At 43.3% G+C, this 54,872-nt stretch carries 41 protein-coding genes and 1 pseudogene; 26 read left to right on the plus strand and 16 right to left on the minus strand.

The features are described 5' to 3' along the window. Positions 1-641, plus strand: a 641-nt coding sequence (locus EO95_RS15280; protein ID WP_048136130.1) for a tetratricopeptide repeat protein, incomplete at its 5' end; no start/stop codon positions are given. A 279-nt stretch (positions 642-920) separates the two neighbouring features. Here EO95_RS15280 and EO95_RS15285 read toward each other — a convergent pair. Further along, entirely contained in the window at positions 921-1,766 is an 846-nt protein-coding gene (locus EO95_RS15285; protein ID WP_235283057.1) for a metallophosphoesterase, read from the minus strand. Between the two features lie 317 nt (positions 1,767-2,083). On the opposite strand from EO95_RS15285, the gene EO95_RS15290 reads away from it, so the two are divergent. Together EO95_RS15290 and EO95_RS15295 are read left to right on the plus strand one after the other, a co-directional pair. Continuing rightward, positions 2,084-2,473: a hypothetical protein gene (locus tag EO95_RS15290; protein ID WP_235283058.1), complete on the plus strand. Its 390-nt coding sequence runs from the start codon at positions 2,084-2,086 to the stop codon at positions 2,471-2,473. Positions 2,474-2,965: 492 nt separating this feature from the next. Further along, entirely contained in the window at positions 2,966-4,018 is a 1,053-nt protein-coding gene (locus EO95_RS15295; protein ID WP_048136132.1) for a lipopolysaccharide assembly protein LapB, read from the plus strand. Between the two features lie 107 nt (positions 4,019-4,125). Here EO95_RS15295 and EO95_RS15300 read toward each other — a convergent pair whose 3' ends face one another. Beyond that, positions 4,126-4,827: a DUF434 domain-containing protein gene (locus EO95_RS15300; protein WP_048136134.1), complete on the minus strand. Its 702-nt coding sequence runs from the start codon at positions 4,825-4,827 to the stop codon at positions 4,126-4,128. A gap of 226 nt (positions 4,828-5,053) precedes the next feature. On the opposite strand from EO95_RS15300, the gene ala reads away from it, so the two are divergent. The 7 genes from ala to EO95_RS15335 all read left to right on the plus strand — a co-directional run bounded on the left by ala (position 5,054) and on the right by EO95_RS15335 (position 14,884). Continuing rightward, positions 5,054-6,034 (plus strand): alanine dehydrogenase, encoded by a 981-nt coding sequence (ala, locus tag EO95_RS15305; protein WP_048136205.1) that lies wholly within the window; start codon positions 5,054-5,056, stop codon positions 6,032-6,034. An 820-nt stretch (positions 6,035-6,854) separates the two neighbouring features. Then, positions 6,855-7,394 carry a CoB--CoM heterodisulfide reductase subunit C gene (hdrC, locus tag EO95_RS15310; protein ID WP_048136136.1) on the plus strand — a complete coding sequence of 180 codons (540 nt, stop codon included), beginning with the start codon at positions 6,855-6,857 and terminating at the stop codon, positions 7,392-7,394. 81 nt (positions 7,395-7,475) lie between these two features. Next, positions 7,476-8,459, plus strand: coding sequence for a CoB--CoM heterodisulfide reductase subunit B (gene hdrB / locus EO95_RS15315; protein WP_082106079.1), 984 nt, complete (start codon positions 7,476-7,478; stop codon positions 8,457-8,459). Positions 8,460-8,543: 84 nt separating this feature from the next. After that, positions 8,544-11,588, plus strand: a complete 3,045-nt coding sequence (locus EO95_RS15320) for a CoB--CoM heterodisulfide reductase iron-sulfur subunit A family protein (RefSeq protein ID WP_048136138.1) — start codon at positions 8,544-8,546, stop codon at positions 11,586-11,588. Continuing rightward, positions 11,588-12,034 carry a hydrogenase iron-sulfur subunit gene (locus EO95_RS15325; RefSeq protein ID WP_048136140.1) on the plus strand — a complete coding sequence of 149 codons (447 nt, stop codon included), beginning with the start codon at positions 11,588-11,590 and terminating at the stop codon, positions 12,032-12,034. The genes EO95_RS15320 and EO95_RS15325 overlap by 1 nt, the downstream gene beginning before the upstream one ends. Before the next feature lies 1 nt (position 12,035). Then, on the plus strand, positions 12,036-13,265 hold the full coding sequence (locus EO95_RS15330) for a Coenzyme F420 hydrogenase/dehydrogenase, beta subunit C-terminal domain (protein ID WP_048136143.1): 1,230 nt from the start codon (positions 12,036-12,038) through the stop codon (positions 13,263-13,265). After that, complete coding sequence (locus EO95_RS15335; RefSeq protein WP_048136145.1) at positions 13,256-14,884, plus strand: hypothetical protein; 1,629 nt, start codon at positions 13,256-13,258, stop codon at positions 14,882-14,884. The genes EO95_RS15330 and EO95_RS15335 overlap by 10 nt, the downstream gene beginning before the upstream one ends. 262 nt (positions 14,885-15,146) lie before the next feature. Here the strand turns inward: EO95_RS15335 and EO95_RS15345 are convergent, their stop codons facing one another. After that, on the minus strand, positions 15,147-15,821 hold the full coding sequence (locus EO95_RS15345) for a hypothetical protein (protein ID WP_156164080.1): 675 nt from the start codon (positions 15,819-15,821) through the stop codon (positions 15,147-15,149). A gap of 959 nt (positions 15,822-16,780) precedes the next feature. On the opposite strand from EO95_RS15345, the gene EO95_RS15355 reads away from it, so the two are divergent. After that, positions 16,781-17,335 carry a CRISPR-associated endonuclease Cas1 gene (locus EO95_RS15355; protein ID WP_082106080.1) on the plus strand — a complete coding sequence of 185 codons (555 nt, stop codon included), beginning with the start codon at positions 16,781-16,783 and terminating at the stop codon, positions 17,333-17,335. A 147-nt stretch (positions 17,336-17,482) separates the two neighbouring features. Beyond that, positions 17,483-19,342, plus strand: a complete 1,860-nt coding sequence (locus EO95_RS15360; RefSeq protein WP_048136154.1) for a tetratricopeptide repeat protein — start codon at positions 17,483-17,485, stop codon at positions 19,340-19,342. A gap of 249 nt (positions 19,343-19,591) precedes the next feature. On the opposite strand, the gene EO95_RS15365 is transcribed toward EO95_RS15360, so the two are convergent. From EO95_RS15365 to EO95_RS15380, 4 genes are all read right to left on the minus strand, one after another. Further along, the gene (locus tag EO95_RS15365; protein WP_048136156.1) at positions 19,592-21,880 is read right to left on the minus strand and encodes a hypothetical protein; all 2,289 of its coding nucleotides are present in this window, start codon (positions 21,878-21,880) and stop codon (positions 19,592-19,594) included. Positions 21,881-22,057: 177 nt separating this feature from the next. Next, positions 22,058-22,597 carry a hypothetical protein gene (locus EO95_RS15370; RefSeq protein WP_156164081.1) on the minus strand — a complete coding sequence of 180 codons (540 nt, stop codon included), beginning with the start codon at positions 22,595-22,597 and terminating at the stop codon, positions 22,058-22,060. Between the two features lie 100 nt (positions 22,598-22,697). Continuing rightward, entirely contained in the window at positions 22,698-23,264 is a 567-nt protein-coding gene (locus EO95_RS15375; RefSeq protein WP_048136160.1) for an AAA family ATPase, read from the minus strand. Then, positions 23,248-24,081, minus strand: a complete 834-nt coding sequence (locus tag EO95_RS15380; protein ID WP_048136163.1) for a viperin family antiviral radical SAM protein — start codon at positions 24,079-24,081, stop codon at positions 23,248-23,250. Before EO95_RS15380 ends, EO95_RS15375 begins: the two co-directional genes overlap by 17 nt. Positions 24,082-24,192: 111 nt before the next feature. On the opposite strand from EO95_RS15380, the gene EO95_RS15385 reads away from it, so the two are divergent. The 5 genes from EO95_RS15385 to EO95_RS15405 all read left to right on the plus strand — a co-directional run bounded on the left by EO95_RS15385 (position 24,193) and on the right by EO95_RS15405 (position 29,423). Beyond that, the gene (locus tag EO95_RS15385) at positions 24,193-24,966 is read left to right on the plus strand and encodes a DUF6293 family protein (RefSeq protein ID WP_048136165.1); all 774 of its coding nucleotides are present in this window, start codon (positions 24,193-24,195) and stop codon (positions 24,964-24,966) included. A 710-nt stretch (positions 24,967-25,676) separates the two neighbouring features. After that, the gene (locus EO95_RS15390; protein WP_048136168.1) at positions 25,677-25,871 is read left to right on the plus strand and encodes a DegT/DnrJ/EryC1/StrS family aminotransferase; all 195 of its coding nucleotides are present in this window, start codon (positions 25,677-25,679) and stop codon (positions 25,869-25,871) included. Then, on the plus strand, positions 25,853-26,596 hold the full coding sequence (locus EO95_RS15395) for a hypothetical protein (RefSeq protein ID WP_048136169.1): 744 nt from the start codon (positions 25,853-25,855) through the stop codon (positions 26,594-26,596). The genes EO95_RS15390 and EO95_RS15395 overlap by 19 nt, the downstream gene beginning before the upstream one ends. Positions 26,597-26,610: 14 nt before the next feature. Continuing rightward, positions 26,611-28,266, plus strand: a complete 1,656-nt coding sequence (locus EO95_RS15400) for a VWA domain-containing protein (protein WP_048136172.1) — start codon at positions 26,611-26,613, stop codon at positions 28,264-28,266. Between the two features lie 17 nt (positions 28,267-28,283). Continuing rightward, positions 28,284-29,423 (plus strand): toxic anion resistance protein, encoded by a 1,140-nt coding sequence (locus tag EO95_RS15405; protein ID WP_048136173.1) that lies wholly within the window; start codon positions 28,284-28,286, stop codon positions 29,421-29,423. 190 nt (positions 29,424-29,613) lie between these two features. Here the strand turns inward: EO95_RS15405 and EO95_RS15410 are convergent, their stop codons facing one another. Further along, on the minus strand, positions 29,614-31,071 hold the full coding sequence (locus EO95_RS15410; RefSeq protein WP_048136211.1) for a cobyric acid synthase: 1,458 nt from the start codon (positions 31,069-31,071) through the stop codon (positions 29,614-29,616). Positions 31,072-31,589: 518 nt separating this feature from the next. Between EO95_RS15410 and EO95_RS15415 the strand changes: the two genes are divergently transcribed. From EO95_RS15415 to EO95_RS17270, 3 genes and pseudogenes are all read left to right on the plus strand, one after another. Then, positions 31,590-32,741: a hypothetical protein gene (locus tag EO95_RS15415; protein WP_048136175.1), complete on the plus strand. Its 1,152-nt coding sequence runs from the start codon at positions 31,590-31,592 to the stop codon at positions 32,739-32,741. A gap of 165 nt (positions 32,742-32,906) precedes the next feature. Further along, the gene (locus EO95_RS15420) at positions 32,907-34,076 is read left to right on the plus strand and encodes an ABC transporter permease (RefSeq protein WP_048136177.1); all 1,170 of its coding nucleotides are present in this window, start codon (positions 32,907-32,909) and stop codon (positions 34,074-34,076) included. Positions 34,077-34,092: 16 nt separating this feature from the next. Next, positions 34,093-34,325, plus strand: a pseudogene (locus EO95_RS17270) (hypothetical protein); the annotation flags it as partial. Between the two features lie 183 nt (positions 34,326-34,508). Here the strand turns inward: EO95_RS17270 and EO95_RS15425 are convergent. The 3 genes from EO95_RS15425 to EO95_RS15435 all read right to left on the minus strand — a co-directional run bounded on the left by EO95_RS15425 (position 34,509) and on the right by EO95_RS15435 (position 38,673). Next, positions 34,509-34,721, minus strand: coding sequence for a hypothetical protein (locus EO95_RS15425; RefSeq protein WP_048136213.1), 213 nt, complete (start codon positions 34,719-34,721; stop codon positions 34,509-34,511). Positions 34,722-34,900: 179 nt separating this feature from the next. After that, positions 34,901-35,305, minus strand: a complete 405-nt coding sequence (locus EO95_RS15430; RefSeq protein ID WP_048136179.1) for a pyridoxamine 5'-phosphate oxidase family protein — start codon at positions 35,303-35,305, stop codon at positions 34,901-34,903. 878 nt (positions 35,306-36,183) lie between these two features. Further along, positions 36,184-38,673, minus strand: coding sequence for a DNA topoisomerase (locus EO95_RS15435; protein WP_048136181.1), 2,490 nt, complete (start codon positions 38,671-38,673; stop codon positions 36,184-36,186). Between the two features lie 527 nt (positions 38,674-39,200). Here EO95_RS15435 and thiC point away from each other — a divergent pair. The 6 genes from thiC (at position 39,201) to EO95_RS15465 (ending at position 49,874) form a co-directional block, all read left to right on the plus strand. Next, on the plus strand, positions 39,201-40,487 hold the full coding sequence (thiC, locus tag EO95_RS15440) for a phosphomethylpyrimidine synthase (RefSeq protein ID WP_048136183.1): 1,287 nt from the start codon (positions 39,201-39,203) through the stop codon (positions 40,485-40,487). A gap of 840 nt (positions 40,488-41,327) precedes the next feature. Next, positions 41,328-44,975 carry a PGF-pre-PGF domain-containing protein gene (locus tag EO95_RS15445; RefSeq protein ID WP_048136185.1) on the plus strand — a complete coding sequence of 1,216 codons (3,648 nt, stop codon included), beginning with the start codon at positions 41,328-41,330 and terminating at the stop codon, positions 44,973-44,975. 430 nt (positions 44,976-45,405) lie between these two features. Beyond that, on the plus strand, positions 45,406-46,143 hold the full coding sequence (alaXM, locus tag EO95_RS15450) for an alanyl-tRNA editing protein AlaXM (RefSeq protein ID WP_048136187.1): 738 nt from the start codon (positions 45,406-45,408) through the stop codon (positions 46,141-46,143). Positions 46,144-46,467: 324 nt separating this feature from the next. Beyond that, positions 46,468-47,055, plus strand: coding sequence for a PAS domain S-box protein (locus EO95_RS15455; RefSeq protein WP_048136189.1), 588 nt, complete (start codon positions 46,468-46,470; stop codon positions 47,053-47,055). A 54-nt stretch (positions 47,056-47,109) separates the two neighbouring features. Beyond that, complete coding sequence (locus EO95_RS15460; protein WP_268767916.1) at positions 47,110-49,440, plus strand: ATP-binding protein; 2,331 nt, start codon at positions 47,110-47,112, stop codon at positions 49,438-49,440. Between the two features lie 59 nt (positions 49,441-49,499). Next, positions 49,500-49,874 (plus strand): PleD family two-component system response regulator, encoded by a 375-nt coding sequence (locus EO95_RS15465; protein ID WP_048136217.1) that lies wholly within the window; start codon positions 49,500-49,502, stop codon positions 49,872-49,874. 103 nt (positions 49,875-49,977) lie between these two features. Here EO95_RS15465 and EO95_RS17755 read toward each other — a convergent pair whose 3' ends face one another. The 5 genes from EO95_RS17755 to EO95_RS15490 form a co-directional block, all read right to left on the minus strand. Next, positions 49,978-50,172: a hypothetical protein gene (locus EO95_RS17755; RefSeq protein WP_156164082.1), complete on the minus strand. Its 195-nt coding sequence runs from the start codon at positions 50,170-50,172 to the stop codon at positions 49,978-49,980. A 120-nt stretch (positions 50,173-50,292) separates the two neighbouring features. Continuing rightward, on the minus strand, positions 50,293-51,330 hold the full coding sequence (locus EO95_RS15475; RefSeq protein ID WP_048136193.1) for a calcium/sodium antiporter: 1,038 nt from the start codon (positions 51,328-51,330) through the stop codon (positions 50,293-50,295). 671 nt (positions 51,331-52,001) lie between these two features. Continuing rightward, on the minus strand, positions 52,002-52,388 hold the full coding sequence (locus tag EO95_RS15480; protein WP_048136195.1) for an SET domain-containing protein: 387 nt from the start codon (positions 52,386-52,388) through the stop codon (positions 52,002-52,004). Between the two features lie 203 nt (positions 52,389-52,591). Next, on the minus strand, positions 52,592-53,908 hold the full coding sequence (locus tag EO95_RS15485; RefSeq protein WP_048136197.1) for an APC family permease: 1,317 nt from the start codon (positions 53,906-53,908) through the stop codon (positions 52,592-52,594). A gap of 312 nt (positions 53,909-54,220) precedes the next feature. Beyond that, positions 54,221-54,436, minus strand: coding sequence for a hypothetical protein (locus EO95_RS15490; RefSeq protein WP_048136219.1), 216 nt, complete (start codon positions 54,434-54,436; stop codon positions 54,221-54,223). Positions 54,437-54,872 lie beyond the last annotated feature (436 nt).

Consider the following 54,872-nt stretch of genomic DNA (forward strand, 5'->3'; position numbering starts at 1 on the left):
TCCGTCTCGTGGGCTCGGAGATGTGTATAAGAGACAGGCTCAGGGACGCCGAGAAAGAATACAGACTTGCCATGAAGCTGGACCCCGAAGACCCAAGCCTCCACCACAACTTCGGGGTTTTGCTCTCTTTCCTTGGGCGCTCTTCGGAAGCCGAGGTCGAGTACAGGAAGGCCCTTTCCCTTAACCCCAGGCACAGGAGAACTCTGTTCAACTACGGAAACCTCCTCGCAAGGGAAGGCAGGGTCTCGGAAGCTGAAGAACAGTATATGGAAGCCCTTGCCCTTGACCAGAACGATGCAAAAGTCCACTCAAACTATGCAAACCTCCTTGCCCGCTTTGGAAGAAGGTACGAAGCTGAAATGGAATACAAAAAAGCTCTAAGTCTTGACCCGGAAAGCGTTGAGGGACATTACAGCTACGGAAACCTCCTTTCGGAACTCGGGCGCTTACCTGAAGCAGAGGACGAATACAAGAAAGCCCTTGCTCTCAATCCATATTATCCTCCACTCCACTACAACTACGGACTGCTCATGAGAAAAATGAGTCGGTTTGACGAAGCTAAAATCCAGTATACAAAAGCAATGCAACTCGACCCGGATATAGGGAACAAAATGACCGATTCCTGGATTATTCTGGATTAAGAGCAATTAAGCATCAAATGTAAGCATCAAATGTAAGCATCAAATGTAAGCATCAAATGTAAGCATCAAATCTAAGCATCAAATCTAAGCATCAAATATAACCACATAATCCAAACCAAAATATTCCGGCATTCAAAAATAACAACTATCGACAATCCGGCATATATAATGACTCCAGTTTGAAGTAGTGACTCAGGCTGGAGCAACTTTTCATTGATTTTAACTGATTTTTTGCTTTAATCCGGCTTTTTCTTTCCTGTTCAGGCCAAATTTTCGGTTTTACTGAGACCGATTTCCAAAGGCAATAATTTTCAGTTCTCCTTTCTCGATTAAGGCAAAAGCAGCAGCGTTTCCGAGCCCCACATAATCAGGGCAGGAAAATAGGGAAAGCAGTTTCCCGTCGAACCACCATTCATATCCGGTTCTGAGAGCTGTATGCCCTCTCACAATCTTTTTCAAACCATTTGTTTCTAAAAAGCCGTCAACAATATCAGGCCCGAATTCCTTAACAGTAGAACCTCTTGATGAAGTGCTCAGCCCCGGACGGTTCGAGGGATCATTCCATAGATAAGGAAAAGCGCCTTCTTTTGTGATGGTATCAACACTCTCGGTTCCATTGATTCCTCCGTGCACGCAGAAGGTATGCCCCGAGATTATTGCTGCTACCGGCAGCCTGTCATATGTCCTGCTTACATTCAGGAGAAAACCCTGATCAAAGCCAATTTCCTCAAAAAAGCCGTAATAGAGGTTCATATCCACGGTTTCATGGTTCCCTCTGAGCAGGAAAATGTTTTGAGGCTCCTCAAGTTTCAGCCGGAAAAGCCTTATAAGGACTTCTGTGCCCTGCATCCCGCGGTCCACATAATCTCCCAGAAAAAGCATGTATTTACAGCCAAGTTCTTCTCTCATTCCTATTACAAAGTTAAGGGCATCAAGGTCCCCGTGGATATCTCCGATAAGCATAATAGACTCCGTAAATGCCGGGTCAATCCGGAGCACGGCAGGTTCGGACTCAAGTACGTTATTTATCTTCGGGAGGAGAAGGCGCAGTTCTTCTTTTGTTTTTGCTTTCTCAAGGTCATTTGCTGATTTTATGGAACCACCCCGATAAATCCAATTAAACAATGTCTGAAGAGGTTTTAAAGATTGTAAAGACCGCCTGTCGGAAATTTTTCTAATGAGATTAGAGGGAGTTTTACTCGATAAGCATTTCTGAGCCAGATACAAAAGGTCAGTCTGCAGCTCATATTCAATAATAAATTCCTGCAAGAATGTGCAGCTATTAAGCCTGATTACCTGCATATACTAAAACAGGAAAAACCAGTTCAAGCAGGAAAGACCGATAGCAGGAAATATCGAATGCAGGAAAAAGCGGTTAAAGAATAAAGAATGAGAGACAATAGATATGTGAAGTTCAAGGATCTGAACGGGAGTACAGGACAATGGAACTTGATATCAGTGAGCAGGACCCCGAAGAGATGGACCTTGCCGATGTTGCGCTTGAGTATGAAGAGCTTGTCTCTGCAATATCTATTCTGGAAAAGAGGCGGGAAGAACTTAGAGCCCGCATTATGAATACCTTTGCGGAAAAAGAAATTGATGTCCTGAGAATAGGGCATGTGGAGCTCAGGCGGCACAGGGCGGACTGGAAACTCTGGCACATTAATAAGCTAAAGCCTTATCTTGTGGAGCGTGAACTCTGGGATATGGTCGAATCAGTAGACAGGAAGAACCTCAGTAAGCTAATAGAGAAAGGTTTCCTGACCGAAGAAGAACTTGAGGGCATGTATGACGTGGAAACAAGGTACAGTTTGCGTGTGAGCCGGGTTTAATTTAGTGATCGGATATTTGCGGCACTGACTTTCAATTAGTTACTTCATCTGGCTGGCAGGTCGATCCAGAACTCGCGAGGTACATGACGAGAATAGTGAAAGATAACTTGTGGAGAAAAGTGGGGAATCGTACCAGCCCATTTGCTATTTTTGATTAGCCCTGGTGTGGTCTTGCAAAACCGCTTGATGCGGAAAATCGTATATAGGTGGATTTGTGGGTGGTGCTGTGGGTGCTATGCAGCAGCCTCAAAATGAGATATATCGCCCAATTGATGGTGAACAACTAAGCATATCTTAAAATCCTGAACGTACTCGTTTTGAAATCAATATAGTAAAACCACATTTATTTATACTGTACTCCATAAATATAATAATGTTTTTAAGTAAAACCAAACAACTGCACGTACAATAATCGGACGAATATAAATGGGTATTTATTTATAGCCTGCCAAATAAATTAACTGTATAGGTAAAATTTAGGAGGTTTTGGGCATGGATATAGATGCCGTAGACAAGCTGGTTTTTCATGTAATCGAAAAGGTTGCAGAAGATAAATGTGATCTCGATGAGGTCGTTGAGTTTGTCATTTCTTTTTCACGTGAGCACTCGCTTTTGACAGAGACTCTGCTGAAACTCTCCTTTATTTTCGGCAACGATAAGATGTACAGGGAAAAGTATGCATTTTCCAGGGCATGCGCGTTACTTTTATCAGGGAAAATGCGGGAAGAAGCCCACATGGAGGCGGGGAAAACAGCTTCTTTGCTGGGGCTTGAGGACCTTGCTGCAAGGGAATTTGAAGAGGTGCTTGAGGAAAACCCGGAAAATATAGAAGCTCTCTGCGGATACGGAGCTATGCTAGCCGAACTCGGGAAACTTGATGCTGCAAGAGTCCAGTATGAAAGAGCCCTTGAAATCCACCCTTTCCATGTTGATACGCTCTGCAATTACGGCTGCCTGCTTTACAGGCTTCAGGACCTGGACGGCGCTGAAGAAGCGTACAAAAAAGCCCTTCTCCTTGATCCGAGGCATGTAGAGGCTCACTGCGGGTATGGAATTTTGCTTTACAAATGCGGGCAAAAAACCGAAGCTAATTACCATTATATCCGGGCGCTTGAACTTGATCCCGGGCATGTGGAGTCCAATTTCCGCTACGCCCGCCTCCTTAATGAAAAAGGGGAGCCTCTGGAAGCTGAAGCCCACTACATAGAAGCCCTCAAAGCAGACCCGGAAAGCCCGAAGCTCCACCTGTTCTATGCCCGTCTGCTTGCAGACCATGGAATTATTCATGGGGCAAGGGTGCACTTCAGGTATGCCCTTAAAATTGACCCCGGGGATGTGGAAACTCATTGTGAATATGCAAAGCTGCTTGCCAGGTTCGGGCACAGGCACGAAGCCGAGGTCCAGTACAAAAAAGCCCTTGAACTCGATCCCGGACATTTTGGAAGCCTTTGCGGATACGGAGATCTGCTGAAAGAAAAAGGGCAGTATGCAGAAGCTGAAGAAATCTACAGGCAGGCAGAATATTCCAGACAGAGTTTCTGGTAATTAATTAATGAATCTTGCCTGCTCAGTCAAGTACAATTTCAGATTAGTAGCGCTTCAGATTAGTAGCGCTTCAGATTAGTAGAGCCTCAGGTTAGTAGAGCCCTAATTTAATACAGCCTCACAGGCTCAATTCCTATTTTTTCCATGAGGCAAGCCGGAATATCAAGTACCTGAAGGACTGAGTCAATTACGATTCCGTCGGAGGTTGCGACAACGAGGTTATTTTCGGAATTTCTGCCTTCGGTTTTCAGGTCGAAATCCGCAGTTTTTGAGGTCCGAGCCTCGCCCGAAATCCCATGTTCTTTGAGTTTGCGGCGGATAAAGCCGGCAAGTTCTCCGCTCCGGCTGATCTGGGCATCAAGCAAGAAGGTTACTGACTTCGGGCGAGCTTCTGATAAAAATTCAAGAACAGAATCCAGAGCCTCCTCGATATCTTCAGCCTGGCGTGCCTTGCTAAAGTAATAGCGGGTGTCCCTGATATATCCGTCGTCGCAGAACCACATGGGCTCGTTTTTCAGCAGGCTGTCCACGCTGAGGAGGACATTGTACCCGTCAAGGAGGAGGTCCCTATCTCTTATACCGTCACAGGCTATTTTTTTCCTGACTCTGGATACGACTTTATCCGGGGGCATAATCACCCTTGTGAGAATATTTCGTTCCTTGACACTGAGCTGAGAGTGGTCAGCCACGAAGCGGATGGTTGCAAATTTAGGATAACCCCAGCGCAGAATGCTTCTTATGTCTCTGGCGGGCTTCAGCAGTTTTTCTTTCAGGTAGGATCCGGAAAAAGCAGCAGAACTCTCTTGCATAATTTCTCCTTTAAGGAAGGAAGTTCTTTAAATGAGTGAAGATATATGTTATATATACATATTTGCGCGAATAAAAATAGCAATTTGTGCTGCCTGGCAATCGATGTGACTGTTTGCTTGCCGGTTTTTATTCCGGTTTTATTCGAGTTAAGCCTGGTTTTCAGCCGGAAGCCAGCTTACGGTTCGGATGTGAGGAAGGTCTATGGCTCCGGTGGAGGGTTCTGTTATGGAAGTTTTGTGGCTGTCTCAGGAAGAGGTAAAAAGCGTTGTGGATATGCATTCTGATATGCAGGTAGTGGAAAGAGCTTTTAGACAGCATGGGCTTGGCAAGGTGCAGATGCCCCCCAAATCCTATCTTTACTATACAGCTTACAACGGCGACCTGAGGACAATGCCTGCATATCTTGAAGAAGAGGACATTACAGGCGTAAAAATCGTAAACGTCCATCCCGGAAACCCCACGCTCGGCCTTCCTACAGTAATGGCGCTAATTATTCTCATTTCCCCAGAAACCGGAGCCCCTGTGGCAATTATGGACGGGACTTACCTTACCGACATCCGGACAGGAGCAGCCGGAGGGATTGCTGCAAAATACCTTGCAAGAAAGGACTCTAAAATTATCGGTCTTGTAGGTGCGGGAAACCAGGCAAGGACGCAGCTTGAAGCCCTCTGTGAAGTTTTTGAGCCCGAAACTGTGAAAATCAATTCCAGGACAAAAGAAAGCTGTGAACAATTTATCCGGGAAATGGCAGACTTCGTGCCCTGTGAAATCCAGTATGAGGAAAGCATTGAAAAGGTCTGCGACTGCGATATACTGGTCACGACAACCCCAACAAGAAAACCAATCGTAAAAGCCAGCTGGATTAAAGAAGGGACCCATATAAACGCAATAGGGGCAGACGCTGTAGGAAAAGAAGAACTCGACCCCGAACTCCTCCTCCGCTCCAAGATCATTGTCGATGATATGGTACAGGCGCTCCATTCAGGGGAAGTAAACGTACCCCTTTCAAAGCACTACATCTCGGAAAATGACATTCACGCCCAGCTTGGAGAAATTATCGCCGATCTCAAACCCGGCAGGACGAGTGAAGAGGAAATTACGATCTTCGACTCCACGGGGCTTGCGATTCAGGACGTCGCAACTGCACATATGGTTTATGAGAGGGCAGTCCGGGAAGGGCTTGGCAGACAGGTCCGGATGTTCTGAAACCTGTTTACTATTTCCTTTTCTACTTCTTACGGTTTTACTCTTTTTCTATTTTCTATTTTCTACTTCTTACGGTTTTACTCTTTTTCTATTTTCTACTTTCTGTCTCTGCACTTTTTTCAATTTATCTATTTTTTCGGTAGTCTCCGATTAACTGGTTTATCTATCCGGAATCCGGAAAAGGAATACCTCAGTTTTCTTTCCCTGCGCCGCGCGGAGCCGGAGCCTGCCTGCCAACCAGATTAAAAAACAAATCTTGTACCAGTGCCGTAATTAATAGAGACAATATCCTGGGTATTGTTCCGTTAGCCTGTAAACGGCTTTTCCCGCAAAAAAATAGGAGACGCAATTTCACCATCTACACTCTATTTTTTGCTCTGTTCCAGTTTTCTATAATTTTGAACTTTCTTTACTATTTTTAAAAATTTTCACCGTCGGTCAGTATTCAATTTTTTTAATTTGTATTTTTTTCAAATGAGTTGCAGCCACTTGATATATCTTTATTTAAATATTTATTTTTGCTATATTTATAATTATTTATCATGATAAATATGCGAAACTTTTAAGTATATTATTATATTATTACCCCCCGACTTCCTGAAGATGATTTCTGAACAGGGGGCCTGTTTAACCTGCCTTTTTCAGGTAGCGAAGGTCAATGTATGAAATTGTACACATTGCATGAGTGCTTTCCTGAGAACGGGCAAAAAATTTGAAGAATTATCCAAAATCTGAAAAATCATCTATATGAAAAATCATCTAAAATCTGAAAAATTGCTTATTTACGTCAAATATTAAGAGTTGTATCAGGGATGAATCTATGAAACACCCTATAAAAACCTCAGAATCCGATCCTACCTTTTTTGAGGAGATCAAAGAGGAGACCGGAGCCGAAAAGATTCTGATGTGTTTTAACTGTAAGGGCTGCTCTACAGGCTGCCCGGTTACCGATGTTGTACCTCAGTACAACATAAAAAAACTTCTGCGCATGTCTGCAATGGGGCTGCGGGACCGTGTGCTCAACAGCGAGCACCTCTGGTACTGCACTACCTGCTTCAGGTGTCAAGAACGATGCCCAGAGGGAGTAAAAACCGTGGACACCATGCTTAAGCTTCGAAGTATTGCCGTAAAAAACGGTGTCATGCTTCCAGCTCATAAAAAAATCGCAGAGTACGTGATGCGTACTGGGCATGGTGTTCCGATTGATGAGCAGAACAGGAAAAAGCGAAAAGAGCTTGAACTGGACGAACTGCCCGGAACCGTACACTCCTGCCCGGAAGCCCTTGAAGAAGTAAGGCATCTCATTAAAGCCTGCGGGTTTGACAGGCTTATCGGGTTTGACCAGCAGTCTTTAGCCTGAAACACAAATCAGCCTGAAACACAAATCAGCCTGAAACACAAATCAGCCTGAAACACGAATTTGCGATAAGAAGCTGAAAACATGACGAAAAACATTACAGATAATTCAAAACGTAACCTTTCTCTCTTTTTAGGTTGTATTGCCCCAAACCGTTATCCTGGTATTGAAAGTGCCACCCGGAAAGTAATGGAACGGCTTGGAATTTCCTTAAAGGAACTTGAAGGAGCTTCCTGCTGCCCTGCTCCCGGAGTTTTCCAGTCCTTTGACAAAAAGACCTGGCTTACCCTTGCAAGCCGGAACCTCTGTCTTTCGGAATCTCTGGATGCGGACATCCTTACCGTGTGCAACGGCTGTTATGCCACGCTTGCAGACACTAACCGGATCTTAAAAGAAGACCCTGAGGCAAAAGCCGGGGTCAATGAGAAACTTTCTGAGATCGGAAAGGAGTTTTCCGGGAAGATTGAGGTCAGGCACATAGTCGAATACCTGTTCAGGGAAGTCAGTCCCGAAAAAGTCCGGGATGCAGTCACACACCCTCTCGACCTCAGGGTCGCAGTGCACTACGGCTGCCACCTGATAAAGCCGTCCCATGAAAGAAAACTCGGAAGCGCGGAAAACCCCTCTTTTTTTGACGAACTGGTAGAAGCTACAGGAGCCCGCAGCGTGGAATATGAAGACAAAACAGCCTGCTGCGGAGCAGGTGGAGGAGCCCGGTCTGCCGTTCTGGACGTGGCTCTTGCACTTACCGAAAAAAAGCTCGAGCACATGCAGAGCGCAAATGTGGACTGCATCGTGGATGCCTGTCCTTTCTGCCACCTTCAGTTCGACCAGGGGCAGATTGAGCTTGCAGACCGCCTGGGAAAGGAGTTCAATATCCCGGTACTCCATTACTCCCAGCTCCTCGGGCTTGCTCTTGGGTATTCCCCTGAAGAACTGGGCATTCACTTAAACCGCATCCAGAACAGCGAGTTCTATACAAAGCTCGGAGAAAGAGCCGAAAGCAGGTTTCCGGGCAGGAAACTCGGTGCAGGTACCGGGCTTGAAAAGGGCGGAGTGCCGACATGAGCTTCAGGCTTCTCTGGAGTAAAAGCTGAAAAACAATGTGTTGAAGCCGAATTTATCTGAAAAACATCTGTAGGAGCTGAAAGCATGAAAACGGACATAACCGGGGCAGTTGCTGTCGTCGGTGGAGGGATAGCCGGGGTACAGGCTTCCCTTGACCTTGCAAATAGCGGGTATAAAGTTTACCTTATCGAGTCCGGGCCGACAATTGGGGGAAAAATGGCCCAGCTTGACAAGACGTTCCCGACTTCGGACTGTGCAGCCTGCATCCTTTCTCCCAAGCTTGTGGAAGCCAGCAGGCACCCGAACATAGAGCTGCTCGCATACAGTGAAGTCCTTGCCATTGACGGAGTTGCAGGGGACTTTACAGTAAAACTCAAGAAAAAAGCCAGATACGTAGATGAGACTAAGTGTACGGGCTGCGGGGACTGTATTGAAAAATGCCCGAAAAAAGTCTCAGACAGGTTCAATGAAGGGCTTGCCCCGAGGAAAGCAATTTATCTCGCTTTTCCACAGGCTGTTCCAAGGGTAATGACCATTGACCCTGATAATTGCATCTACCTTAACAAAGGAAAATGCGGAAACTGTGCAAAGGTCTGCAAGCGAGGAGCTGTTGACTACACCCAGAAGGACCTCGAACTTTCCCTCAAGGTCGGAGCTGTAATTCTTGCTGCTGGTTTTGAGGCGTTTAACCCGGCAGGACTTGAGGCTTACAGGCCTGAGCACCCCGATGTTGTAACCTCCCTCCAGTTTGAGAGGCTTCTGAATGCTTCCGGACCCTACCACGGGCATCTCCAGACCTCGAAAGGAAAGGAGCCAAAGAAGATTGCTTTTATCCAGTGTGTGGGGTCAAGGAACCAGAAATTATCGAGAAAGTACTGCTCTTCGGTCTGCTGCATGTACGCCGTAAAGCAGGCCGTGATTGCAAAAGAGCACGACCCGAAGATTGAATGTGCAATCTTCAATATCGATATCAGGGCTTTCGGAAAAGGCTTTGAGGAATTTTACCAGCGGGCAAAAAACGAGAAAAAAGTCCGTTTCATCCGTTCCCGCCCTTCCTGTGTTGAAGCCGACCCTCTGAAAGGCGAATTGAGGATCCCATATGAAGAAGAGGACGGCAGCATAGCCCACGAAGAGTTCGATATGGTCGTCCTCTCCATAGGTATAGGGGCTTCCGAGTCAGGTAAAGAACTTGCCAGGATTGCAGGGGTCGGGCTTACGGGAGCCGGATTTATCAGTACTCCAATAGAGGACCCGATGAGCACGAACAGGCCTGGAGTTTTCGCTGCAGGCGCTGTGCAGGGGCCAAAAGATATTCCGGATACCGTGGCTCAGGCAAGCGGGGCTGCCGCAAAAGCCGGGGCTCTGCTCTCTTCTGCCCGCGGGACTCTGGAAAGCAAAAAAGAGTTCCCTCCTGAAAAGGTTGTAGAAGGCGAACCGAAGGTAGGCGTGGTTGTCTGCCACTGCGGCACGAACATAGGAGGCTTTGTTAACGTCCCTGAAGTGGTCCGTTATGCCGGCACGCTCGAAAATGTGGCAGTTGCAAGAGAGGAAATGTATGCCTGCTCCGAAGATGCCCAGGAGCGGATCAAGGAAATGATCGCGGAACACGGGCTGAACAGGGTACTTGTTGCCTCCTGCACTCCGAGAACTCACGAACCCCTCTTTCAGGAAAGCTGCAGGGACGCAGGGCTGAACCCCTACCTCTTTGAGCTTGTAAACATCAGAGAACACTGTTCCTGGATTCACCAGCAGGAGCCTGAAAAAGCCACTGAGAAGGCAAAGGATATCGTAAGGATGGGGGTTTCCAGGATCAGGCACCTTGCTCCACTTTATAAACAGGAACTTTCGCTCGGGCATAATGCCCTGGTGCTTGGGGGTGGAATCTCAGGCCTGAATGCAGCTCTCGAGATCGCAGAAAACGGGTTTGAAGTCCTGATTGTGGAAAAAGAAGCCGAACTCGGAGGCCTCCTCAGGGATGTAACAGCCCTTCAGGACGGCAGGAAAACCAGGGAAATCCTTATCCCTCTTATCGAGAAGGTCAGGGTTCATCCTCTTATCAAAGTCCTGACAGGTTCCGAACTGGTCGAGGTCAGCGGCTCGGTTGGAAACTTCAAAGGCCGGGTCAGGGATACAGCAGGCAGGGAACAGGAAGTTAAGTTTGCTGTTGCGGTTATTGCAACAGGAGCCGAGGAGCTTTCACCTGCAGGATACTTCAGTTACGGGGAATTCCCGAATGTTATCACCCAGTCCGAACTTGAAGCGAAGCTCGAAGGCGATTTTAAGGCAAAACATGTGGTAATGGTCCAGTGTGCCGGAAGCAGGAACAAAGAGCGCCCGTATTGTTCCAGGGTCTGCTGTATAACTGCAGTTAAAAACGCGCTCCGCATCAAGAAAATGGACCCGTCGGCTACCGTGCATGTGCTGTACAGGGAAATGCGTACTTATGGGGCATGGGAAGAGCTCTATTCAAGAGCAAGGGCTGCAGGAGTCCGCTTTATTGCTTACTCCGACACCCGGCTGCCCTGGATAGGGGAGAAAGAGGTCCGCGTATATGACGAGATTACGGGTTTTGACCTGGAAATCGATGCCGACCTTGTAGTCCTGAGCGCTCCGCTTGTAGCTCCTGCCACAAACAGGCAGATTGCTCCTATGTTCAAGGTCCCTCTGGACTCAAACGGCTTTTTCCTGGAAGTCCACATAAAGTTGAGGCCTGTGGACTTTGCAACCGAAGGGGTCTTCCTCTGCGGGACAGCACAGGCTCCCAAACTTGTAGACGAAAGCATCGCCCAGGCAGCAGCTGCGGCTTCGAGGGCATGTACAATCCTTTCCAGAAAGTCTCTGGAATCAAGTGCTGTCATCTCAAAAGTCAATGCCGACCTCTGCGTGGGCTGCGGGGCATGTGAAGCGGTCTGCCCTTACGGGGCGATCAGCTTAAAGGAAGTATGGATCGAAAAACAGGGCATTTCTTATAAGGCAAGGAAATCCGGGGTTAATCCTGCCCTCTGCAAGGGCTGCGGGGCCTGTGCGATGAGCTGCCCGACAGGTGCGCTCGACCAGCAGCATTTCAGAAATGACCAGCTCCTTGCCCAGGTGAAAGATGTCTTTACTTATTCTGAGGAGGTCCGCTAATGGAACCTGACAAAAACGAAATCTCTGAGTCATGGGAACCCAGGATTGTAATGTTCTGCTGTAACTGGTGTTCCTATGCAGGTGCAGACGGTGCTGGAATCGGGCGTTTCCAGCAGCCTGCGAGCATGCGTATCATCCGCGTGATGTGTTCGAGCAGGGTAGACCCTGTGCATGTATTCTCCGCTTTCCTTGAGGGAGCCGATGCCGTGATGATTACGGGCTGCCACCTCGGGGACTGCCACTACATAAACGGAAATGAAAAGACCCTTGTAAAATTCAATTTCATGCGTTCGATGTTAAAAGAACTCGGCCTGGAAGAAGAAAGGCTGCAGCTTAACTGGATCTCGGCATCAGAAGGCGAAAAGTTTGCCGAGGTTGTCCGTAAGGTTACGGAACAGGTCAGGCAGCTTGGCCCATGTGTCTTAAAACCCGAAGGGGTGGCCTGAAATGTCCGAACTGAAAGCTGCTGCCGATATTAAAGTCGGGGACAGGCTGCTCGGCTGGGCTGCATCCGAAGAGGTGCGGGTGCGCGGAGCTTCAGGAGGGCTTGTGACAGCAGTGCTCGCATCTGCCCTTGAAACAGGGCTTGTGGACAGGGTGCTCATCCTGAAAAAAGTCAGCGAATTCGAAGCCTATCCGGTGTTTACCTCTGACGTGAAAGAGGTCCTGGAATCAGCAGGTTCCATGCACTCTGTACCCGTAAACCTTGCCAGGTACTTAAAGCCTGAAACCTGTTCCGGAAAAATAGCCCTTCCCGCAAAGCCCTGCGATGCAAGGGCCGTTGTCGAGAGGGCAAAAAGGAATGCTCTGTCCCCTGAGGACACCTACGTTATAGGCCTTAACTGCGGGGGCACAATGCACCCTGAAAAGGTCCGGAGAATGCTTGAGACCGTCTACAGGCTTGGGCCTGAAGAGATTGCAGGAGAAGAAATCGTAAAAGGAAAGCTGGTTTTCTTCACAAAGGACGGAAAAGAACATGCAATTCCCATTGACGACCTTGAAGCCGACGGGCTTGGGAGGAGAGACTCCTGCCGCTACTGCCAGGTAAAGATCCCAACAAATGCCGACCTCGCCTGCGGGAACTGGGGTGTTTCCGGCGACCTTGCAGGCAGAGGCACTTTTGTGGAAGTCATGACTGAAAAAGGGGTGGAGCTCCTCAGAAATGCTGTCAGTGCAGGCTTTGCCGAAGTTATGCAGGCGGATGAAAAAAGTATTTCTGTCCGGGAAAAGGTCAATAAGGTAATGCTCAGGATGAGCGAGAAACGGAAGGCTGAGGTTTTTTCCCCGATTGAGAATGGGGAAGAACGCTTCGAGTACTTCAGGAAGGAGCTTGAAAACTGTATCCACTGCGTGGCCTGCAAAGCAGTCTGCCCGGTTTGCACCTGCGGAGAGGATTCCAAATGTACGGCTTACTCGTCCCTTGCAGACAGCTACAAAATGTCCCTTTTCCATATGGTGCGCTTCCTGCACCTTTCGGATTCCTGTATCGGCTGCGGGCAGTGTGAAGACGTCTGCCCCGCGGAAATCCCTCTCACGCGCCTTTATCAGCGCTTTGCCGTCCCCGTCCAGAAAGAATACAGGTACCTTCCGGGCATGTCCGACAGGACCCCGCCTTTTTTTGCCCTGAAACCCGAAGACAATGAGGATAATGAAGGAGGTGGCTGTTCATGCAGGTGAAAAACAGGGAAAATGTGTACTCAAGCATATGTCCGGGCTGCGGGCTTGCCTGCGGGCTCTATATAAGGGAAATGGTCTCAGGAACCGGGGAAACTTCGGTTTCAGTGGACTTCCGGAAAAGCTCCCCGGTAAATGCAGGCAAGCTTTGCAGGTTCGGGCTGAAGCTTCCGGTCTATTATACAGAGCCTCAGGCCCACACAGAGCCTCAGGCTTACACAGAGCCTCAGGCTTACACAGAGCCTCAGGCCTCGATGGTTAGAGGACAGAAGTCAGAGCTAAAAGCCGCTATATCAGCAGCATCCGAGGCTCTGAAAACCGTGTCCGCAGAACGCCTGGCTTTCTTTTCGGTGGGAAACACTACAAATGAAGAGCAGAAAGCTTTCTCAGCCCTTGCAGGTGCGTTTGGCGCCGGAGTAGAGACCGGGATGGGCATTTACTCTTCACTCCCGGCAAAAATGCACTCTGCACTTTTCCAGGGAATGTCCCTTGAGGGGCTCGAAAAAGCAAAACAGGTCTTTCTCTTTGTTGACCCCTATTCCCAGTATCCCCTGCTTCTCAGGAGGGTTCTCAGGGCAAAAGAAAACGGGGCGAAGGTTGTCTGCATAGGTCCCAGACATCTGCCTGTTGCTGATGAGCAGTTCTGCCTGAAGCCGGAAGAGTACGGAAAGTCGTTATCTCCTTCCCGGGACGCCGTGCTTATAGCCGATATTCACCCTTACTCCGATCCGGCACATATTAAAGCAGTCCTGGACCTTGCGCAGGCTTCCGGTGCAAACTCCTTGTTCCTCAGGCCCTTTGCAAACTCTGCAGGAACAGCGCTGCTTTCAGCCCACACAAAGCAGCACACTCTGGATAAGCTGTTTGAGGACATCAATTCCGGAAAAATAAAGGCTCTCTTCTGCCTAGAATCCGATCTTCTCGAACTTGCTCCTGACAGGGAGGCTGCATTACAGGCTCTCTCGAAGCTGGACACCCTGATAGTCCAGACATCCGGACAGGGAGAATTTTCCAGGCTTGCCGACATATTAATCGCATCCGAACCTTTTTACCGCAAACAGGGCACAGTACTCAATGCGGAAGGAAGGCTTCTTTCGGCGGGCGGGAACTCCACTTCAGGTTTTGATGTACTTTCCAGCCTGGCAGCAGCTTTCGGAAAACAGCTCGATTTTGAATCGGTCCGGAAAGAGGTGTTTGAAGTCATCGGGTTAAAGGAAGCAGATGAGTTTGCCTTCCGGACACCCGCTGAATTTTTCCCGGTGTCGGCTGAAGTTGAAACCCCGTGTTCAAAAAAGGGACCTGTTCCGGAAGCCTGTTCCATGTCCATTTATGATTCCTGCCCGGAGGAATCCTGTCCTGAATGTTCTTCAGCTTCGCTCGTTTATTCTCTGTCCCCTTTCATGTGGCACGGCATTGAGGACTGCAGCGACTTTGTCGAACTGAACCTTAGCATGGTCCGTAAGCTGGGGCTTGTAAAGGGAGGCAATGTAAAAATCAGGGCTTCAGAAAAGACGGTTGATGTGAAGTTCAGGGTCTCGGACATTGAGGACGGTTGTTTACTTTCTCCCCGTAAGCTCCCGGTTTCAGGCATTCAAGGGGCTGAGGTGGAGCTTTCCCGTTAAGGAATAAAAAAAGTCCTGAATAAACACGCATAAAGTCCTGAAATAAACATAAAGAAATAAACATGCATAAAGTCCTAGAAATAAAAATACAGAATATGAATTTGCAGCAGATAAAAGGTGTGAAAGAATGGCTCCTTAGAATTATTTCTGATTCTATGGAGTCAAATTTCCTCTTTCCTGATTCCTCTTTCCTGATTCCTCTTTCCTGCTGCCCCTTTCATTTAAATGCCGTATTACTCAAAGCGGCGATTAAAGAAGCTGCTTAAAGGCATTTTGCCTGCTTCTTTTTTCCCACGGATTCTTCTGCGGGGCTGAGGTCGAACTTTTTCTTTTCGTCCCCTATTGTTATTGTGTAGTCGCCCGAGGGAAGGGATTTTGTATCATAGCTGAATTTGAAATTCCCTTTCTTGTCAGCTTTTGCAGCTTCGTATCTGGACTCGAACGCAAGAATTACATTGCCCTCTGATTTTTCGAGAACATTTCCATCGATTTTCACTAAATAGTTCATCCAGGAAGGCACATTCGACTGGGAAATTCCCGCAAAATCGTCTGAGGCATCAGCATGCCTGGAGAACCATCTCCCCTTCTTTACCCTTACATTGATGTCCTTTACTTTAACGCTGTCATCTTCTCCACTTGCTGTGACACTAAAGAAACTTTTTCCTCCACGTACAGCCGGAGGGATCTTCAGACTGTTTATCTGATAAACGTAACCTGTCCCTGAAACGGGAACTATTTCTTCATGCAAAATAGATACTTCAATTATTTCTTTGGATTCAGCTTCACCGGAGATCTTTATAATGTCTCCTACGCTGGGATTTTCTGGAGATATGCTCCAGTATTTAACATCTGCAGATGCAGGTGCTATTAAGATTCCTGCGGTTGCACAAAACAAGATTATCATAAAGAGAGTCTTTCTCTGAAATGCGTATTTCAATATAAATCCTCCAATTAATGTTTGCCTGGCTCTTCATGCAGATATAATCAATAATATTTTATAAGTTGGGATTCCTCATAATTATCTTTGAAAAGCATTTTTATTATTAGATCACACTTCATTAGTTTTAAAATTTTTGCTTACACTAAACTGCGTGTAACACTCTTTAAAACTTTAGATTATTTTAATTTGATATTGTGTTAACACAGAAGGGAAAACCGGATCAGATTCCTGAAGCTTTTTCTATAAAACTCGGGGCCAGGTAAATCATGTAAAGCCTGACCAGTGAGACTCTTACCTGTGATATTCTTATAGATCAGGTAGAAATCAGAAGGGAAACAACCGCGGTTCTTGAAATCGAAGTAAAAATAAGGGATTGGAGGAATTGTTGTATTCAGCAGGTTTTTCATATATTAAATTTTTAGATATTCTTCTCCATTTTTCCAGGGTTTTTGTGAAGAAGATTCAATTTATTTAATGATAGTTATGGATTTTTGAAGTCGGAGTTTAGTGATCTTAGTTCAGTATGATTAATTCATAAGGCATAAATACTTAGCAGCAAAAATAGGTACTGTTGAGTGGTTAACTCTCTGGGAATTATCGCCCTCTACGAGTAAGCATACCAAGCCCCCAAATGGTATCAAATTTTCTTTCAAAAATACTCCCCATATTCTAACCCCCTAACCGCTCAACACCCTTTTTTCAGGCACAGGATTTCAAAAAGCATTGCAATATTTCTTTTTTCTGACTGCATAACTCCTGGTTTCTTCTGTCTATTACCCTCAGTACATACAAAAACAGAAGCTGCATACCTCATCAAAAACTTCTAACAGGCGACCTTAATTTATTTCAGGCTGTACTTTTTTTCTTTTGAAATTGTTTTTGACTTCATCCTTACCGCCACTGCCGGATCGGACATTCACATCATCACTGGCTGGAACCTCAAATCCCGATAATTAATTAGGCGCGGCTTTTGCGGAGAGAGTTTTGCACAAAATGACCCCCGCAAAAACAGCTTAGCCTATGACCTTCAGGAGCCTTTCAGGTTCCTTGTTGATCTGGCAGTTATCAGCCTGGTTGAAAGTGGATCTATGGAAAGTAAATACTTTATCAGGACTGAGAATTACAATCTCAGGCTAAAGCCTACAGGAGCCAGGAAGATTGTTAATGAGTTTTCCAATATGCTGAATAAAAAGGTGAGTTATCAGGGTAAAGAAAGTACCTGGAGTTATGTTATCTTTCTGAAGGCAAGAGAATTAGCTCATTACCTCACAAGCAAAAAGGAAAAACTGGATTTTGTTAAGCCTGAGTATGAAATTGAGAGAATTGATTCTTATGACATGAGGCAAAAGATTCTCAATATTTCTTATGTTGATTGGAAGAAATTAGGGTTTTCTAAAGGTACTTTGCATTACATGAAGCAGAATGCCAAGTCAGATAAACCATTTACTCTTAATGCTCACGTTCTGGAAAGGGTGAATAAATGGGAAGCATTGGTTTCAAGTCAAAAGTAAAAATGTGTATACTTTTACTGTTAAATGTAAAAATGTGTGTGTTTTACGTATAATATGTAAATATGTAAAATTTACAGTAAATAGTAAAACGAAATCAAGAGAAGTAGTAAAAGAGCCATAATATACCTTTTTAAGATTGGTGAACTTATGAGTAATTTGGGTAAAAAATTTTGGAATACTTTTCGAGTAAGTATTGTTGATCTTGATGAAGAGTATCAAGAGAAGTTTATCAATAATTATAAAGAATTTTATAAATCTATAGATAAAGCTCACGTTTTAAATTGTAAAGAAATTAAGGCTCTTAAAAATATAGACACTAAATGTTATTTTGGACGTGGATCTTACCCTGGTTTTATCAATTCATGGCAAGTTAAAACAAATGCACTTCTATATGACACATTTATTTTTGATATTGATACATTTCGCAATATAGTAATAGGCATCCTTCCACCCAACTTAGACGATAGTAAAATTTTGCATCTTATGAACCCTATTGATCTCGAGGCATCGAGTTTTTTAATGGATCTGTATAAAAGCGGCTGTATCAAGCTTGTTAGCTCACCATTTATATGGAACAATATGTTTGGTAGCGACACATACACTTCTCTAATACAGGAAAACAAATTATACACTGATAAAAAAGAAATTGAGGACATCTCAAAGAATGCCGCCTTATTCCCTGGTGACGAACATAATTATCCTGGTCTGCTTCAATTAATGAATGAAGATATTTTGGCTTCTTATTTAACAAATTCTTCTATAATTACGCAAGAATATTCTAGTTATATAAAACGAAAGTTAAGCGAATTTGATCAGATAAGATCTAAAAATAATATTGTTGATCGAGTATTAAAATATGAAGTCCCGAATTTTGATAGTTTGGATTATAATAATATCTCTAACATACGAAGATTAAAAAGTATATCCAAATTCCGAAATAAAATTGAAGAATATTCTCAAAATATTTGTGCGGAAAATTCAAATATTGAGGAGATTATCCAAAGCTTCAGGGACGAATTATGGAAATTAGCTTTGGATAATATTGAAGACAGAAAATCTAATGTGATAATAGAAAGTTTAATTTCAAACTTACCTGTGTTGTCTTTATTGTTCCCAGCTAGAGATCTACTAAAAGTTAGTGAACTACAGAACCATTGGGGATATACTGTTTTACAACTGAAGAAGAACGCAGGTTCTCCTTTAGAAAATAAAGAAAATCTTAATAAACATCATAAAAACTTAAGGCACTTTGATCAAGATAATATCACATTAACTTTCGATGACTATCTATATATGGCGTATGACTATAGCAATCAAGATGAATATGAGAAAGCACTTAAGGCTATAGACGACGCTCTTAAGCTGAGACCAGGGGATTTCAATGCTTTATTAAGCAAAAATATTTTTCTTACCAAACTTAATCATAAAAAATTAGAAACGATAGACAAATTGCTAGAAACTAACCCTGATTGTTCGATTTACTGGCAAAAGAAAGGTGAAATTCTAGATATCATGGGAGAGTATGAGGAAGCATTGTTAGCATATAAAAAATGTATTGAAATTAATCCCAAAGAATCGAGAGTATGCTATAACGTAGGAAACCTTCTCGCTACTAATCTTGGTAAGTATTCAGAAGCAATAGAATATTTCGATATGGCAACAGAGATCGAACCAAATTTCGATATTGCATGGATGTGTAAAGGTAGTGCTTATGGTGATTTGAAAAAGCCCGATGAAGCAATAAAATGTTTTGATAAAGCAATTAGTATTAATCCTAATAATCCCACTGCGTGGTCTAATAAGGGGACTGCTCTTTGCAATATTGGAAGATGGAAAGATAGTTTAGAAGTTTATTACCACTCTTTGCGACTTGACCCCAGTAATGGGTTTGTTTGGTATCTTATAGGAAATGTCTATAAAGAATTAAACGACGAAGAAAAAGCATTGGAAGCATATAAAAGAGCAGAAGAATTTTGTGAAATAATCAACAGACATACACAAGAATAATTAATATTTGTATAGTTCAACTTTTAAAACTCAGGTTGAAACAGATTTTTTACATTTAAATTATACTAAAATAAAAAATTTTGTTTTTTATCAATAAATGCTTGATAACAGATTATTAGAAGAGAACATTTGAGAAAATGGTTTACATTCAATAATTAATACTTAAGCTCTCTTTAAAAATCCTCATTTTAACAATAAATAAAACCTTGGCAACTTTGTCAAGGTTAGGTATGTATAAAGGCGTTTGCCTCAATAGAAATAATTTATAAGTTTGTTCATGAAGGGGATAGCTCTGTTCCTTACTTCAGTTGCAGTATCTAGCCTGATTATATCATCATGGCAGCCTTTATTTCGATCAATCTTAAGTATCTCACCCAAACATTCTAATGTATCCATGATGTCAGAATCTAAAATATTCAGCAATTCTTCTTTGATCTTGATAGACAGTTTGTTTTGATTTGAGTTTTTTAAGTCTGATTTTATTCCTTTCCATTGACTACTAGTTGCAGACTTGTTTTCATTCAATATTTTCTTAAAAATAAACGGATTTTGTTTGTTTTTAACATATTTGTCTTTCAAATTTTTATTACGGATTTTTATTTTGTTTCTAATAGGTTTTGAAACGTTTTCCTCCATAATTATTTGGATAGCTTTGGAGTATTTCATAAGTACTCCAGAATAATCTAGATTATCAAGCTCTAAAAGTTCTTCTTCTGCGGATATTAAAGTAGATCTGACCCGTTCTTCATCTTCGGGCAATGATTCAATTTCAAGCTGTTCTTTTGACAACTCAGTAAACTGTTTTATCAAGCTCTGTGCTTCTTTGTATATTTCGGAATTTTCTTGCATTAATTCACTTGACTTATGCATCGAATCTATTGCTTTTGTATATTGAAATGAACGAGCATATGCAATAGATAATTTAAACCATAACTCTGGTTCTTTATCACTAATTTTAATAGCTTCTTCGTAGCATTTTATTGCATCTTTTGCATTAGACATAATCAAGTTTAAATGTGCTTTGAGATCTAGCAAATCTAAACGTTTATTTTCTTCTTTTTCTTCAGTTAATCCTTTGTCAATAAAGTATGACGCAATATCATCCATGAAATAATCTATGAGAACGTAACCTACCAAAAAATACGGCGAAACTCTTTTTTCGTACTTCTTTATTTCTACGATCAAATCTTCAAAAAATCCCTTCACAACATTTTTCTTTTTAAATTGTAGTGAAAGAATCAAGCATTCTTTTAATGAAGGCAATATATATTCATGAGTCTCAGATTTTATTGAATAGATAAACATTATATATTTTTTCAAATGTTCTCTACCTATTGCCATGAATCCTATTTCACGAGTCTCGATGCCGTCTGCAATAAAAGTAAATCCTCTTAACAATAATGCATCTTTATTTACTGCTTTTATTAGATCTTGAGATTCAATTCCTGCCAGACAGTTTTTTGCATTGATTAAATAGTCTATTCTTTTAGATTCGTCTTCATTTTTTATGTTCAGTAGGTATAAATAGAAATAGCAACGAGCAATATTGAAATTCAAATCATTTGATTCCAAAATTTCATTTGCTCTTTTGAAATAAGCGACGGCTTTAGCAAATTGAAAAGTACCAAATAGTTCATTGCCTTTTTCGATAAATTTCTCTGAAAAAGTGCGTTTATCCTGAAGAATGAGTTTTTCAAAAGCATTGTCATCTTTTTTAGAAGAAGAACATTCGACGTATACAGTATATTCTTTTAATCTGATGTCTATTTTTTCTGTAATTAGCTTTTTAATTTCATTGTCTTCTTTCTCTTCCAGTAAACTTTTGCATTTTAGTAAAGTGTTATATTCTTCTTTATTTTTGTAAACTCTGCGATATGTAGATGCTATATTGAAATATAAGTTAATTTTAACATCTGTTTCCAGTTTATCAGCAATTTCATAAAAATAAGATAAATATTCTTGAAATTTCTCTTCATTTCCTTTATGAAGATAACTTTCTGCGATATTTTTAGCTGATATGGCTTTAAAATACAGTATTTCTTTCAACTCCGATATATTGGGAACTTGATTATTTTTTGAATCAAAATTTGATCCATAAAAGGCTGTATGAATGTCTTTCAATTCATCTTCCGCTTCACAAATCATTCTGTATTTCTCAAGATGATTATGAATAGCCGAATCATAATCTCCAATCTCTCTACAGCAAAACGCCATATTAGAGAGATAAACACTTTTTTCACCCTCTGAAACTGATTGTTCACACAAAAACTCGTATAATTTTTTAGCTTCGAAATAGTAACTATAATCCATCATTAATTGAGCAATTTTTATTAATTCCACTTCTCCATGAAGACTGATAAATTTCTTAATATCAGAATCATTTAAAGTAAATTCATAGTAATGGTTTAGAATAGAAAGCTTTTGATGTTCGTCTTTACTTTCAAACCACATCACATAAGAGATATTTAGAGAATCTTGAACAAACTTTGCATATCTATCAATTGATTCTCTATTTATGTCTGGTTTGGTAGGATGCATTTGAAGTATGCTATGTACTAATCTTAAATCTGGTTCAGGAATATATTTCAAAAATGAGGAATCACGTATTTCTAAGTAAATATTAACAAAGCTCAGGTTTTCTGCTAAATACCTTACACCTATAGAGTTTAATAAATTATGACTTTGAATGAGTTTCTTTTGATAAATTTTATTTTTCTAAAATGGATCATAATCGCCTATGTACCCTGTTTCGACTTCATGGAGAAGTGATTCCACAGATGTTTTTTCATCCAAATTATTTTCAGATTCTGCTATTTGCAATCTCTTTTTCAAAAAAGCCAATTTGGTTTCTTTAAATCCAGATTCATTTTGACCAGTAGTTTCGAAATCATACACCAGTTTTTTGTCGAGTTCTATACTCTCTGATCCGGGTTCAAACCTATCTAAATTGAACAAAGAATCAAAACTATTTCCTATGTACTTTTTTTCAATATTATCTATGTAATTATTCAATTTAACAATTATTTCTTTATCATTTTCGATTTCTTTAATTAAATATTGTTCAAAGCCAGGATCTCTTTTCATTCTGTTAATGAAATGCAAATTCAAAGAGTATCTCTGGATCAATTCTTCTAATTTTGCTTTATCAGAGGTTTCTTCTTCAAGAGAACTTACATACTTTCTTATACTAGTTCTCCAGTCAATCTCATAAGTTTCCCACAAAAAATTGTCTATTAAATTAAGCCCAGCTTTCATAATTAACATACCATATCTCTTTCTATTGAATAAATATATTGTCAAAGTTCTTTGATTTATAGATTCAAAATATGCACATATTTGCTGACACAATATTGCATTAACCCCGAAGTATAGACATCATATTCTCAGTAGCTGTGTTGTTCATTTCAATTATATGCAATCTTAATCCACATTCGGCAGAGATTCTCATAGCCTCTTGTTTTTCAAATTCCAGCTCTTTGTGTATTAGTTCCTTGTCGATTATTCTCTTTTTTGATGTGTCCCTTACTCTGTAAGTATAGACCCTTTCCGGCGTAGAATCAAGCAGTATTATGTCTGTATAAAATCCGTAGTCCATGTGAGTGAAGATCAAATCTATATTCCCGGTCTTCAGATTGTATACTGTTAGATGGGAGTCTACCAACAAGTCTTTGCCATGTTGCTCCTGTATTTTCTGAAGTGTGTCCCTTACCCTCAGCCTGTAAACATATTTCTTATATTCAGGCAGGTATTCAAAATGAGAATATTCATCCCCCATCATTTCCTGAAGGATGCCTGAACCCGAAGTAAAGCACATATCAAGATCTCCTTTGTCGATTTCTCTCAGCAAGGTTGACTTCCCAACCCCCCTTACTCCTGTGAAGCAGATTTTTCTTAATGGAACCCCATTATCCACGATAGTCATAGTCCCCACCTCTTTCTATGTATTTATCTGCATCAACCAGCTCTGTAAGTTCCGTATACTTCAATACATCAAAAGAAATTGTTGAACGCTGATTGCCCTTGCTCAGGAGAATGTTTCCATCAGAGCCGATTATAAAATAGGATTCCAGCATTTCATTAGCAGATTCGAATGTGGGACTAGTTCCGTTGTTAAGCAGCAGTCCACCGTTTATGGCTCTGTAAGTGTTAAATTCCTCATCCGTTATTGTAAGATCCAGAGCATCATCATTTTGGCCTTTCATGGGCAATATCTGAAAGACCTTCAACCTATCTGGACACAGAGATAAGATGAATGGTTTCATGTCCTCCAAATAGTTAAGTTTGGTAACAGTAATATTTATCTTTAGTTTCATTCCATTCTTTCGAACAAGTTCACAAATTCTGCGGACATGATCCACATGGCCACCATCACCCCTTCCAAGCTTCTTTTCGATTTCTTCATTTGCAGAGTCTATAGATATACCAATCCAATCCACATAACTGCTCATTTCCTTGAGATTGTGCTCATTAAGCAACGAGGCATTTGTTACAATGCTCACAACGAAGCCCATATCCTTTGCTAATTTCAGGAGATAATTGAGGTTCCGATATAGTAGAGGCTCTCCGCCAGCAAAATTGATTTTCTCAATTCCTTTGGCCTTCAACGTCTCAAGTTTTTGTTTGGCTTTTTCCACATCCTTGAACTCCCCACTCATATTTTTGTAGAAACAGAACCTGCATTTATAATTGCAATTCATGGTCACGTGCCAGTTTACCGATCTAACTGTTGTGTTTGTCATTGAATGAAGGTCAGTTTTGAGAAATATAATAATTTTTTAGATTTTCCTATAACTTAATAGATACATTTATCAAATAATAAATTAATAATACACAAAAAAGGGGAATTCATATTGGCGAAAAAAGAAAGGATTCACATAATGAGCGCTGGTGCAAATGTTCATAACACTTTTCCCAGAGCAATCTATGATATTGCGCCTGCTGATGAGGTTTATGTCATTGGTGAAAAAAGAATATATGTAGATTCAGAGATTGAAAATATTCAAAAAAACAGAATCGCAATCAGAGAGTCAATTAATAAATTAAAAGAGATAGCGTTGCCTTTAATTGAAACAGAAGTACATAATATAATTATAGAAGCTGATACTCTTGATTATATTAGAGATGCAGTCTTTGATATATATAAAAATAAACCAAACGCTGATTACTATTTCAATGTGTCTAGCGGGACCACAGGTTTATCTATTGGACTATTTATGATGGCACTTTGGATTGAAGCTACTCCATACCATGTGGACATGGATAAAAAAGCAAAACTAATTTCAGTTCCAAAGGTGCATATAGAGGACTTTCAGTCAAATCCAAATCGGATAACCATACTTCAGATATTGGACAGACAAAAACCCTCTGAAGATGAAGAGAAAATAAAAAAGCTTTCAAGAATAAAACTCAAAGAAAAGCTCTCTAAAGAATACATCCCGATAAGAGACACAAAAAGAGCAGACAGGGAGTTAAAAGATGGGGTATTCAACTCCCTGACAAGGGATCTTCTCAGTTGGGGACTTATAACAGAAAGACACATCGAAGGCAGCAAGAAGGAAAAAGAATATATTTTGACTTCAGATGGGGAATTCACATTAAAGTTCACAACACTTAAAAGAAAATAGATTATGAAATTATTAAAATATATTCTCTGCAACTTATAATTATATCACAGTCTAAAGAACCTCTGTTGACTGTTCGAGTTTACGAAAACGATCACTTACTAAATTTATTCACTTAAAATAGAACAATTTTGTAAGTATTTTGAATACCATACATTTTACTTATTTTTTTGAAAGAATATTAAAAAATAAAAATTTTTATATATCTCTTTATGAAAATTAACAGTTGTGCATTATTCATGCAAAATAGCGTTGCGTTTTTTGACTTTTTATTTAAAAGAGATTATAATAAATGTATATTTTTAGTTAAGGCAACTCTCTAAAAGAACGGTTGTGCGTAATTTTAGCAAAACACCGTTGCGTTTTTTTGAGATCCCTATTACCCAAAAGGTTAGTGCGAGATGTACGATTCGAACCACAAACTCCTACAAGACCAGGCTCTGAACCCGGAGCCTTTGACTTGTCTGGGTAGTGCTTGCATCTTGACTTGCCTACTTCTTAACAATATTTTAATTTATGTTGATCTTAGTCGAAAAATATACATTTGTATAATAAATTTATTGACTATTATTTTTATTTCAATTTGTAGAATACCGAAAACAGTCCATAATTTAGTTCTAACTATAGATACTATTTTATACTGTTTTTGCGTATTTCTAATAATCGACTGCTAAACTAATTTGCTAACGCTTTTGATGTTCATGTAGAGCAAGTTGGACATCTGGGTGGACGAACATGCAGCTGCTGTAAACTCTGGAACTGTAGCCCTTCATATTGCACTTCTTGCACATAACATTGGAAAAGAAGCTGAAGTAATTACAAGTTCTTTCACATTTATTGCCACCGCAAACAGTATTCTTTACACAGAAAAATCTGGGGGCAAGAGTACATGGACAGAGAAAAGCTGATTAAACTATCGGGCCTGAATTTAGGCATTGCCGCCGCCAACATAATTACCTTTTCTCCAAGATTGATCGGACTAGTGTTGTTCGGGGCCAGTGCATTCGAAACAGCCCTTGGTTTCACATTCATCTTCTTAAGCGGCGCCGGGTTAATCTACGGCAATTATGAGCTTCTTACCGGACCGAAGAAAATAGTTCAAACCGATAGAATCTGGACGGTGGATGATTATATTGAAGCACTGAATATTCACAGGGGGCTCAAAACATTCGAAAAAACCGTTGACTTGCTGCTCGATCAGATTGAGCGGCTGCAGAAAAAGAATAAAACTATCCGGGATGTCCTTCTGCAGATCTTCAGTGCCTCAGAGATGAGCTACAAGAAATTTGATACGGTCATCGTCGAAGTGGAGAAGATATTCTTTATGAATATCCGCAGTATCCTCAATAAATTGGATGCATTCGATGAAAAAGACTACAATTCTGTTAGAAAGAACTACGAAGAAGGGGCCATTCCGCAGCAACTTTATGAAGAAAAGTTTAAAGTCGGTAATGAGTATATTAATTTTGTGAAAGCTGCCACTGAAGATAATGAGCAGATCTTGCTAAAGCTTGATAAGTTGTTGCTGGAGATCTCAGGCTTAAACAGCGTAGAGAGTGGCCAACTGGAGCAAATGGCCGGCATGATCGAGATAGACAATCTGATCAAACAGGCAAAATATTATAAGAATTGAATAGGGGCATCTTCATGCTGAACGAAAGCAACAATAAAGTAATTTTGAAGATAATCGGAGCAGCAGTTGTAGTATTTATCTTAGTTTATCTGGCGATTACTATAATCGGACCCGGTGAGGGATCACTGGATAGCGTCATTAAAGACATTAATGTGAATACAGTCCAGCATCCTATGGGCCATGTTGTCGTTTCCCCCGACCTGGATGGCTCCTTGACTGAAAACTTGCCTGAAATCTCCAAATACCAGCCGCAGGTTAATAACAGCACACCCACCTACATCGAAATATTTTCCTCAACGGAAAAAGCTGGCAGCGGTGCTGATGGCTGGCTGACAGAAGTGGCCAGAGACTTCAATAGCGCGGCAATAACAATTGATGGCAAACAGGTGTCGGTAAGGCTCAGAGGAATTCCCTCCGGGGAAGCCGCCGATTATATTACTTCCGGGAAGTATTTGCCGGATGCCTATACGCCGTCCAATGAGCTCTGGGGTGAGATGATCATTTCCAAAGGGGTTAAAGCCGAGTTAGTTCAAGAAAGACTTGCCGGCAATGTGGCCGGGATCCTGCTCACTAAATCCAAGAAAGACGAACTGGTAACCAAACACGAGGCAATCAATACCAAGACGATTACCGATGCTGTCGCGAACAAGGAACTGGCGATGGGCTACACCAATCCTTTTGCCAGTTCAACCGGGCTGAATTTCCTGATCTCAACTTTATACACCTTTGACAGCAGCAACTTATTGAGTGATAAAGCAAAAACAGGATTTGAGAGCTTCCAGGCCAATATTCCCGTGGTCGCCTATACTACTCTGCAAATGAGGGAATCTGCCAAATCAGGTGTTCTGGACGGTTTTGTCCTGGAATACCAGACCTATGTGAATACACCGGATATCGGGTACTACGAATTTACTCCCTTTGGGTTCAGACATGACAGCCCGATGTATGCGATCGGCGAACTATCGGCAGAGAAAAGGAAAATCCTGAACGAATTCGTTGAATTCTCCCAGCAGGAAAAGTACCAGACCCTGGCTACAGAGTATGGTTTTAATGGCTTTAATGAATACCAGTCCGAAACCGGACCCGTCAGTGGCGATGTGATCATCCAGGCCCAAAAACTCTGGAAAGAAAAGAAAAAACCTATTTGCGCAGTATTTGTGGCTGATGTCTCCGGCAGCATGATGGGCGATCCGCTGAACAATTTGAAAGATTCATTGCTCAAAGGTCAATACTACATCGGCGAGGACAATATGGTTGGCCTGGTATCATATTCCAGCGATGTTAATATCGATCTGCCTATTGCCAGATTCGATCTGAACCAGAGAGCCTCGTTTGTAGGAGCGGTTAATGATTTGCAGGCTGTCGGCGGCACGGCAACCTTCGATGGGATTGCTGTCGCCATGAAGATGATCCAGGACCAGCGGGCCGTAGATCCCAATCTGAGACCGGTTATCTTCGTTCTCAGTGACGGCGAGACCAATGAAGGCCATTCGCTGAACGACGTTGAAGACATCGTGGAGGATCTTGGAATTCCCATATACACAATTGGCTATAATGCGAATCTTCCGGCCCTGCAGGCTATCTCCAGCATCAATGAGGCTGCCAGCATTAACGCCGATACCGATGACGTTGTTTATAAGCTGGGCAATCTGTTCAATGCTGAAATGTAAATACAGGAGGGTCTAAGATGGCTTTTACTATGGAAGTTCCCGATGAAGCGGCGATCAAGATTGAAGTAGATGAGCAAGTCAAACCGGTATCGGAGGAAGTAGCCCAGCTTCAGGCTGCAGCAGAGAGAAATGTTGCGGAAATTCTGACCCTGGATATCGATGAATTTGCCAAAAAGAAGTATATTCTCCAGTCGATCGAGTCTTTTGGGGCCGCCTCGATGAAAAGCTCGGCAGATAAAAATTCTTTGCTGCAGGTGACAGTCGGGAATCTGTCCAGAGACGGCGATGAAGGCGGTGTTGTGGCAAAAGGGTTAATGGCTTTGAACCGGGAATTAAAAGACCTGGACCCCAGCCTGATTGATTTTACCAGGACCGGCATCTTAGGCAAGCTGTTCAACCCGATCAGGGACTATTTTGACAGATACCAGAAAGCAGATTCGGTGATTGCGGATATCATTGTCTCCCTGGACAAAGGGAAAACAATTCTGAAAAACGATAATACTACTCTGGAGATCGAACAGCAGGTATTGCGCAATTTGACTAAAAAGCTGATGAAAGAGGTCCAGCTCGGTACCCTGATGGACGAATTGATTGAAACGCAGATCGAAGCGGCCAGAGCCAGGAACGAAGATCCGGAAAACGTTAAATTTGTCACTGAAGAAGTCCTATTTCCGCTGCGGCAGAGGATTATGGATATGCAGCAGATGATCGTTGTCAATCAGCAGGGCGTAATGGCGACAGAGCTTGTGATCAGAAATAATAAGGAACTGATGCGCGGGGTAGAAAGAGCCAAAAATGTGACTATTTCCGCTTTGAAGACCTCAGTGATGGTTGCCGGCGCCCTCTATAACCAGAAGATTGTCCTGAAGAAGATCCAAATGCTAAATGAGACCACGAATAGTATCATCAGCAGCACCTCGCAAATGCTGAAGGAACAGGGGGCGGAAATCCAGGAACAATCAATGGAAACCAATATCTCTGTCGAGACGCTGAAGACTGCCTTTGCCGATGTCATGGAAGCGCTGGATTCCATCAGCACCTATAAGCAGGAAGCTCTGCCCAAAATGCGGGATACTATCAATCAGTTCAAGGAATTGGCCGCCAAAAGCGAAGAACAGATTAAGCAGCTGGAGAAGGGCCATAAACTGGAGCTGTAACTGAAGAGAGCCGATGCCTGCAGGCTGCTCAGGCCGAAACCGGAACCCGCTCAACACCTATTTTGAAACGTACCTCAACTCCAGCCTTTTTCAGGTAGAATTGCTGTAAAGGTTTCAGGTACTGCGGGTAAGCAGCACCTGTTTGAGCGTGTTTCCGGTACTTTATTTCTCTTTGCGGGGGAGGGGATTTTCAGACCCCTGAAATCTCGTAGAACTTTTCCATGTCAATGTTTTGCTCAAATACACTTGCGAGTTCGTCATAAGCGTCTTTTTCGCTTACGATCTCTTCAGGCGTGTACTCAAGCCCCTTTTTCTCGCAGAGATATTGAACAAGGGCATTTCTGATGTTCCCGTTATCAAAGAGGCCGTGAAGATATGTGCCGATCACCAGGCCTTCTTCATCAATGGCTCCGTCGTCTCCGAAAACGGTGCGGGCTGAATCCGTAACTCCCATGTGGATCTCGTAACCTTTTATCTCTTCGCCGTCAATGGGGTTCAGGATAGGGCCGTGGCCGTTAACTTTCTTTGTTACCTGGACTGTTCTCTTTTCATAGGCTCCGAATCTGGTCCCTATATCCAGGAGGCCGAGGCCTTCAAACTCGGCTTCGACTCCGTTTTCCACTCCTGAGTCAAAGATGGTCCTGCCAAGCATCTGGTAACCGCCGCAGATCCCGAAGATTGGGATTTTTCCTTTGAAGGCCTGGATTTTTTTGTCCATGCCGCTTGCCCTGAGGTCGAGAAGGTCATTGACCGTGTTCTTCGTGCCGGGGATCATGATCGCATCAGGGTTTCCGAGTTCTTCGTCAATGTCTACGTAACGGACTTTTACAAGTCCCTCAAGGGGTTCGAAGTCCGTAAAATTAGAGATCCTGGGCAGGCGGATAACTGCGATTTCAATTTCGTTTTCTGTCTTTGAACCTTCTTTATCCCCGAGTGAGACCGAATCTTCTGAGGGGATGCGGAGCTTGAAATGGGGAAGGACTCCGAGCACCGGGATTCCGGTTTTTTCCTCAAGCTGCTTAAGTCCGGGCCTCAGGATTTCAGGGTCTCCCCTGAACTTATTGATAATTAACCCTTTAACGTTCTTCTTTACATCTTCGGGCAGAAGGGCAACCGTGCCGTAAAGGCTTGCAAACACGCCTCCCCTTTCAATATCCCCTACAAGGATTATGGGAGCCTGAGTGAGCCTGGCAGTACCTATATTTACGATATCCCTTTCATAGAGATTGATCTCTGCAGCCCCTCCGGCTCCTTCCATAACAATGATGTCGTGTTCTTTCCAGAGCCTTTCGAGAGCCCCTTTAAGGACTGCATGCATCTCCTCAATGGAATCGTAATACTCGCCTGCACTCTTGTCAGCATAGGGTTCGCCCAGCAGGATTACCTGGGAAACACGGTCCCCTTTTGGCTTCAGGAGGACAGGGTTCATGTCCGCAGTGGGTTCGACACCTGCGGCTTTTGCCTGGATTGCCTGTGCAATCCCGATTTCCTTTCCGTCTTTTGTGATCCAGGAATTCAGGCTCATGTTCTGGGCCTTGAAGGGGGCAACCCTGTAGCTTCTGGACAGGATCCTGCATATGGCAGTCACAACTGAACTTTTACCAACATGAGATGCGGTTCCCAGGATTAAGAGGCTTTTCTTCTCCATTTTTACCATACCTTCTGGTCGAACACGTGTTTTTTATATAATTCAGGTGGAACTAAAAATATCATTAAAACCGACAGTGAGATTTTTGTTCTCAGGGTAATAAATCAAGTAAACTTGCTTAGATTTAATAATTGTCTTCTTATACTTCAACTAAAGAATAAATACTTTCGGATTCGCTGCAGGTTTTGTTTATTTAGTTCAAAAAATTATTTATTTCTCAAATTTTTTATCTGCTCAACCATCTTTCCTTTAATCTTTATTTTGTGACCCCTATTAACCGGTTGATTATCCCTAAATTTCTGGCTCCTGGTTTTTTTCTCTGTTATTTCAGGCTTCTGATTTATTCTCTGTTATTTCAGGCTTCTGATTTTTTCTCTGTTATTTCAGGCTTCTGTTTTTCTCTGTTTCTACTTGCGGGCTGGAGAGAATAATATGTTAATCCATATGTTTATCCGGCTGCATTTCGTTTAAATAAGATCAGAACAATCTTTTTGTTATTGAATCGGGGAAAAAAGACCATGAAAGCCGTGCTTTTCTTACTTGTTTTATTTCTTATTTCGGTCCTCCCGGCCTCTGCAGCAGATGCCTCTCAGGTCGATGGAACAGGTTCAGCCCGCATAGCCGAACTCTACAGCGACCTCGAGTCCTTTGATGTAACACTCTACTCAAGCCAGCCGGAGGAGAACCTGACTCTTGAGGTCTCTCTGCTCAGGCCGGAAAGGGGGAATGAAGAGGTCATTGCTGAACAGGCATTTTCAACTGGCATTTTTCCTGCGAATACGATGGTCGTGAAAGTTGGCTTCTGGGAGATCAGGAATGCCGAACGCGGGGCTTACACCCTAAAGGCAAGGCTTCTGGAACAGGGGAAGGTGCTTTCAGAATCGGAATCTAGTTTTGTTTACGGCAGCAACTCCGCTTCCAGACTTCAGGTCGATGACCTTGTCCCCAACTCCGAAGGGATCACTGTTGCGCTTTCCCCCAACCAGGCTTCACTTTTTGATCTCGAATACATGCTTATAGATGGGCACGATGTCATTTACAGTACAAAAACTGAAAAGGCATCCCTGACAAGTTTCCCGGAAGCTTTTTCCGCATCCTGGGGTACCCTCCTCGAAAACAATAAAGAATATACGGGAAGGGTGAAGGTCCGGGTCTATTCCCCCAGTAGAGGTTTTATTGCATCAACAGAGAATTTCACTGCCAGAGACGATGCAGAGATTACTGATATCTATCAAGATGAGACCGGAGCAAGTGCAACTGTTTTAGGGCGTTCCCAGGTGCCTTTTGAAGGAAGCCTGGTTTTTTCCGTATATGAACTGCAGGGAACCTCAGGATCTGGCAGTTCCGTGTTTGTTGAATCCGTCCGGGAAAGAGTCCCCGTACTGCTGAATGGTGATGATGAGACCGTTGAGGTTGCCTGGAAAGAAAGGCTCACGGAAGGGGTCTACAGGCTTGAGATCGAACTTTTCGGCAACAATGGAGATGTTATCGAACGCAGGGAAACCATTATTGAGTCCGATCTTTCCCCCTCAAATGCAAGTGAGGTAAGCCCCGGCACAGGGAACGAAACCCCGGGAGAAAACGGTGGAAACGGCATCCCTGGTTTTTCGGTTGCTGCCGGAGTTGCAGGGCTTGCCATGATTTTTGCCCTTTTCAAAAAGCTGCATTAAAACCCGTTTGTGTAAAAGCACAGATGTACCACAGATGTACCACAGATGTACCAATCAGGAAAAAATCCTGAACAACATCCGAATAAAGCTCAAAACAGCTAAAAAAGCTCAAAACAGCTAAAAAAGCTCAAAACAGCTAAAAAAGCCAAAAAAGCCGTGAATCCCATGCGCTATGAACTCTTTATTGCCCTAAGGCAGATCCGGGCAAGAAAATTCCAGACTCTCCTTTCGGTAGGCGCAATAGCTCTTGCTGTGATGGTACTCACGGTTTCCCAGGCTCTCATGGTTGGTTTTACAGGGGAGCTTTACGATACTACCGTAAACAAACTCCCTCAAGTCTCGGTCTCTCCGCAGGAAGGTGAAGATCACATCTATCTCTACAGGAATCTCATGGAGGAGATCAGTTCAATCGAAGGAGTTACTGCAGTTTCTCCTTTCCTTACGGGGCAGGCTTCTTTCCGGTTCAAGGACAATTCCCTCAATGCTGAGCTTAAAGGGGTGGTCCCTTTAAAGGAAAATGAAATCAGCTTGATTGAAGAAGATATTGTTGAAGGCAGTTTCCGGGAACTCGAGTTCTCAAGAAATACTGTGGTTATCGGCTCAAGGCTGGCAGATAAACTTGAAGTTAATCTGGGCGATTCCGTAGATGTATCTTTTCCGAATGCAAATCCTCTTTCTCTTAGAATTGTGGGGATTTTTCATACTGGCTCCCCTCTGGACGAGTCTCTGACCTATACTTCCCTGGATACTGCCCAGCAATTCTATGATGTCCCTGATGTGGTTAATGGCATTTCAGTCCGGCTCAGGGATTTTAATACGGATCGGGAAATCGCAGCCGAGATCGGGAAAACCGGTTATAAGGCAAAAGGCTGGACCGAGACAAACCCTGCAATCCTCCGTACCATTGCTATCGAAAGCACTTCAAACAATGTTATATACGGTCTTATTATTGTCATAGCCTCTTTTGGCGTGGTCAGTACCCTGAACCTTTCGGTTATCGGTGCAACGGGCCAGATAGGCATGCTCCGCGCTATGGGTGCCCCGGTCTCAAGCATCCAGAAGATCTTCATTCTCCAGAGCGGGATTCTCGGCCTGCTGGGCGCTCTTGTAGGTACTTTTGCAGGAGTCCTTATAGCCCTTGCAATAGGCGGATATGAAATCCCGGCAGCTTCTTCAGATGTCTACGGGGGTATTACCTTTATCCCGATTGTTGTCCGCGCTCAGGACATCGTGTTAATTATTGCCGCCGTTTTCCTGCTGAACCTGATTACCGGAATTTATCCTGCGCGACAGGCGGCGAAGCTGGACCCTGTAAAAGCAATAAGCACAAGGTGAAAAAAACACAAGGTGAAAATTCTGGAGGTTATGTTGGAGCACAATATTTGCAGAGAATGCATCAGATTTGTTGACAGTAATTCTTCATAGCTGCGGAATTCAAAGAACTTTTGAAACTATAATGAGTGTTATATGAAAAATGAGCGGATATGAAAAATGAGCGGATATGAAAGTCAAGCATTGGATCTGCATGTAAACAGAGAAAAGTTTAGAGATGAATGGGGTTGGACAAGAAATGAAGTAGTTTGAATAAAAAAAGAAAGTTGTTTGAATACGAAATTAAAGGATTTAATCCAAAAAAAGAGTGCGAGGGGAAGGAAATAAATCCTTAAACGATGACCAATGAAGAAATAATAAGTAATTTACAGCCTTTCCTCAACTCATTCTTCCATTATTCCTTTGCCTGATCTTTTCTGGTAAGATCTTCTGCATTTACTTCTTTTTTGAATTTTCAGGAAGTTTTTTGTCAGGAGTAACTCCGTAATATTTCGTCCTTGCAGCTCCCCAGATACAGCCGTTTTTCCCGAATATCTTCAGTTCGAGGTTCTGGATAGATTTGCAGACACTGTTACCTGATCTTGCTCCTTTGCAGACAATACAGAGTTTTTCACAAAAAACAGGGGGATTCCCCTTATTTTCAACCATTTCCTCGCCCCCGATCATTCACGTTCTTCAGATATTGCACCAGTACTTCTCATAATACCTCCGCAGGAAACCCTTAAATCTTTAGATTTAGCGGGTAGTTGACTAATGTACTTATTTGACCGGGTGCCTATATGAAGAGTATTTTGATCGAACCATTTTATTTCAGGTATATTTTCCTTTCACAGAAGTTTCTTTCCAGCTGCAGGACCGGGAGCACACTGGAAGACGTCGCTGATCCTGACTTCTATGAGGGTTTTTGCAGGAAGACCTGGCTTTGCAGCATTCACGATTGCTTTCATCTTATCGAATTTTTCGCCTGAACTGATAATTGTAGCTTCTCCTTTTATCTGGAAGCAGCCGCCTGTTTCCGGTCCCCATACATAGATTGCGACATTTGGGTTTTCTTCCAGGTTTGCCAGGGATTTAACCATGAAGTTGTCTGCAATCCAGATAGTTTCATCATCTACAAGCTGGCAGAAACCTATAGGAACTACGTTAGGAACTCCCTCTTTTGAAGCTGTGGCAACAGGAAAGATCTTTACTTTTGAAAAGGCAGTTTTCATATCTTCATTTAACTTTACCATAATATTTCACCATCAGGATGATTTGCAGTACAAATTTATATATTTAAGCGTTAGAATTCTGTACCTGAGGAGTTATTTGTGTATTTTAATGACCTGTTAGGGCAAAAACCTGTCTAACAGGCTGTCTCAAAACCATACCTGATCGTACATTTGGGTAAGAAATCTCGGAATACTTATCTTCTTTAAAAATATATATTACATAAAAACTATATTTTTTAAACAAATTAATTTAGGTGTTTCACCAGGTTCAAAAGGTACGATCAAAAACAGCAATTTTTACTTCCCTTAAACTTGAGCCTTTTTACCTCCATTTGGCAGGTAGATATTAGATTTTGAGACCTTTTAATGATGGCGTTTTTCATACATTATGCGAATATGTATCCGGTTTAAATCTGGCTAACATATGCCCCAAATCTCACGACATATATAATCAAAATAGCAAATAAATTATTTTTCATAGTTTAATTTTCATAAATATTCATAAACATGGATTTTTTTAAAAAAAGTCTCCATATAAAAAATTAACCTGCAAAGCAAAACAGCCTTTAGGTTATGATAACATGTCTTTTGAGTAATACTAAACATTTTATTTTCAGACTAACAGATGGCTGAATATTTTTCAAACAGAGAAAAAAAATTAAATATTGTGATGACATTTGTAAATACATGGAAACAGAATTCAGGAATAATTTACTATCAGCTATTGGATGGTTTATTATCTGGCTTGTTGTCAGGGCGTATTTGAATATTTAAGTTATTTAACTTATTTATACAGCACAAAAGAAGAAGACACGGAAAGGGTGTGCCATTTTTTCTTTATTTCGTGTTCTCCAGGCCTTCCATGGTTCCGTAGTTTTTGTTTCTTCTTTACCGGACCATCACCTGTCATCTTTCTTGCGGCCTGCAGCAGGAGGTAGTTTTGAAACTCTACCGGGTGCCGGCCTTTCCGTAGTTCTTGCTGTACTTCCTGCTTCCTGCCTTGATGCCGAATCCCCGGAAGCCTTTGCCTGACCCCTGGACTCATTTCTGGGACCTGTTTTTTTCCAGTATTTTATGCCTTCCGTGCAGCGCCGGTTTACGCAGAAATCTTCTTCCGGGCTTTCACCTTCTTCTTTTAACCTGAACAGTTTCCAGCCGCAGGTCTGACAGGTTTTATCAAGCAGGGTAAGTTTTCCGGTCTTCGGGACCGAATGCGTGTACCCGCAGCGCTTCGTACAGCCCAGGAAACGGCTGTCTTTAAAGGAGATCAGGAACATGCTCCCGTCACATTGAGGGCAGGGCCCTACGGTCTCAGGGGGATAGCATTCCTTTTCAAGGTCGCATTTAAAGCAGGGCCCTATGCCAACAGCCCAGTTGTATTTGTTTCCTACCTTCAGGACGGCTGCTCCTTCCTTTTTGCACTCTTTGCTCCTGAGTACTGTGAATGCTCCCGTTTTCGGCAGAGGGAACGAGTTTCTGCAGTCAGGATAACCTGTGCAGCCTACAAAACGCCCCGTGTCCGTCTGCACAATCTTGAGCACGTGCCCGCAAGCCTTACAGGTCCCTATGTAATTTTTCTTGTCTTCAAGGGCGGCTTCGTCCTTGATCGTGCCTGCAATGCTTGAAGTCAGCTCCTTTTTGTTTGCTTCAAGCTGGGCATACATCTCTTTTATCAGGGTTGTGCCTTCATCGAGAGCAGCTTCGAACTCTTTTTTTCCGTCTTCTACTTCCTGGATCAGGGCTTCGATCTTTGAGCGGATGTCTGGCCTGACGAGGATCGGCACAGTCAGGGAGAGCCCTTCCATCAGGGTAAAGCCTGTATCAAGGATCGAGACCGTCTTTCCTTTGGTCTCGAAATACCCTCGCTTCTTGTTTGTTTCTATATGGGACGGAGCTGTTGCTTTTGTTCCTATCCCGTGCTTGTCCATAAGGGTAAGGAGTTCGGCTTCGGTCAACTTCTTCGGGGGGCTGGTTTTGGACTTTGTGTTGCTCAGCTTTTTTATGTCTACTTTCTCTTTTTCCTCTACAAACGGGAGAAGCTTATCTTTTTTATTTTCAAAAGGATAAACTTCGAGCCAGCCTGCATCTTTAAGCACTGTCCCTGAGGAGTCGAAAGGTTCTTCCTGCACGTGCAGGTGAAGGTGAGTCTTTTCAAAAACAGCTGCAGGCATCAGGTTTGCCAGGAAATGCCTTGCGATAAGGTCATAGACCTCTACCGCCTGCGGGATGTTTACTGCAGCACTGATTTCTCTCCTTGCAGCCGCCCGGATGGGGTGAATAGGAGGGTGGTCATGTGCGTCCTTTTCCCCGTTTTTCGGCACTATCGGGGCAGCGAGGATTGACTCAGCAAAGGGCTTATACTCGTTCTGCCTTGCAAAATCAAAGACCAGAGACTTAAAATCAAAGTCATCTGCGTATTTGTTGGTCTCTGTCCTCGGATAACTTGTAAACCCTGCAAGGTAGAGCTGTTCTGCTACTTCAAGGGCAGCTTCCGGGCTGATTCCCAGGAACTTTGAAGCCCGTTTCAGATACTCTGTGGTGTTAAGCGGGTTTGGAGGGCTGGTCTTTGTTTCCTTTACCGTCTTCTTTACTACAAGGCCTTCTTTTGCCCCCTTTAACCTCTTGAAGATCTCAACTGCCTTTTCTTTGTCGTGGATGTTTCCTGCCCTGTGGGTACCCTCAAATTCCCCTCCTTTTGCAGCGAAAATTGCAGTAATCTTCCAGAAGTCCTTTGTCTCAAAAGCCCGGATGGTCTTTTCCCGCTCATAAACAAAACCACAGGTAGGCGTCTGGCACGGCCCTATTGAAAGGATGTCTTTTGTCCTTGCTTTTTCCCTGACCGAAAGCGTGACAAAACGTGTAAAAGCTGCCCCCATCTTCAGGTCAAGGATCTGGCGGGCTTCCGCAGCCATTGCCATGTTGTAGTCAGGGTCTACAGGGTTTTCAAAAGCTTTCTTGACTTCTTTTGGGGAAAGAGCTGAAAAACGTGCCCTTGAGACCGGTACGTTTGTAACCTCCTCTGAAAGGGTCTTGGCCTCAAACCCTATGTTTTCCCCTTCCCTGTCGTAGTCGCATGCAAGGATAATTTTGTCTGCCCTTTTTGCCAGGTTTTTCACTGCGGCTGCATACTCTGCCCTGGTCACGAACTTTTCAGGGTAAACTCCAAGGAGTACACCGGGGTCAACCTCATTCCATTTGTTATATTTTTCAGGAAAATCATAGTTCATGATATGCCCGGATAAACCCATCACGAACCATTCTTCCCCTTTCCACTTGAACTCGTAAGCAGGCAGCCCTTCCACTGAGATTTTATCTACTTCCCCCTCGCCCAGGATACTGGCAATCTGGGCCGCTGCCTTATTCTTTTCTGCAAATGCGACAACTGTCATGATGAAAAACCTGAACTCCTGTGATACGGATAAAAGATGAAATGCGGAAAGATCTTCGGGTTTCTTTCTTACAGAGTTTGCTTATAAGTACTTCTGTAAAACCTCAACTCTTTATAATACAATTCCTGCAGGCAGTTTTCTTTGCTTTTTGCGGCAAACATGTAATATACAAGCAATGTGCACGTAATATACACATCACATATGTAATGTGCAAATGTAATGTACAGATCAAAACACAATATGTACATTAGATATCTGTGATTAGATATCCGTGATTAGATATCCATGTAATGTACCCGCACATGATTTATATATTTCGCCATTTATAGATTATTGGTGGCTTTCCGCAGAATGAAAAGTTATATATCAGTATACCGTTTGTTCTACTTTGCAACCCCGGGCCATAGAGATTAATCGTTATAGTCACAGAGATTAATCGGTGTAGTTAATTATTATAGCTGGGTCGTTTTGTACAACTGATATATTCTTATACTTACCCCCATTCCCCCTCATCATACGGAGTAACAATGACGCTGATGGAAGACGCTAAAAAGGGAATCGTCACCCCCTCAATAGAAGCCGTGGCAAAAGCCGAAGGAATCGACCCCGAAACTGTCCGCTCCTGCGTGGCAAAAGGGCTGATAGCCATCCCCAAAAATAACAGGCGAGAAACCCTCCCTGTCGGGATTGGCAAATACATGAGCACAAAAATCAATGCCAACATAGGCACATCAAGGGACTGCATCGACATCGATGCCGAAATCGAGAAAGCAATAGCTGCAGAAGCCTTCGGGGCTCATGCAGTAATGGACCTCTCCACAGGCGGGGACCTGAATGAGATCCGTACCCGTATCCTTAAAGCCGTAAACATCCCCGTAGGGACCGTCCCGATCTACCAGGCTGCAGCTTCCCAGAAAGTTGTCGTGGAAATGACCTCTGACGACATGTTCAACGCTGTCAGAAAGCATGCAGAACAGGGCGTGGACTTTGTAACCGTGCATGCCGGGGTCAACTTAAACTCCCTCGAACGCCTGCGCCAGAGTGACCGGATCATGAACGTGGTCAGCCGCGGAGGTTCTTTTACCCTTGCCTGGATGCTCCACAATGGGGAAGACAACCCCTTCTTTGCCGAATTTGACTATCTCCTTGAAATCGCAAAAGAGTACGACATGACCCTGAGCCTTGGAGACGGCATGCGCCCGGGCTGTATTGCCGATGCTTCCGACCGCCCAAAGTTTATGGAGTTCATCACCCTCGGAGAGCTCGTAAAGCGGGCCCGTGCAGTCGATGTCCAGACCTTTGTGGAAGGCCCGGGCCATGTCCCCTTAAACGAGATTGAACTCAGCGTAAGGGGCATGAAAGAGCTCTGCGACGGAGCCCCCCTTTACCTCCTCGGGCCTCTGGTTACCGATATCGCTCCTGGCTTTGACCACATCACCGGGGCAATAGGGGGCGCAGTTGCCGGGATGTACGGCACGGACTTCCTCTGCATGGTAACTCCTTCCGAACACCTCGCCCTCCCCTCCCTTGAAGATATTAAAGAGGGTCTGCTCGTAACAAAGATTGCAGCCCACACTATCGACCTCCTGAAAGAAGGCCCAAGGGAACGCGCCTGGGAGCAGGACACAGCCATGGCCTATGCCCGCAGAGACCTTGACTGGGAAAAGCAGTTCGAACTTGCAATCGACGGCGACCGCGCCCGCAAAATCCGGGACGCCCGAAAGACGGAAAGCGACGCCTGTTCCATGTGCGGCGAACTCTGTGCCGTTAAGATTGTAAAGGAAGCCTTCGAGGAAAAGAAGGCCGAAGAGTGAAGACGGAAGAGTGAATTCTTTCATTTCTTTTTTCTTCCAATTCTTTTTCTCCTTTCAATCCCTTTTCTTCTTTCAATTTCTTTTCTTCTTCTCAAAAGGATTGGCGGTTCTTTATCAGTTGGTGGGTATTATTCAGAGCATCCGGGTATGAAATCTTCATTTTTTCTTCTGCGTCCTGAGGGGCTGAAGCCCTCCTCCCGGTGTAATAAAAAATAACAGGTGAATTCATGCTGGTATCAAGAGAGCCCAATTACTCAAGAGAAATGCCAGCCTGGCCCGAAAAATACTTTCCCATACCCTGAAAACCGTTATTTAATCCACAGGCACATATAAGAGCCTCCGCCAGCTTTTCTGGCAGGCTGTCTAAACAAACCGAAATAAACAGAAAAACAGAGAGTTCTCGGTTTATCGGGTCATTTTTACATGTTAGTTTCTTACAGGTGTCATCAGTTGTTTTTACTTTTCGGCCTATCTTTTTGGTCTTTTCTTTCTCTTCTTTTCTTTGTTCAAAAGACCACTTTCCTTCGTCAAGCGTGGCAAACCAGATAATAGTGGACGACTTAACAGTTTACCTTAACAGTTTATCTTATCAGTTTATCTTATGAATTTATAACTTATCAGCTCGTTAATTTTATTCTGGGAGCACTATTTCGTGGGGACTGCGTGCTTTTTCAGAGAGTTGCCAGTTACCTGTGTTTTTTGTATAACTATTGGGAGCTTTTCGGGTATTTAATAATTGATGCGCTGGTTATTATGAGCAAAGTGTTGTTGCGTTTATTTTTTAGTGTCTTTCTGGTTTCTGTTTTTCTGTCAGGAGCTCTGATTTCCTGTTTTTCAGATATGCAGAGGGCTTCTGCAGTTGAATTCACCCTGGCTGAAAACAACAGTGAAAACAGCAGTATTTCCACAGACAAGGGATGGCAGGCTGTTTCTTCCAGAGATACTTTAAACCCTGCACAGAAGAAGCTCTCAAGTGACCTGCTGCAGTTGAGTGATGAGCGCTATCTGTCCGGAGAAGAATCTTCTGAGACTCTGAGAGCTCGTATGGTTAAGCTGGGACAGTTGAGTCAGGCAGATCCTATTTCGAGAAGGGGGGTTCTTTCAGGAGAAAACCCGGAGAATGCTGAGAATACTGAGAATCCTGCAGGTTCGGGGGAAAATGCCAGCGAAGCTTCTTCTTATCCGGATGAAAAAGTTTATGTTTACGTTTATCTGGAGTTTTTTGCAAACAGCAGCATACTTGACGGGTACTGCGAGGTTACGGACAGGGATGAAGAAAATCATATTGCAGTAGCATGGGTCCCGCTTGAATCTCTTGAGAAGCTGGCTGCTCTTTCTGAGGTAAGGAATATTCAAACTGTCCTGCCCCCTTTTATCAGGCAGGGGAGCACGGTTTCGGAAGGGGACTCAATTCTTAACTCTTCCAGCCTCAGGGAACTCTACGGCGTAAATGGGACCGGAATAAAAATCGGAATCATATCTGACGGCGTGGACAGCCTTAAGGATGCGCAGGCTACGGGCGATCTTTCTTCCGATGTGCATGTTCTGAGCAATAAGATCGGAGGAAATGAAGGCACGAATATGCTTGAAATTGTCCATGATATCGCGCCCGGGGCAGAACTGTATTTCCACGACTGCGGAAACAGCAGGCTCGAATTCAATGGAGCGGTCGATGCCCTTGTTAACGAAGGATGTATTGTAATCTGTGACGATATAGGCTGGCTTTCCGAACCTTTCTTTGAAGACGGGATAGTGGCAGACCATGTAAAAGAGGTTGTAAAAGAGCATGATCTCCTTTACGTAAGCTCTGCAGGAAATTCCGGAGACAGCCATTACCAGGGGTCTTTCTATGACAACGGGAGTGGCTGGCATGATTTCAGCAGTGGGCAGGGAGAGGTAGATAACCTGCAGCTCGAAATCCAGCCCTCAGGAGAAGTCTGGGTTTTTCTCCAGTGGGACGACAGGTGGGAACATTCGGGAAATAACTATGACCTTTTCCTTAAAGACAGGAATACTTTAGAGGCCATTGCGTCCAGTAAAGTTTATCAGGATGGGGACAATCTGCCCCTTGAATATATAATGTATACCAATAGTGGAAAAAACACCCTTAACGCTTCTATCGAGGTCCGAAAAACTTCCGGAGAAGCCAGAGAACTCGAGCTCTACATTTACTACTGGCCTGGGGTAATGCTCAGGTCTGCAAATATCGTTGCCAAAGATTCTATTTTCGGGCACCCGGCACTGCCTGAAGTAATAACTGTAGGGGCAGTCGGTACAGGGGAATCCGGAGATTATTATATCGAGTACTTTTCTTCCGTTGGCCCGGTTACGCTCTCCTATCCTTCTCCGGAAATTCGCCCTAAAACAGACCTTTCAGGGATTGATGGCGTAAGTGTCACAGGTGCAGGCGGGATTTCAGAGCAGTTTTATGGTACAAGCGCTTCTTCTCCTCACGTTGCAGCCATTGCAGGGCTGGTCTGGAGCGCGTTTCCGGAAAAGTCAGCTATGGATATAAGGCGGTTGCTTTACACCTCATCAACCGACCTCGGTGAACCCGGATATGATCCTGTTTTCGGACACGGGCTTGTAGACGCCCTCAGGATGCATGAACAGGCATCAGCAGATCCTTCCACTTTTACTGTGAAAACAGACGGTAGCGGGGATTTTTCCTCAATTTCGGATGCCATAAACAGCAGCAAGCCCGGAGATTCTATTCTTGTGTATCCGGGAACGTACAGGGAAAACGTGGATGTGCCCTGGGCTCTTAATATAAGTTCTGCTTCCGGAAAGCCTGATGATACTATTCTAGAAACTGAAAACTCAGCGAAGCCTGCCTTTCATGTGACTGCAAATTCTGCAAAGATAAGAGGGTTTGGGATAAACGGCTCTGGCAGGGCTGGCGTATATCTCGAAAGTGCAGCTGCCTGTATGCTTGCGAATAATAAGGTGTCAGGCTGCAGTCCGGGAGTCCTGCTTGAAGAGTCCTTTAACAACACTCTTACAGGAAATGACATCTCAAACAATGCGGAAGGGCTCAGGTTAACAGACTCTTTCCTGAACACGATCCTTGAAAACGAGTTTGATAACAGTATCAATATCAATGAAAGTTCTGCAGGAGAAAAAGGGCTTTCAAACACCTGGAACACGGTTGAAGAGGTACGCTATCTTTATAATGGGGGGGTTTATGGGAGTCGATTTGGAAACTTTTACTCCGATTATAAGGGCCCGGATGCAGACGGTAGCGGGATAGGTGACATCCCTTATGGCAGTGATTCCTCTCCCCTTATTGCCAGATTGGCAGCATACTCCATGGGTTTTGAGGTAGGGAGTACAGCTCCTGCCCAGGATACGGTTTCAATTGAGGGGGAGACCCTGGAATTTGCAATTAGGTCTACAAGAAACTGCACTTTCAGCTGGTTGCTAAACGGAGTCCTGCTGCAGACAAACGAATTTGTTTCTTCTGCCGTTCTTTCCATAAATACTGGCGAACTTACAGGCAGCATAACAGAGAGCAACACTTCTACCCCTCTCCCGGCTGAATACAATCTAAAAGTTATTGCGGCAAACGGTTCTTCAACCCTGCAGCACAGCTGGAACCTGACCCCCTCTCCTGCAGAAGAAGAGACGGACACGCCGGAGAACACAAATGAAGATAATGTGACCAGGGGCAGCATTTCAGGAGGAGAAAACGAAAAGAGTGCAGGAGACGACGGCAGCGGAGGAAGCGGAGGAAGCGGAGGAAGCGGTGCAGGCGGTTCCCCTGAGCCCTCAAGTAATGTCGAAAGCAAGGAACTGGCGCAGAATTTCGTTGCCAGTGGAAGCCATATTCGGTTCGGTTTTTCCAGAAACGCAACACCTGTGACAGCCGTAGAATTTGATGCCAGGAAAAACGCCGGAAAAGTTACAGTCACCGTGGAAATGCTAAAAAACCGGTCCGTTCTGGTTTCAGGCCTGCCGGAAGGCGAGGTTTACAGACACTTCAATATCTGGGCTGGCAACAGTGGGTTTGCATCTCCGGAAAATATTGAGAACCCGACAGTCAGCTTCAGGGTAGAAAAAGATTGGCTTTCCGAAAATGGAATTGTCCCAGCTTCAGTTTCTCTCTACAGGTACTCTGCCACAAACTGGACAGAACTTTCTTCCGGGGTTACCGGAGAAGATGAGTCCTTCTTCTATTTTGAATCGGAAACTCCGGGTTTTGCATCTTTTGCAGTTGCCGGCCAGAAGCAGAGTGAGTCTTTACAGTTTTTTACTCATACAAGTATGCAGAATAACTCTCCTGAAACAGGCCCGGACGGAGCTCCGGAAATCCGGATCACGCGTGAAAATGCAGACAACTCCACAGAAGAAGGCAACGAAGAAGAGGGCAACGAAGAAGAGGGCAACGAAGAAGAGGGCAACGAAAATAACAGGAATATTTCATCCCCTGGTTTTGTGATATGTATCGCCCTTTTGCTCGCAGGCGCACTGTGGATTAAAAAACAGTGAAGTGCAGATCGAAAAAGCCCGAAAGTGAAAACAACTGATGACACCTGTAAGAAACTCACAGGTAGAAATGACCGGGAAGTCCGATAAGAGATCAACAAAAAAACAGCAAGTAAAAGCAACCTAAAAACCTTTAAAGATGCCAAAGAAAGATAAATCAATTTTTATCTGAAAAACATTCTTTTTTCAGTTTCTTTTTGCCCTTTTTCTTCGATCTTTTGTCTTCTTTTTTAGAGAGCCGCCAGACAAGCTGGCGGGGGTGCTTATATTTAATGTGGATTTTAATGAGGTTCCCGTGGTCAAGGGGAGCATTTCTCGGGCTGGGGAGGCATTAACCGATGAATTCAGAGATTCTTTAACGCAATATTTGGAAACTCTTTTAAAGGAATATCCATTTACCTGATAATATATTTTTAAGAAGAGAGGATTGCAAATGACAGAAGTGCTTTACTTCCTTAACTGTTACCTGAGAGAATTTGAAGCAACCGTCGAAAAAGTAACGGATGATAAGTATGTTGTTCTTGACCGCACGGCTTTCTATCCCGAGAGCGGAGGTCAGCCCAGTGATTCCGGAAAGCTTGTCCGTGAGTCCGACGGTGCCGAGTTTGAGGTTGTTTATGTCGGCAAGTTCAATGGGGATATAAGCCATGAAATCTCCCCGGCAGGAGAAAACGCAGCTTCAGGCCTGAAAGTCGGGGACAGCGTAAAAGGGGTCATTGACTGGGACAGGCGCTATCAGCACATGCGGATGCATACGGCAACCCATGTAATAGCCAATGTGATCGAAAAAGAAGCCGGAGCCCAGATCACCGGGAACCAGCTCGGGCTTGACCAGAGCCGGGTGGATTTCAGCCTTGAAGCCTTTGACAGGGACAAGTTTTCCGAATACGAAAAAATTGCAAACGAAGTGATCGCCCAGAATCACCCTGTAAATTTCTACCTGGTCAGCCGCGAAGAAGCCGAAGAAAAACTCTCAAGGCTTACCACGCTTGCCAAAGGTTTCTCCGAAGAGATCACCGAAGTCCGCCTTGTAGAAATCGAAGGTGTGACGATTGAAGCCTGCGGCGGGACGCACCTGAAAAACACAGGAGAGATAAAGGGAATAAAGATCGAAAAACTTCAGAACAAGGGGAAGAGCAACAGGAGAATGTATTTTACGCTAGTGGACTGAATAGGGATATTTCTTCAATTCAGTCCAAATTTTCTTTTTTCAGGATTTTCGAAGAACATTCGCCCGCATCTCTTAGATATCAAGTATCTCTCAGATATCAAGTATCTCTCAGATATCAAGTATTATCTCTCAGATATCAAGTATGATACTATTCGATCTTGAGCCTGATTACAACTCCTAATGAGGAACTATAATAATATTTAGTCAAGTTTATATATAAGAACTATTCAATTTATACTTCGTAGATCTTTTCTTACTATAACTTGTATAATCCTGTACTGTAAAAATGGTTATGCTATTTTGAGAACATGGTGACATTAAACTATGAGTGGTATCAGGAATATCACTGAAGAGGAAAGGGAAGAAGAATTTATTGCAGCTCAGGAAGAGGTGCATTTGCAGGAAAAACTTAAACTGCTTAGCTGGGCAGTCGAATCCTCAAATATTGTCCTCATTACTACGGATTTTGCAGGGAACCTGAAATATGTGAATCCTGTGGTGCCCAAAATATGGGGATACGAAGCTGAAGAAATTCTGGGGCATCCTGCTTCTCGATTCTGGAACTCTCCATCAGAAGTAATGAAGGCCGGAGATGAATGCAGGACCAGAGGTGAATGGGAGGGTGAACTGGTTGCCAGAAGAAAAAACGGGATACTGTTCGATGCGCACGTATCTTTAAATATATTAAGAGATGGTGATGGAAAAGTCCTCGGGATTGTAGGCTCACTTTTTGACATCACTGAGAGCAAGCGGGCAGAGAATGAATTGAAAAAAAGAACTGAAGAGCTTTCTCTGGCAAAACAGCGGCTCGATATGGCACTCGAAGCTGCAGGGATGGGGACCTGGGAATGGGACTTTCTCAAGAATAGAATAACATGGGACGACACCCTCTTTCGTCTGGCGGGCATATAGAAGGAAGAATTTCTCCAGACTCATGAAAATTTACTTGAACTTTCTAATAGAGCTCTGCCTCCCGAAGATAATATCCGGGTGCTGAATATATTTCGGGAAGTTGTGGAAGGAAAGACCGACAACTATGATTTTGAACATGATTTACTCCATCCTGATGGGACCATACGTCATTTTCTGGTTAAAGGGAAAGCTCAGCGGAGCCCTGAGGGTAAACTTTTACATTTGATCGGGACGGCAATGGATGCCACGAAAAAGAAAATTGCTGAAGACGCCCTGAGGAGAAGTGAATCAAATCTCGCCAGAGCCCAGGCAATGGCTCATCTGGGCAGTTACTCCCTTGACATCCGGACGGGGGAAGTTTGCTGGTCAGAGGGACTTAAAGCTATATGGGGCTATGAACCCGATCAAAAGCTTTCATTAAAAATGGCTACTTCCCGGATTCATCCTGAAGACAGGAAACGCATTTGTGAAGCATTGCAAACTGCAGTAAAGGAGAAACATCAATTCAATTCTGAGTACCGGATTGTAAGGCCTGATGGTTCGGTTCGCTACGTCCATGACCAGGGAGAAATCAGCCTTGACGAGAAGGGAACCCCGATCAGGATGTTCGGGACAACTCAGGACATTTCGGAAAGAAAACTCCTGGAAGAACAGCTTCTTAACGCAAAAGAAGCAGCAGAAACTGCAAACCGGGCAAAAGGGGATTTCCTTGCCAATATGAGTCATGAAATACGTACTCCTATGAACGCAGTTCTGGGAATGCTTGACCTGCTGCTGGAAACCAGCCTTAAGGATGAGCAGAGGGAATACCTCCAGCTTGCCCACTTCTCGGCAGAATCTCTCCTTTCTATAATCGACAACGTGCTTGATTTCTCAAAAATTGAAAAAAATAAAATCGAGCTTGAAAAGATCAGTTTCGATCTTGAAAGCCTCATATCCCATATCATTAACTTACTTTTTGGAAAAGCAAACTCAAGCGGACTAAAACTGGCTTTTCATATTGAAGAGAGCCTTCCGTCCACCTTCATAGGGGACCCGGTTCGCCTCAAACAGGTTCTGTTTAACCTTCTCGGCAATGCAATAAAGTTCACTAAAGAGGGAGAAGTTGCCCTTTCAGTTGAGGCATACATGCCATCGGATAGGGAATATGATGGGCTGTCGAACCCTTATTTAGAAGAAGAGATGACACTCCTTTTCAAGGTCAGAGATACTGGAATTGGAATCCCTCCTGAAAACCTTTCCAGAATATTCGATTCCTTCACGCAAGCTGACGCCTCTGTCACAAGGGAATACGGTGGGACCGGCCTCGGGCTTGCAATATCTTCTCAACTTGTCGAGCTTATGGGCGGCAGGTTATGGGTGGAGAGCAAGGTAAGGAAAGGAAGCACTTTTTATTTCACTGTCAGGGTAATAAAACAGACAGGCAAAGAAGGCCAGGAGCAGGAAAAAAGATCTCCGGAAGAAAACCCATTACCATGCCCGGAAGATACCGAAAATTATGGAAAAGGAATATTCGGAAAAAGCCTGAATATCCTTCTTGCCGAGGATCACCCGATAAATCAAAAATTAATTGTGAGTCTTCTTGAGAAAAAGGGGCATAACCTTACCCTTGTTACTAACGGAAAAGATGCGCTTGATGCCCTCTCCAGGAGAGATTTTGACGCTGTGATGATGGACGTCCAGATGCCGGGCATGGATGGGCTGGAAGCTACTCGAAGGATAAGGGACCCTTCTTCCGGAGTGAGATGGCATGAAATTCCGATAATAGCTTTTACTGCCCGGGCTCTGAAAGAAGATAATGAAAAATGTATTGAAGCAGGTATGAACTATTATATTTCAAAGCCCCTGAAAAAAGAAAAACTCTTCATGGTACTGGAAGACATCAGGTCCGGAAAAATTAATCCTGAAAGAGTATCTTCAGATACAAAATACGAATCCTCTTATTCGGGCAGGACAAAGGAATCTACTGGGATGGAGAAAATATCCCCTTACACAGGGACAACAACCACGGAAAGTACAGGTTTTGATTTTCCGGAAGACCTGGTTTTTGACCTGAAAGAAATGCTTGAAAGGACAGAGTGTGACGAGACACTCTTAATGGAAATGGTTAAAATTTTCCTTGAGACGTCGCCGGAGTTGCTGGACTCCATAAATAATGCTATAAAAAAAGGAGAGGCTGAAGAACTCAGTCAAAGTGCACACATTTTAAAAAGTGCAGCAGGAAGCATAGGGGCAAACAGGGTCTTCAGGGCTGCTTATTACCTTGAGCAGATAGGGCGAAAAAACCGAATGGATTTAGCCTCAAAGAAATTTGAAGAAATAAAATTCCGGCTTGAAGAACTTGAACCGGTCCTTATCAGGTATCTTGAAAGCCAGGCCTGTTAGTTCGGCTGGCATTTTCCAGTTTTGCTTTTAGTTTCCGGCTTTCAACGGGAGGCAAGCTTGTGAAAGTTCTGATTGCTGAAGATGAACCGATTTCCAATTTGTGGCTTAAAAATATGTTGACCAGATATGGTTATGAAGTCATTTCCACACGCAATGGATGCGAAGCCTGGGAGGTTTTGAAAGGATGCGCCCCTCCAGGAGTTGTAATTCTCGACTGGGAGATGCCAAAAATGAAAGGCATAGAGGTCTGCGAAAAAATAAGGAAAGATCCCCGGATAAGCAGCACGTATATAATCCTTATAACCGGCAGAGACCTGAATGAGGACATTGAGATCGGTTTTAAGGCAGGTGCTGATGATTGCCTCAAGAAGCCTTTTGATAACCAGAAACTAAAAGCAAAACTGGAAAATGCCAGGAGAACTCTGGGACTCTAATTTATATCTGTAATTACACTTTTTCATAATTACTCTGAATCTAAAGATGGAAAAGCCCCTGATAAAATTCAGGTCCGGGTTTCCCTTCAAGCCCGGAAGTAGTCTATTGCTTCCAGAGGCTTCTCAAACGTCCAGCCGAAAAGTTCGGCGTAAAACTTCTTTGCCCGCTAAGGGTCATCTGCCGGGACATTAAAAGCGGGGATGCAGTCGTAGGAGATTTGATCTTTCCTTCCATCCCTTCCGAAAAACCATCACTTCCTTTCTGGGCAGATGATCCGGCTGAGGCCAGAAGAAGCATCAAAAAACTGATTGATAGTGCACCCGGGAAGATTTATATTGCTCACGGAAAACCATTTAGTTCTGCGGAAGTAAAAGAGAGTTTTTCGAGCCTTTTTTGAAGGCTCAAAACCGTAAAAACTCAGATGTAGAATAAAACTACAAGGAAAGCTGCATAAAATGCCATCATTGCTACTCCTTCCCATCTTTTTATTTCCCAGCCCGTGCTGATAAACACCAGAAGGATCAGGCTTATGACTATCATGACAGGAGTCGTAAAGAAGAGGCTTATTTCTGCAACGGCTATGGGATACAGAAGCCCGGAAAGTCCGAGGATCAAGAATACGTTTGTGATGTTAGAACCTATGATGTTACCAAGGGCTATACTTCCGTAACCCTTCCTTGCTGCAGATACCGTTACCACAAGTTCCGGGAGGGAAGTCCCTACAGCGACCAGAGTCGTGCCTATGATGGTGTCCGGAACCCCTAAGAGTTCTGCAAAGAAGATAGACTCTTCCACAAAATACTTTGCACCTATTACGATTGCTGCACAGCTTAACACGAGGGTAAAGATATCTTTTCCAAAGCCTCCTTCTATCCGGCCATTTCCATTTCCTGAGTCTGAGTTCTTGTTATGGTTTGTACCATTGATCTTTTGCATTGCACTGTTTATATACTTGAATTTGACAAAATACTTCAGAAACTCTTTGAAATAGGGTTTCCCTCCGTATATTTCTCCTTCCTCAAACAGGAAAAATACATAAGCGATATACAGCAGTACAAAGATACCTGATTCGATTATTGACAATTCTCCATTGAGGGCAAAAACAAAGAAGAGCACCGCTGAAAAGAGCATGATATACCCATCTCTTTTGAGCATCTCAACTTCGGTTTTCATCGGGGAAAGAAATGCAGCAAGCCCAACAATTAACCCTATGTTAACAATGTTTGAGCCTACAACGTTTCCTATTACAATACCACTTGCCTGCTGGATAGATGCGACTATGGAAGAAGCAAGTTCCGGGATTGATGTCCCGACTGCTACCAGAGTCAGCCCTATCACAAATTCAGAAACGCCAAGCTTTTTTGCAATCGTCGAGGCTGCCTTTACAAAATAGTCTGAACCCTTGACCAGAAAGACCAGGCCAAGTAAAAGAATGAGGAAATTCATTGTGATCATAAAATCACATCTGATATGTTTTTCGTCTGTTTGATCATTATCGGTTCAAGCTTTAATCTGAATAACTTTTATTAAAAGCTTTCAGTAAAAAGAGAATTAAGAGGGAGCTATTCAGGCGGCTATTCAGGCAGCCTTTTGAAGACTACACAATAAGATTACACAAAGATAGAACACAAGTCCGGCAGGGTTGGGAAGGCAGCGACAGTACTTTAAGGCAGCAAACCGCGGGAAGCCGGTCTGCGTAATCAGAAGCCACGGGCAAATAATTAAGCCGAAAGGGCTAATGTAATACCAGGGGATGGGACAAATGGTTTCACAAACCGAAGAAAAGAAACCTTCAATAAAAGTCATAAAAAACGGTCCGTATCTTGTCAGGGATCTGAAGAACTTCAGAGACGAAAAGAACTGAGCATGCAGAAGGTAGATAAATTTAGAGGGGAAAAACGCCCGAAAAGCCGAACCCTCCCCTTCTTTTTGAAAGCCTTCCCGGGGAAGCGGGAAAGGTTCATCGGAAGCAGCCATGTATTTTGTGGTTAATAAATAAAAAAAATGAAAATAAAAATGAAAATGAAAATGAAAATAAAAATAAAAATGAAAATAAAAATGAAAATAAAAAATAAATTGGCATAGAAAGAGTAAAATTTATCTCCCAGAATCTAAAACCCGAAAAATTAGTTCTGGCTCGCAACATCAAACCAGACCGGAGTTTTATCCTCAGGGTCGCAGTTATAGTTTATAGTGATTTCCTCATTTTCCTGGATATCTTTTATACAGACGTATTTCAAAAGGCCGTTAGTGAAATCTTTCTGGTATTTTGCGTTGGGGGTATAAGAGTGGTTATAAAGAGACCCATACCCCAGAGCAATCGCTGCTGCTCTTGAATCTGTCCCCCATGCGAAGTAGTAATTATAAAGCTGGGTAAGCTCAAGAGTATCAACTTCTTCAGGAGGAAGAACGATCACAGGGCAGGTTTCTATTACTTCACCTTTTTTGAGATTTCTCTGTGCAAATACGCCTCTACCTTTTCCAGGTGCGCCTTTAACACTTATCAGTGACATTTGATCAGATTCCTGTAATTATTATAAATTACCTGTTAACTATTGCACTATTTTGATAATGCAAGGAATTTAAAAGTTTCCCTTCGAAAATTTTTATGGGAGAGCCCCTGGAAAATTTATACCAAGATTACAAAAATTATACAGGTTTTTTCAGAGGTCCACTGAAGGTTTTTTCCAAAAAAATAACACAAGAGGAAACGAAATTAAACCATTGAAGCTGTTTTTTCCTCTTTATTGTTCTTTTTTGTTTTCCTCACAAACCCATAATACCCAAGTCCCGTAAGGGCAACGGAATAGAGGATCTTCCAGGTGAACCCTGAAACCAGGAATGAGAGAGACAGGAAGGAAAGCCCTGAATAGATCCAGCGCCTCCAGCCGGTTTCGGTTTTCCAGTAGGAGAGCAGGATAAAGCCGTAAAGAAAGAGAAAGTTCTGGTTTGTAAGCATGAGCAGGGAAGAAACCGGGACCTTGAACACGTAAGTACCGAGGAGCACCAGTACGAAAGCAGCATACATGCTCAAGATGCTTGCCATAGGCTGTCCGTGCTTTGAAAGTTTTCCAAGGTAAACCGGAAGCACTTTTTCCTTTCCCGATGCGTAGACAAGGCGGCTTGAAGCAAAATTCCAGCAGGTTACATTAGCCACGATAACTACTGCCATCAGCCAGATGAGCAGATTCCCTGGCGGTGTGAACTTAACGAGTTCCACGAGTCCGGATGCCCCTGAGAGAGGAATTCCGGCTGCATCAGCCCCTATACTTGTGATTGCCAGCATCAGGTAAATGAAGATTACCAGGACAAAACTGAGCCAGAAAACTCTCTGGACATTTTTTTCCGGGTTCTGGAGTTCTCCAATGCCAAAAGACATATTTTCCCAGCCCAGGAAAGCCCAGAAGAGAAGAGCAGAAATTTTCCAGACACTATAAGGGTCAAAAGCTTCAAAATTCATTTCCAGAATAGCGGATAAACCACTTCCAAGAGCCTGTATTGAAAACGCGAGCCCTGAAGAAAAGAAATTGAAGTTATAAAAGGTAAGGGCTGCAATCAGGAAAAGCAATACAGCCACGGCTGCGTAGTTGAAAAATGAGACAAGTCTGACCCCGGCAACCGTTATAAGGGCCATGGCCGTGATGATGAGAAAAGCCAGCAAATGGGCTCCAAAATCAGGCAGGTCAAAGAGGTGCTGCAGGTATTCGCCGCCAATGAGGGCAACTGCCGGCTCTCCCAGAATAAAGGAGCCGCAGACAAGGGCTGTCACTGCATATCCTCCCCACTCTCCTACCGCTTCGCGGGCATAATGGAAAAGGCCCCCTGAACAGGGGAATTTCTTTCCGAGCCTTGCGCAGATCTGAATAAGAGGCATTGCTGCCAGAATAATCAGGAGCCAGCCGAAAACCACTTCCTGCACTGTCCCGACATCCGCAACCAGCCCTGGCAGGCCCAGAAGTCCGGAACCTATGACCATGAGGATGGCCAGAACAATTCCACGTCCCAGAGTAACTGTTTTTTCAAGTTCGGTCATTTTTCATCCTTTCTGTCCCGGATAATTCACAAAAGTGAAGATAAAGAAACAGAAGGTACACTTTGAAGCCCTATAATGTTTGCGCTTTTTTACCTGTGCAGGTTAAATATTATCCCTTTGCAGGTTCATATGAAGCTTACTTCAAAAAAGGCAATAGATCCAGGGCGCGAAAAGAAAAAAACATCTGCATATAATGGAAGGCTTTAAATCGAGAGGAAACAGAGCTTTGTTGAAGAGCCCAGTTCCTTTTAAAAAAATATTTAATTGTATGGCTTTAATTTGGAACTATTAAATTCTATAGAAATGTTGAATTTATTTTTTAAATAGCTTCTTAAATAAACCGAATATACTAAACGATGTCCTATGGTAAACCTTATTGTACACTGCTTTTTTTGGATTCTTTACAATTCCCGTTCCCTTTTTTCCATAAAATGGTACTACAGCCTTTTTTACTTTGCGTTTTAATTTGCCTGTAGTCCTTGCTTTAATAGACTTTTTCAAAGATGGTTTTCTGATGCCGAATTTCATAAACTTCCACACCATTTGATTTTTTTCCAGAAATAAAAATATAACACTAGTGTTGCGTCAGCAGTAAAATGTCGCATATAGTCGATTACAGCTATTCAGAATCCTTTAATCCTTGAGGATTGACACGACACTAGTATGTAACTGGTTTACTTCTTCTTAATCAGAATAAACACTGTCAATAGAATACACAAAGTACTGAATACTCCCAGTCCAGGCAAAAATGGTGTTTCACACTTTGCATAGATTTCTCTCATCTGTGATACCTTGAGCATGTGCCATTCAGCTTTGTTTCCATTTACGGCATTAGCATTGGAATCAATGAATATCATTTGGTATTTCTAGGTAATAGTGAATAGTTACAATTTAGTTTTTTGTTTCATCTTTTTCCAGGCAGATAAGATCCTGTCTCTTATACACATCTGACGCTGCCGACGAA

The sequence above is a fragment of the Methanosarcina sp. 1.H.T.1A.1 genome, from assembly GCF_000979295.1.
GTDB lineage: Archaea > Halobacteriota > Methanosarcinia > Methanosarcinales > Methanosarcinaceae > Methanosarcina.

Coding starts and splice junctions, on each gene's coding strand:
- EO95_RS15290 (WP_235283058.1), top strand. CDS start 2,084: ATGGAACTTGATATCAGTGAGCAGGACCCCGAAGAGATGGACCTTGCC.
- EO95_RS15295 (WP_048136132.1), top strand. CDS start 2,966: ATGGATATAGATGCCGTAGACAAGCTGGTTTTTCATGTAATCGAAAAG.
- EO95_RS15300 (WP_048136134.1), bottom strand. CDS start 4,827: ATGCAAGAGAGTTCTGCTGCTTTTTCCGGATCCTACCTGAAAGAAAAA.
- ala (WP_048136205.1), top strand. CDS start 5,054: ATGGAAGTTTTGTGGCTGTCTCAGGAAGAGGTAAAAAGCGTTGTGGAT.
- hdrC (WP_048136136.1), top strand. CDS start 6,855: ATGAAACACCCTATAAAAACCTCAGAATCCGATCCTACCTTTTTTGAG.
- hdrB (WP_082106079.1), top strand. CDS start 7,476: ATGACGAAAAACATTACAGATAATTCAAAACGTAACCTTTCTCTCTTT.
- EO95_RS15320 (WP_048136138.1), top strand. CDS start 8,544: ATGAAAACGGACATAACCGGGGCAGTTGCTGTCGTCGGTGGAGGGATA.
- EO95_RS15325 (WP_048136140.1), top strand. CDS start 11,588: ATGGAACCTGACAAAAACGAAATCTCTGAGTCATGGGAACCCAGGATT.
- EO95_RS15330 (WP_048136143.1), top strand. CDS start 12,036: ATGTCCGAACTGAAAGCTGCTGCCGATATTAAAGTCGGGGACAGGCTG.
- EO95_RS15335 (WP_048136145.1), top strand. CDS start 13,256: ATGCAGGTGAAAAACAGGGAAAATGTGTACTCAAGCATATGTCCGGGC.
- EO95_RS15360 (WP_048136154.1), top strand. CDS start 17,483: ATGAGTAATTTGGGTAAAAAATTTTGGAATACTTTTCGAGTAAGTATT.
- EO95_RS15365 (WP_048136156.1), bottom strand. CDS start 21,880: ATGCATCCTACCAAACCAGACATAAATAGAGAATCAATTGATAGATAT.
- EO95_RS15370 (WP_156164081.1), bottom strand. CDS start 22,597: ATGAAAGCTGGGCTTAATTTAATAGACAATTTTTTGTGGGAAACTTAT.
- EO95_RS15375 (WP_048136160.1), bottom strand. CDS start 23,264: ATGACTATCGTGGATAATGGGGTTCCATTAAGAAAAATCTGCTTCACA.
- EO95_RS15380 (WP_048136163.1), bottom strand. CDS start 24,081: ATGACAAACACAACAGTTAGATCGGTAAACTGGCACGTGACCATGAAT.
- EO95_RS15395 (WP_048136169.1), top strand. CDS start 25,853: ATGGACAGAGAAAAGCTGATTAAACTATCGGGCCTGAATTTAGGCATT.
- EO95_RS15400 (WP_048136172.1), top strand. CDS start 26,611: ATGCTGAACGAAAGCAACAATAAAGTAATTTTGAAGATAATCGGAGCA.
- EO95_RS15405 (WP_048136173.1), top strand. CDS start 28,284: ATGGCTTTTACTATGGAAGTTCCCGATGAAGCGGCGATCAAGATTGAA.
- EO95_RS15410 (WP_048136211.1), bottom strand. CDS start 31,071: ATGGAGAAGAAAAGCCTCTTAATCCTGGGAACCGCATCTCATGTTGGT.
- EO95_RS15415 (WP_048136175.1), top strand. CDS start 31,590: ATGAAAGCCGTGCTTTTCTTACTTGTTTTATTTCTTATTTCGGTCCTC.
- EO95_RS15420 (WP_048136177.1), top strand. CDS start 32,907: ATGCGCTATGAACTCTTTATTGCCCTAAGGCAGATCCGGGCAAGAAAA.
- EO95_RS15425 (WP_048136213.1), bottom strand. CDS start 34,721: ATGGTTGAAAATAAGGGGAATCCCCCTGTTTTTTGTGAAAAACTCTGT.
- EO95_RS15430 (WP_048136179.1), bottom strand. CDS start 35,305: ATGGTAAAGTTAAATGAAGATATGAAAACTGCCTTTTCAAAAGTAAAG.
- EO95_RS15435 (WP_048136181.1), bottom strand. CDS start 38,673: ATGACAGTTGTCGCATTTGCAGAAAAGAATAAGGCAGCGGCCCAGATT.
- thiC (WP_048136183.1), top strand. CDS start 39,201: ATGACGCTGATGGAAGACGCTAAAAAGGGAATCGTCACCCCCTCAATA.
- EO95_RS15445 (WP_048136185.1), top strand. CDS start 41,328: ATGCAGAGGGCTTCTGCAGTTGAATTCACCCTGGCTGAAAACAACAGT.
- alaXM (WP_048136187.1), top strand. CDS start 45,406: ATGACAGAAGTGCTTTACTTCCTTAACTGTTACCTGAGAGAATTTGAA.
- EO95_RS15455 (WP_048136189.1), top strand. CDS start 46,468: ATGAGTGGTATCAGGAATATCACTGAAGAGGAAAGGGAAGAAGAATTT.
- EO95_RS17755 (WP_156164082.1), bottom strand. CDS start 50,172: ATGCTTCTTCTGGCCTCAGCCGGATCATCTGCCCAGAAAGGAAGTGAT.
- EO95_RS15475 (WP_048136193.1), bottom strand. CDS start 51,330: ATGATCACAATGAATTTCCTCATTCTTTTACTTGGCCTGGTCTTTCTG.
- EO95_RS15480 (WP_048136195.1), bottom strand. CDS start 52,388: ATGTCACTGATAAGTGTTAAAGGCGCACCTGGAAAAGGTAGAGGCGTA.
- EO95_RS15485 (WP_048136197.1), bottom strand. CDS start 53,908: ATGACCGAACTTGAAAAAACAGTTACTCTGGGACGTGGAATTGTTCTG.
- EO95_RS15490 (WP_048136219.1), bottom strand. CDS start 54,436: ATGAAATTCGGCATCAGAAAACCATCTTTGAAAAAGTCTATTAAAGCA.